The 57,671-nt window shown below is 31.3% G+C and carries 49 protein-coding genes (2 of these 49 cut by a window edge); 33 read left to right on the forward strand and 16 right to left on the reverse strand.

Annotation, left to right across the window (positions count from 1 at the left end; all coding sequences use genetic code 11):
- On the reverse strand, positions 1–1,001 hold the 5' portion of the coding sequence (locus tag V6251_RS12365; protein ID WP_341588455.1) for an FMN-binding glutamate synthase family protein. The gene continues 553 nt to the left of window position 1, outside the view; only the first 1,001 of its 1,554 coding nucleotides appear in the window; the start codon lies at positions 999–1,001; its stop codon lies off the left edge, out of view.
- A 204-nt stretch (positions 1,002–1,205) separates the two neighbouring features.
- Here V6251_RS12365 and V6251_RS12370 point away from each other — a divergent pair, with 204 nt between their 5' ends.
- The 3 genes from V6251_RS12370 to V6251_RS12380 all read left to right on the forward strand — a co-directional run bounded on the left by V6251_RS12370 (position 1,206) and on the right by V6251_RS12380 (position 5,825).
- Positions 1,206–2,774: a hypothetical protein gene (locus V6251_RS12370; protein ID WP_341588456.1), complete on the forward strand. Its 1,569-nt coding sequence runs from the start codon at positions 1,206–1,208 to the stop codon at positions 2,772–2,774.
- Positions 2,775–2,853: 79 nt separating this feature from the next.
- Entirely contained in the window at positions 2,854–5,187 is a 2,334-nt protein-coding gene (locus V6251_RS12375) for an ATP-dependent helicase (protein ID WP_341588457.1), read from the forward strand.
- 17 nt (positions 5,188–5,204) lie between these two features.
- Positions 5,205–5,825, forward strand: a complete 621-nt coding sequence (locus V6251_RS12380; protein WP_145001233.1) for an L-threonylcarbamoyladenylate synthase — start codon at positions 5,205–5,207, stop codon at positions 5,823–5,825.
- 121 nt (positions 5,826–5,946) lie between these two features.
- Here the strand turns inward: V6251_RS12380 and V6251_RS12385 are convergent, their stop codons facing one another.
- The 3 genes from V6251_RS12385 to V6251_RS12395 form a co-directional block, all read right to left on the reverse strand.
- Complete coding sequence (locus tag V6251_RS12385) at positions 5,947–6,807, reverse strand: OmpA/MotB family protein (RefSeq protein WP_145001234.1); 861 nt, start codon at positions 6,805–6,807, stop codon at positions 5,947–5,949.
- Between the two features lie 240 nt (positions 6,808–7,047).
- Entirely contained in the window at positions 7,048–8,031 is a 984-nt protein-coding gene (locus tag V6251_RS12390; RefSeq protein WP_341588458.1) for a glycosyltransferase family 2 protein, read from the reverse strand.
- 53 nt (positions 8,032–8,084) lie between these two features.
- On the reverse strand, positions 8,085–8,534 hold the full coding sequence (locus V6251_RS12395; protein WP_341588459.1) for a type I restriction enzyme HsdR N-terminal domain-containing protein: 450 nt from the start codon (positions 8,532–8,534) through the stop codon (positions 8,085–8,087).
- Between the two features lie 70 nt (positions 8,535–8,604).
- Between V6251_RS12395 and holA the strand changes: the two genes are divergently transcribed.
- The 3 genes from holA (at position 8,605) to V6251_RS12410 (ending at position 10,727) form a co-directional block, all read left to right on the forward strand.
- Positions 8,605–9,609: a DNA polymerase III subunit delta gene (holA, locus tag V6251_RS12400; RefSeq protein ID WP_341588460.1), complete on the forward strand. Its 1,005-nt coding sequence runs from the start codon at positions 8,605–8,607 to the stop codon at positions 9,607–9,609.
- A 28-nt stretch (positions 9,610–9,637) separates the two neighbouring features.
- Positions 9,638–10,003 carry a cupin domain-containing protein gene (locus tag V6251_RS12405; protein WP_341588461.1) on the forward strand — a complete coding sequence of 122 codons (366 nt, stop codon included), beginning with the start codon at positions 9,638–9,640 and terminating at the stop codon, positions 10,001–10,003.
- Positions 10,004–10,166: 163 nt separating this feature from the next.
- On the forward strand, positions 10,167–10,727 hold the full coding sequence (locus V6251_RS12410; protein ID WP_341588462.1) for a type 1 glutamine amidotransferase domain-containing protein: 561 nt from the start codon (positions 10,167–10,169) through the stop codon (positions 10,725–10,727).
- Between the two features lie 67 nt (positions 10,728–10,794).
- Here the strand turns inward: V6251_RS12410 and V6251_RS12415 are convergent, their stop codons facing one another.
- Both V6251_RS12415 and V6251_RS12420 read right to left on the reverse strand, forming a co-directional pair.
- On the reverse strand, positions 10,795–11,265 hold the full coding sequence (locus V6251_RS12415; RefSeq protein WP_341588463.1) for a hypothetical protein: 471 nt from the start codon (positions 11,263–11,265) through the stop codon (positions 10,795–10,797).
- Entirely contained in the window at positions 11,266–11,529 is a 264-nt protein-coding gene (locus V6251_RS12420) for a DUF202 domain-containing protein (RefSeq protein ID WP_341588464.1), read from the reverse strand. It abuts the gene before it with no gap.
- A 194-nt stretch (positions 11,530–11,723) separates the two neighbouring features.
- On the opposite strand from V6251_RS12420, the gene V6251_RS12425 reads away from it, so the two are divergent.
- Complete coding sequence (locus V6251_RS12425; protein WP_341588465.1) at positions 11,724–12,554, forward strand: alpha/beta fold hydrolase; 831 nt, start codon at positions 11,724–11,726, stop codon at positions 12,552–12,554.
- A gap of 78 nt (positions 12,555–12,632) precedes the next feature.
- Here the strand turns inward: V6251_RS12425 and V6251_RS12430 are convergent, their stop codons facing one another.
- From V6251_RS12430 to uvrA, 5 genes are all read right to left on the reverse strand, one after another.
- The gene (locus tag V6251_RS12430) at positions 12,633–15,044 is read right to left on the reverse strand and encodes an alpha-ketoacid dehydrogenase subunit alpha/beta (RefSeq protein ID WP_341588466.1); all 2,412 of its coding nucleotides are present in this window, start codon (positions 15,042–15,044) and stop codon (positions 12,633–12,635) included.
- A 153-nt stretch (positions 15,045–15,197) separates the two neighbouring features.
- Positions 15,198–18,026: a metalloprotease gene (locus tag V6251_RS12435; protein ID WP_341588467.1), complete on the reverse strand. Its 2,829-nt coding sequence runs from the start codon at positions 18,024–18,026 to the stop codon at positions 15,198–15,200.
- Entirely contained in the window at positions 18,023–19,288 is a 1,266-nt protein-coding gene (locus V6251_RS12440; RefSeq protein ID WP_341588468.1) for a T9SS type A sorting domain-containing protein, read from the reverse strand. Before V6251_RS12440 ends, V6251_RS12435 begins: the two co-directional genes overlap by 4 nt.
- An 8-nt stretch (positions 19,289–19,296) precedes the next feature.
- Positions 19,297–19,986 carry an LOG family protein gene (locus V6251_RS12445; RefSeq protein ID WP_145001258.1) on the reverse strand — a complete coding sequence of 230 codons (690 nt, stop codon included), beginning with the start codon at positions 19,984–19,986 and terminating at the stop codon, positions 19,297–19,299.
- Positions 19,987–20,058: 72 nt separating this feature from the next.
- Positions 20,059–22,890 (reverse strand): excinuclease ABC subunit UvrA, encoded by a 2,832-nt coding sequence (uvrA, locus tag V6251_RS12450; protein ID WP_341588521.1) that lies wholly within the window; start codon positions 22,888–22,890, stop codon positions 20,059–20,061.
- Positions 22,891–23,019: 129 nt separating this feature from the next.
- Here uvrA and V6251_RS12455 point away from each other — a divergent pair, with 129 nt between their 5' ends.
- Complete coding sequence (locus V6251_RS12455) at positions 23,020–23,544, forward strand: hypothetical protein (RefSeq protein WP_341588469.1); 525 nt, start codon at positions 23,020–23,022, stop codon at positions 23,542–23,544.
- A gap of 78 nt (positions 23,545–23,622) precedes the next feature.
- On the opposite strand, the gene V6251_RS12460 is transcribed toward V6251_RS12455, so the two are convergent.
- From V6251_RS12460 to V6251_RS12470, 3 genes are read right to left on the reverse strand one after another with little or no spacing between them, the layout of a single operon-like run.
- A complete protein-coding gene (locus tag V6251_RS12460; RefSeq protein ID WP_341588470.1) occupies positions 23,623–24,336 on the reverse strand; it encodes a hypothetical protein in 714 nt (237 codons plus the stop codon).
- 39 nt (positions 24,337–24,375) lie between these two features.
- Entirely contained in the window at positions 24,376–26,055 is a 1,680-nt protein-coding gene (gene ggt / locus V6251_RS12465) for a gamma-glutamyltransferase (RefSeq protein WP_341588471.1), read from the reverse strand.
- Positions 26,052–26,651 (reverse strand): acyl carrier protein phosphodiesterase, encoded by a 600-nt coding sequence (locus V6251_RS12470; protein WP_341588472.1) that lies wholly within the window; start codon positions 26,649–26,651, stop codon positions 26,052–26,054. The genes ggt and V6251_RS12470 overlap by 4 nt, the downstream gene beginning before the upstream one ends.
- 40 nt (positions 26,652–26,691) lie before the next feature.
- On the opposite strand from V6251_RS12470, the gene V6251_RS12475 reads away from it, so the two are divergent.
- Genes V6251_RS12475 through V6251_RS12485 form a run of 3 tightly spaced genes read left to right on the forward strand, consistent with a single transcriptional unit; the run spans position 26,692 to position 30,673 of the window.
- Positions 26,692–27,762, forward strand: coding sequence for an acyltransferase family protein (locus V6251_RS12475; RefSeq protein WP_341588473.1), 1,071 nt, complete (start codon positions 26,692–26,694; stop codon positions 27,760–27,762).
- Positions 27,759–29,147 carry a phosphoglucosamine mutase gene (glmM, locus tag V6251_RS12480; RefSeq protein ID WP_145001271.1) on the forward strand — a complete coding sequence of 463 codons (1,389 nt, stop codon included), beginning with the start codon at positions 27,759–27,761 and terminating at the stop codon, positions 29,145–29,147. The genes V6251_RS12475 and glmM overlap by 4 nt, the downstream gene beginning before the upstream one ends.
- Before the next feature lie 26 nt (positions 29,148–29,173).
- Complete coding sequence (locus V6251_RS12485) at positions 29,174–30,673, forward strand: aminotransferase class V-fold PLP-dependent enzyme (protein WP_341588474.1); 1,500 nt, start codon at positions 29,174–29,176, stop codon at positions 30,671–30,673.
- 85 nt (positions 30,674–30,758) lie between these two features.
- Here V6251_RS12485 and V6251_RS12490 read toward each other — a convergent pair whose 3' ends face one another.
- Positions 30,759–31,649: a lysophospholipid acyltransferase family protein gene (locus V6251_RS12490; protein ID WP_341588475.1), complete on the reverse strand. Its 891-nt coding sequence runs from the start codon at positions 31,647–31,649 to the stop codon at positions 30,759–30,761.
- A gap of 63 nt (positions 31,650–31,712) precedes the next feature.
- Between V6251_RS12490 and V6251_RS12495 the strand changes: the two genes are divergently transcribed.
- Entirely contained in the window at positions 31,713–32,348 is a 636-nt protein-coding gene (locus V6251_RS12495) for a rhomboid family intramembrane serine protease (protein ID WP_145001277.1), read from the forward strand.
- Here V6251_RS12495 and V6251_RS12500 read toward each other — a convergent pair.
- Positions 32,345–32,857: a peroxiredoxin family protein gene (locus V6251_RS12500; protein WP_341588476.1), complete on the reverse strand. Its 513-nt coding sequence runs from the start codon at positions 32,855–32,857 to the stop codon at positions 32,345–32,347. The two genes, V6251_RS12495 and V6251_RS12500, sit on opposite strands and share 4 nt — an antisense overlap.
- Before the next feature lie 64 nt (positions 32,858–32,921).
- On the opposite strand from V6251_RS12500, the gene mnmE reads away from it, so the two are divergent.
- The 21 genes from mnmE to V6251_RS12605 form a co-directional block, all read left to right on the forward strand.
- The gene (gene mnmE, locus V6251_RS12505; RefSeq protein WP_341588477.1) at positions 32,922–34,313 is read left to right on the forward strand and encodes a tRNA uridine-5-carboxymethylaminomethyl(34) synthesis GTPase MnmE; all 1,392 of its coding nucleotides are present in this window, start codon (positions 32,922–32,924) and stop codon (positions 34,311–34,313) included.
- A gap of 33 nt (positions 34,314–34,346) precedes the next feature.
- Complete coding sequence (locus V6251_RS12510; RefSeq protein ID WP_341588478.1) at positions 34,347–34,706, forward strand: hypothetical protein; 360 nt, start codon at positions 34,347–34,349, stop codon at positions 34,704–34,706.
- Between the two features lie 258 nt (positions 34,707–34,964).
- Positions 34,965–36,359, forward strand: coding sequence for a PAS domain-containing protein (locus V6251_RS12515; protein ID WP_341588479.1), 1,395 nt, complete (start codon positions 34,965–34,967; stop codon positions 36,357–36,359).
- 29 nt (positions 36,360–36,388) lie between these two features.
- Positions 36,389–38,920, forward strand: coding sequence for a sensor histidine kinase (locus V6251_RS12520; RefSeq protein WP_341588480.1), 2,532 nt, complete (start codon positions 36,389–36,391; stop codon positions 38,918–38,920).
- 76 nt (positions 38,921–38,996) lie between these two features.
- Complete coding sequence (locus V6251_RS12525) at positions 38,997–39,377, forward strand: response regulator (protein WP_341588481.1); 381 nt, start codon at positions 38,997–38,999, stop codon at positions 39,375–39,377.
- A 6-nt stretch (positions 39,378–39,383) separates the two neighbouring features.
- A complete protein-coding gene (locus tag V6251_RS12530; protein WP_341588482.1) occupies positions 39,384–43,868 on the forward strand; it encodes a sigma 54-interacting transcriptional regulator in 4,485 nt (1,494 codons plus the stop codon).
- A gap of 184 nt (positions 43,869–44,052) precedes the next feature.
- The gene (locus tag V6251_RS12535) at positions 44,053–44,475 is read left to right on the forward strand and encodes a hypothetical protein (RefSeq protein WP_341588483.1); all 423 of its coding nucleotides are present in this window, start codon (positions 44,053–44,055) and stop codon (positions 44,473–44,475) included.
- 7 nt (positions 44,476–44,482) lie between these two features.
- Positions 44,483–44,899 (forward strand): DUF7793 family protein, encoded by a 417-nt coding sequence (locus V6251_RS12540; RefSeq protein ID WP_341588484.1) that lies wholly within the window; start codon positions 44,483–44,485, stop codon positions 44,897–44,899.
- Between the two features lie 68 nt (positions 44,900–44,967).
- Positions 44,968–46,929: a T9SS type A sorting domain-containing protein gene (locus tag V6251_RS12545; RefSeq protein ID WP_341588485.1), complete on the forward strand. Its 1,962-nt coding sequence runs from the start codon at positions 44,968–44,970 to the stop codon at positions 46,927–46,929.
- 2 nt (positions 46,930–46,931) lie between these two features.
- Positions 46,932–48,380 carry a cell wall anchor protein gene (locus V6251_RS12550; RefSeq protein ID WP_341588486.1) on the forward strand — a complete coding sequence of 483 codons (1,449 nt, stop codon included), beginning with the start codon at positions 46,932–46,934 and terminating at the stop codon, positions 48,378–48,380.
- 61 nt (positions 48,381–48,441) lie between these two features.
- Complete coding sequence (locus tag V6251_RS12555; RefSeq protein WP_341588487.1) at positions 48,442–49,908, forward strand: hypothetical protein; 1,467 nt, start codon at positions 48,442–48,444, stop codon at positions 49,906–49,908.
- A 235-nt stretch (positions 49,909–50,143) separates the two neighbouring features.
- Positions 50,144–50,908, forward strand: coding sequence for a hypothetical protein (locus V6251_RS12560; protein ID WP_341588488.1), 765 nt, complete (start codon positions 50,144–50,146; stop codon positions 50,906–50,908).
- A 181-nt stretch (positions 50,909–51,089) separates the two neighbouring features.
- Entirely contained in the window at positions 51,090–51,407 is a 318-nt protein-coding gene (locus tag V6251_RS12565) for a hypothetical protein (RefSeq protein ID WP_341588489.1), read from the forward strand.
- Between the two features lie 48 nt (positions 51,408–51,455).
- Positions 51,456–52,544 (forward strand): sensor histidine kinase, encoded by a 1,089-nt coding sequence (locus tag V6251_RS12570; RefSeq protein WP_292949302.1) that lies wholly within the window; start codon positions 51,456–51,458, stop codon positions 52,542–52,544.
- A 9-nt stretch (positions 52,545–52,553) separates the two neighbouring features.
- Positions 52,554–53,882, forward strand: coding sequence for a sigma-54-dependent transcriptional regulator (locus V6251_RS12575; protein WP_341588490.1), 1,329 nt, complete (start codon positions 52,554–52,556; stop codon positions 53,880–53,882).
- Between the two features lie 187 nt (positions 53,883–54,069).
- Complete coding sequence (locus tag V6251_RS12580) at positions 54,070–54,234, forward strand: hypothetical protein (RefSeq protein WP_341588491.1); 165 nt, start codon at positions 54,070–54,072, stop codon at positions 54,232–54,234.
- Between the two features lie 175 nt (positions 54,235–54,409).
- A complete protein-coding gene (locus V6251_RS12585) occupies positions 54,410–55,714 on the forward strand; it encodes a Glu/Leu/Phe/Val family dehydrogenase (RefSeq protein ID WP_341588492.1) in 1,305 nt (434 codons plus the stop codon).
- Positions 55,715–55,730: 16 nt separating this feature from the next.
- A complete protein-coding gene (locus tag V6251_RS12590) occupies positions 55,731–56,150 on the forward strand; it encodes a GreA/GreB family elongation factor (protein ID WP_145001342.1) in 420 nt (139 codons plus the stop codon).
- Between the two features lie 11 nt (positions 56,151–56,161).
- Complete coding sequence (locus V6251_RS12595) at positions 56,162–56,581, forward strand: hypothetical protein (RefSeq protein WP_341588493.1); 420 nt, start codon at positions 56,162–56,164, stop codon at positions 56,579–56,581.
- 3 nt (positions 56,582–56,584) lie between these two features.
- A complete protein-coding gene (locus V6251_RS12600) occupies positions 56,585–56,971 on the forward strand; it encodes a hypothetical protein (RefSeq protein ID WP_341588494.1) in 387 nt (128 codons plus the stop codon).
- Between the two features lie 75 nt (positions 56,972–57,046).
- Positions 57,047–57,671 carry the 5' portion of a universal stress protein gene (locus V6251_RS12605; protein WP_341588495.1) on the forward strand. The gene runs 206 nt beyond the window's last position, so 625 of the gene's 831 nt are visible here — the first part of the coding sequence; the start codon lies at positions 57,047–57,049; the stop codon falls past the right edge of the window.

Here is a 57,671-nt window from a genome sequence, read left to right on the forward strand (position 1 = left end):
TCGCCACCATCAACAGTAATAAAATCTGGACCTTTACCAGTTTTAACCATTATATCTGCCAATTCTTCCCATTGTTCTAATTTACCAATAGCAGCTTTAATACCAACAGGTAATCCAGTTTTGTCAGCAATAGCTTCTATAAAATCTACTAATTCTGGGACATTACTAAACGCTTTGTGGTTAGGAGGAGATAATACATCCTTACCAACTTCAACACCTCTGATTTCAGCAATTTGAGGTGTGATTTTTGCACCTGGTAAAACACCACCTTTTCCTGGTTTAGCACCTTGTGATAATTTTACTTCAATAGCTTTAATAAAAGGATTGTCTTCGACTAATTTTACCATTTTATCCATGGAGAATCCACCATCTGCAGCACGTACACCAAAATATCCTGTTCCAAAATGAAACACAACGTCTCCACCATGACTGTGGTAAGGAGACAAACCTCCTTCTCCAGTATTATGGTAGGCTCCAGCTATTTTAACTCCTTTGTTTAAAGATTCAACCGCTTTCGCGGAAAGCGAGCCAAAGCTCATTGCAGATACATTAATAACAGAACCTGGTCTAAAAGGTTTTTTACGTTTATTATATTCGCCCATAACTTTAGCACAAGGTAAAAACGACATGTCTGTTGCGTGTGGATGATTAGCTTCTACCTTATAAGGCATCATTGCGTTATTAATAAATATATGTTGATGTGCGTATATATCTCTATCAGTACCAAAACCTTCGTAGTTATTTTCTTTTTTTGCAGACGCATAAATCCAACCACGTTCAATACGATTAAAAGGAAGCTCCTCTCTGTTATTAGCTACAAGATATTGTCTTAATTCTGGCCCAATTTTTTCTAACATATACCTAAAATGTCCAACAATTGGAAAATTATGACTTATCGTATGTTTTTTTTGAACAATGTCTCTAATAGCTATTATAACTAACACTATTATAATCCAAAGCCACCAAGAAATGTTTGAAATCAGGTTTGTTAATGTATCCATGTTTTAAAATCAGTTTTTTTCAAAAGTAACGAATATCTCTATTTTTAGTTACTATTTATCTTACAAATAAATCATAATATTTTTTTTGATTTATAAGGAAACTTTGAAGTGTTTGTCTAATTAACTGATAGTTTAATCAATTAAGTTTTCTTAAAGATTTTTAAAAATTGAGGTACTTAAGATTGTTAGTTTTATCTTTATAGTATGAGCATAAAAAGAAAAAAAATAGTAATTGGAATAGTTGTCTTTATAGGTTTGGCAACATTATCGCTAGTAATAGCAAATACTATAGCTAAAAATAAACTTAAAAACTATATCGTTAATTTACCAGAGCATATATCTTTATTGTACGACGATTTAGATGTTAGTCTTTTACAGGGTAATATTACTTTAAAATCCCCTTTGCTGACAGTTAAAGGAAAGACGACAAATCAAATCAATGCTCAGGTTAAGTTAAGTAGTTTATCTATTAAAGATTTTAGTTATTGGAACTATTTATTTAATGACAATTTAAAGTTTGATCACTTAAATTTTGATAGTCCAAAAGTAACTTATTACCACAACCCATTGGCTGATACAGATCAAGGCAGTGAGTCTGTTTTTAAAAACATAAAAAAAGCAATTTATATTAAAAATCTTAGCGTTAATAAGGCTTCAGTTGAGGTTTTTAATGTCAAAAATGATTCCGTTTTATTAAGCACAAACAATCTTGATTTTACAATGTCGCAGATTATTGTTGATAATAATTTAGCGTCTTCAAAGCTTTTCGATTTTAAATCTAGCACTTTAAGCACTAATAATTTAAAATATCAGATAAGCAAATTTGAAAACTTAAGTGTTGATAAATTAAAAATAGATAATACTAGAATGACTTTATCTGGATTTAGTTTAAAAACAAAATATGATAAGTTGGCATTATCAAACGTGATCACTTCAGAGCGTGATCACTTTGAATTAGTTACTCCAGAAATACGTATTGATAATTATGATTTTAAGTTTGATAATACCATATTATCGGGATTTAGCACAGATATAATCACCTTTACAAAGCCTGATTTTATAATTTACAGAGATAAGTTAGTTGCGGACGACTTAACACAAAAAGACCTATATAGTAAAATGTTAAGGTCGCTTAATATTAAATTAGATATTAAACATATAAATATTGTGGAAGGTAAAATTGTTTACCAAGAAAAAGTTAATCAAGATAAAACAGCAGGTCAGCTTACTTTTAGCGACTTTAATGCAAGCTTAGACCACATAAGTAATACCAAATTAAATCCTAAAAAAACAGAAATTAAAATAGATTGTAACTTTATGCAAAGCACACCACTTAAGGTGGATTGGTCGTTTGATGTTAATGATCCTAATGATGGCTTTGTTTTTAAAGCAAATTTAGGAGACTTACAAGCAGACCATTTAAACCAATTTATGCAACCTAATTTAAATTTAAAATTAGAAGGTAATCTAATGCAAACACTTTTTACAATAGATGGAAATGCTGTAACCTCTAATGTGGATTTAAAAACAAAGTACACTAATTTTGATATTATTTTACTAAAAGAAAACGGTAACGAAAAAAATAAAATATTATCCAAAATAATAAACATTTTTGTTTCAAAGGATAGCAAAGACGCTAAAGATAACTTTAGAAACAGCAATACTAAAACAGTAGAACGCGACAATACTAAATCAATATTTAATTTTATTTGGAAAAATGCTCAAGCAGGTTTAATCTCTGCTATGGCAGGTGACGGTAAAAAAGATGATTGATTGTTTATAATTAATAACAAATCTTTAGAGTAAAAACAGAGGGTTTGGTTAATTTTGCTTTTTTAAAAAAGAATAAAAATTGGAGAAATATTTAAGTCAGTTAAACGAAGCACAATACGCGCCAACAGTTCAAAAAGAAGGACCTATGATAATTATCGCAGGTGCAGGTTCTGGAAAAACACGTGTGCTAACCTATAGAATAGCCTATTTAATGAATCAAGGTGTAGACTCTTTCAACATCTTAGCATTAACCTTTACAAACAAAGCAGCTAAAGAAATGAAAGGCAGAATTGCCGAAATTGTAGGTGCAAGTGAGGCTAAAAACTTGTGGATGGGAACCTTTCACTCGGTTTTTGCAAAAATATTACGGTTTGAAGGTCACCATTTAGGTTATCCAAGTAATTTTACTATTTATGATACTCAAGATTCTCAAAAATTAATGGGTAGTATAATTAGAGAAATGGGTTTAGACAAAGACTTGTATAAAACCAAGCAGGTATACAGCAGGATTTCTTCTTACAAAAATAGTTTAATTACAGTCAAGGCATATTTTAATAACCCAGAATTAATGGAGGCTGATGCTATGGCTAGGCGTCCAAAAATGGGAGAAATCTATCAAGCTTATGTGGAGCGTTGCTTTAAAGCAGGAGCAATGGATTTTGATGATTTATTACTACGTACTAACGAGCTGTTAACGCGTTTTCCTTCAGTTTTAGCGCAATATCAAGATAAGTTTAGATATATATTAGTGGATGAGTACCAAGATACAAACCACAGTCAATATTTAATTGTACGTGCTTTAGCAGATCGTTTTCAAAACATTTGTGTGGTTGGTGATGATGCGCAAAGTATTTACGCCTTTAGAGGAGCAAACATTAGTAACATCTTAAATTTCCAAAAGGATTATGAAGATGTAAAAATGTACCGATTAGAACAAAATTACCGTTCTACAAAAAATATAGTTGGAGCAGCAAACTCTGTAATAGAGCATAACCAAACTAAATTAGATAAAATAGTTTGGACTGCAAATGTTGATGGACCTAAAGTGCAAGTGCATCGCAGTTTAACAGATGGTGACGAAGGTCGTTTTGTGGCTAGTGCCATTTGGGAGACTAAAATGACAGACCATGTGCCAAATAGTGATTTTGCGATTTTATATCGTACCAATTCACAATCGCGTGCAATGGAAGAAGCTTTGCGTAAAAGAAGTATTCCGTATCGTATTTATGGAGGCTTGTCTTTTTATCAAAGAAAAGAAATTAAAGATGTTACAGCATACCTAAGATTAATTCTTAATCCATCAGATGAAGAGGCCTTAAAACGTGTCATTAATTATCCAGCTCGTGGTATTGGTCAAACGACTATTGATAGATTAATGGTTGCAGCTAATGAGTCAGACAAAACCATTTTTGAATTATTAGAAAACATTGATAGCGTAAACATTAACATTAATACAGGTACAAAAAATAAGCTTAAAGATTTTGTAACCCTTATTAAAAGCTATCAGGTAATGAATCAAACAGCCAATGCTTTTGATTTAGCGGAATATGTAACTAAAACTAGTGGTTTAATAAAAGAGTTTAATAAAGACAATACTCCAGAAGGTGTCACGCGTTTAGAGAATGTCGAAGAATTATTAAATGGTATAAAGGATTTTGTCGAAGGGCAAATGGAGATTGCAGACTCTAAAGATGATTTAGCCGAGTTTTTAGAAGATATCGCATTAGCAACCGATCTTGATGGAGACAAAGGAGATCCAGATCATGTAGCGTTAATGACCATTCACTCTTCAAAAGGATTAGAGTTTAGTAATGTCTTTATCGTTGGTTTGGAAGAAGACTTGTTTCCAAGTGCAATGAGTATGAATACAAGAAGTGAGCTTGAAGAAGAGCGTCGTTTATTCTATGTAGCTTTAACCAGAGCAGAGAAAAAAGCATATCTAACCTATGCGTTATCGCGTTATCGTTGGGGGAAATTAGTAGATTCAGAACCAAGTAGATTTATTGAAGAAATTGACGATCAATTTTTAGACATTATAACACCAATAGAAGAGCGTCGCATTAACCCAATGCTGTCTGCAGATATCTTTGGCGATACACCACCTAATAAAGTAAGATTTAAAAAACCAATACAACCTAAATTGAAAAAGAAAGACAAATCTAAGCCAGTAAATTTTGAAATTAGTGCTCCTAAAAAACTTAAAAAGGCTTCAGAAGTTAAGCCTTCAGCAGAAGCAAATCTGTTTGATGGAGATTTAGCAGTGGGTAATCGCGTTAAACATTTAAAATTTGGTAGAGGTGATGTTTTAAGTATCGAAGGTAAAGGTGGAGACGTTAAAGCAGAAATTGATTTTGAATTTGGAGGAAAGAAAAAGCTTTTACTGCGTTTTGCAAAATTAGAGCTTATAGGATAATATTTAAAAAATTTATTATGGCAGACTTTATCAGAATTTATGAAGAAAATCCAAATCCAAAGGAAATTAAAAAGGTAGTAAACATCCTTAAAAAAGGAGGTCTTATTATTTATCCCACAGATACTGTATATGGTTTAGGCTGCGATATTACTAACTCAAAAGCTTTAGAGCGTATCGCTAGGATTAAAGGTGTAAAGTTAGAAAAAGCTAATTTTTCTTTTATATGCCATGACCTTAGTAATTTATCAGATTATGTAAAGCAAATTGATAGTACAACTTTTAAAATATTAAAACGTGCTTTGCCAGGACCATACACTTTTATTTTACCAGGATCCAAAACGTTGCCAGCAGCTTTTAAAAAGAAAAAAGAGGTAGGTATAAGAGTGCCAAATAATGCTATCGCATTAGAGATTGTTAAGGCATTGGGTAATCCAATTGTGTCCACATCAATCAGAGATGATGACACTATTTTAGAGTATACCACAGATCCTGAATTGATTTTAGAAAAATGGGATAACCTAGTAGATTTAGTTATTGATGGTGGTTATGGAGGTAACCAAGGATCAACAATTATTGATTTGTCAGGTGAACAACCTGAAATAATAAGAGAAGGAAAAGGTAGTATTGAGATTTTTTAGAGCATGTTTTAAATAAATCATACTATTAACCCTATTAATACTATCGATTTTCAAACTCAAGATTTTTAAACAAAAAAAAGCCCAACCGAAAGGTTGGGCTTTTATATTCTAATAAAAAGAATTAGTTCTCTTTAGATAAACTTTTCATTTCAGTTTCAATCATTTCGTAAAACTGATCAATCTTAGGCAAGATGTAAATCTTAGTTCTTCTGTTGATTGCTCTGTTTTCTGCAGTATCATTTGATACTAAAGGTAAATGATCACCACGTCCAGCTGCAATTAATTGTTGAGGTTTAACACCTAAGTCTTGTAAAGCTCTAACAATAGCTGTACTACGCTTAACACTTAAGTCCCAGTTGTCAACTAATACACCACCTTTGTTGTAAGGTACGTTATCTGTATGACCTTCTACCATTGCTTCAAAGTTTGGCTTTCCATTAATTACTGTTGCTACTTTTCCTAAGATTTCATTAGCTCTAGTTGTAATGTTATAGCTTCCACTCTTAAATAATAACTTGTCCGATAAAGAGATGAAAACAACGCTTTTTTCAACATTGATTTCGATGTCTGGATCGTTTAATCCAACTTCTTTCTTTAAACTAGTTACTAAAGCTAGTGTTACACTATCTTTTTTAGTTAAAGCATCTTGTAATCTTGTAATTCTTAAGTCTTTTTCTTTTAAGCTTTCTAAAGATTTTTCAACGTTTTTAGCACCTTGAGCGGTTAACATTGTCATATCTTTTGTGCTTTCAATCAATGCAAGATTATTTGCTTTCATGTCTGCTAAACGTGCTTGTAATTCTGCTAGACGCGCTGCAGATGCTGCTTCGTCAGCTAAACAAGAGTTAAGTTTAACAGTTGCTGTGTTCAATAAATCCTGTGTTTCTTTTTGTTTTGCTTCTAATGCAGCAAATTCTTTTTTAGACACACAAGAGCTTAATAATAGTAGTGCACCTGCACTAAATAAAAGGATTTTTTTCATAATTTTTAAATGATAAATTAAATTTATACACACCAAAAGTATAAATAATTAAAATGTTAAAATACGCTTTAACAAAACTTTTGCTAAAACTAAAAGCAAATAAGGTTTAAAACTGACGGTTAAAATTTAATATAATAATTAAAACATTTAATCAGTTGATAATTAGCGCTTTGTTAGGGTGAGTAATGCGTGAATAAAATATCGTTCAGTTTTTAATTATTCTTTTTTTTTAATCAAAACTTACTTAATAAAGGTTTTTTTATTTAAAACAAAATAGTTGTAAACTATTGATTTTGTCTGGTAATAGCCAGTTTTTTGCGAGATTGATTTTCGCTTTTTTAATAGCTTAGGTAAATGTTTGTAAAAAGATACATGTGCTTTTAAAATTGCTATTAAATGTTTAGGCTTAAATTCTATTAAAAATTTTAAGGCAGCAATACCATCAAGTACTAATCTTACAAAAATTAATAATGCAATATTTCCTTTGGCGTTTTTAGTTAAAGTAAACAAACTGTTTCTAAAATTTAGATAGGTTTTTTTTGGACTACCTGCGTTTAAGGTTGCTCCACCAACGTGATACACAGTACTATTATTTATGTATTTGGTTAAATAACCCTTGTTAAACGCTCTCCAACATAAATCAATTTCTTCCATATGGGCAAAATAGGATTCGTCAAATCCTTGCAAAGCCTTAAATGTAGATTGTCTAATAAATAAGCAAGCACCTGATGCCCAAAAAATGGTTTCGTTTTGGTATTGATTGGTATCAACATCAATTGTATTAAAAATACGACCTCTACAATATGGATAGCCATATTTATCTATAAAACCTCCAGCAGCTCCAGCGTATTCAAACTTTTCTTTGCTTTTATAATCTAAAATTTTAGGTTGTATAATCGCTGTTTCAGGTTGCTCTTTAAATGTTTTTAAAATAGGGACTAACCAATTAGGCGTAACTTCAATATCGCTATTTAATAAGCAATAAATATCTTCCTTAACAAAAGGTAAAGCATCATTATAACCTTTTACATAGCCTCCATTTTCTGAGTTTTGAATAATTATAACCTCAGGATAGTTTGTTTTAATAAATGTTACAGAGTCATCAGTGGACGCATTATCAGCCACATAAATTGTTGCATCTTTAGAGTGTGCAATAACAGATGGTAAAAATTGCTCAAGCAATGCGCTTCCATTCCAGTTTAATATAACGACTGCTATTTTCAAATTTTTTAAAGGCGTTTTGGTTTTTTTTATTTATACTTTAGACTAAACAAAAACTAGTGTTCTTGATAATCTGGTATGTCTTTTAAAAAGTGATACTGTTCTGCTTTAAAATCCATACTGCAATAATAGTGATTAATACCATTTGTTACCATCAAATAGGTTGCATTTAATGCCAAGTTATAACGTGCTATTTGGTCAAAAGTGTTTTGTTTGATTTCTATTTTAGGCGCTTTACATTCAACAATTAAATGTATGCTTCCGTCAGTATTAAAAATAACAATGTCATAACGCTTTTTTAAATCGTTGACTCTTAGTTCTTTTTCGACATTAATCAAAGAGATTGGATATTTTTTAACTTCTATTAGGTAATGTACACAATGTTGTCTTACCCATTCTTCAGGTTGTAAGACCATAAATCTTTTACGTATAACATCAAAAATAGATACTTTATTTTCGTTATTTTTGAATCGAAACACAAACTTTGGAAAGTTTAACTCTTGCATTTAATGGTATTCGGTTTTTTTCAAAGTTAAACTTCAAAAGTCAAAAACCAAATTTTTAAATTTTTTTCCTTTGGACGAAGTCAAACAGTTAGTTACTGATATAAAAAATAAGCAGCTTAAACCTATCTATTTATTAATGGGTGAGGAGGCTTATTACATTGATAAAATTTCAGATTACATCGAAAAAACCGTTTTAACGGAAGAGGAGCGAGGCTTTAACCAAATGGTGTTATATGGTCGTGATATTAGCGTGGACGATATTGTAAGTAATGCTAAGCGTTACCCTATGATGGCAGATCGTCAAGTGGTGATTGTTAAAGAAGCTCAAGATTTATCTAGGACAATTGATCAATTAGCAGATTATGCCAAAAAACCACAACCTACAACGGTTTTAGTTATTTGTTATAAATACAAATCTGTAGACAAACGTAAAGCGGTTTACAAAGCTATTAAAAAGTCAGGCCAAGTTTTTGAAAGTAAAAAGCTTTACGAAAACCAAGTACCAGATTGGATAAGTCGTGTGTTGTCACCAAAAGGCTATTCTATAACTCCAAAAGCATCACAAATGTTAGTGGAGTTTTTAGGTACAGATTTGAGTAAATTAAGTAATGAGTTAAATAAACTACAAATAGTCTTACCAAGAGACACACAGATTACACCTGATCATATCGAAGAAAATATAGGTATTAGTAAAGACTATAATAACTTTGAGTTACGTAAAGCTATTGGTGCAAAAAATACTGCTCAGGCTTTTAAAATTGTCCATTATTTTGCAGAAAACCCAAAGGATAATCCAATGGTCTTAACTGTATCTTTATTGTTTAGCTTTTTTTCTCAATTATTGCATTTACATGGAATGTCTGATAAAAACCCACGAAGTGTAGCCTCTGCATTGCGTGTTAATCCTTATTTTGTAAACGAATATATAGAGGCTTCACGCAATTACCCAATGCGAAAAGTTAGTCAAGTTATTGCTATTTTACGCGAGTTTGATGGTAAAAGTAAAGGGGTTGATAGTAATGCTGTGCCACAAGGTGATTTGCTTAAAGAGATGTTAGTTAAGATTATGTACTAACATTTATTTAGAACTATAAAAAAACATCATGAAACCATATTATATAATAGCAATAGTACTTTTAAGCTTTTCTTGTAAAACTGCACAAACACTTCCAGATCCATTAGAAGCAGGTTGGGAAGGACATAAAGTGTGCAAAGTATTACAAGACACAAAAAAACAGCGCATATTAAAATGTACGTTTCCACCTAATGTTGGTCATGAGAAGCATTATCATAAACCACATTTTGGTTATACCTTAGCAGGAAGCACTTTTCAAATAACAGATGCTACAGGTACACGTACTATTCCTGTAAAAACAGGAGTGACTTGGTCTAAATCTGAAATTAGCGAGCATCAAGTACTAAATGTTGGCGATAGTACTGCAGTATATTTAATTATAGAACCCAAATAGTTAATTTTTTTAACGAAGCTGAATGGGTTTTAACACTTCCATATTATTATTTAACACTTGATATTAAATCGAAGTTAAACAGGTATTGTAATTCGTCTAACGCTAGTAATTATAGTACTTTAGAGGTAAATCGAATTATTAATAACAAAAACCAAAAAATAAAATGGAAAACTTAGAGAGAAAGAAAGTTGCGATTTTAGCAACCAATGGATTTGAAGAAAGTGAATTAAAAGAACCAATGAATGCTTTAAAAGAAGCAGGAGCAGATGTACATATCGTCTCTGAAAAATCAGGACAAATAAAAGGTTGGGCAGACGGAAACTGGAGTAACAGTTACGATGTAGATAAAACCTTAGATCAAGTGTCTCAAGACGATTATAATGCGCTAGTATTACCAGGAGGAGTCATTAATCCTGATACTTTAAGAAGAAATGAAGATGCAATTAGATTTATTAAATCGTTTTTTGCTAATAAAAAACCAGTAGCAGCTATTTGTCATGCACCTTGGTTGTTAGCTGAAGCAGGTGTATTGCAAGGACGTAAAGTAACATCATTTAGCTCTATTAAAAGAGATTTAGTAAATGCAGGAGCCATGTGGGAAGATAGCGAAGTTGTTGTAGATGAAGGATTAGTCACAAGTCGTAATCCAAACGATTTGCCAGCATTTAATAAAAAGTTAATAGAAGAAGTTTACGAGGGTAAACATAATATGCAAACTACATAATTTATTTACAGATTGAATATAAAAGCCAACCGTTAAGGTTGGCTTTTTTTTATGTTTTAATTTTAAACTACATATCTTCTAATTCAGCAGTATAATCATACTGTAAATCTTCATGTAACGCTAATATTTTTTTAGTTATACCTTCAATATTTCGATCATACAAATTGGTTAAGGTTGTATTTCTAGAGATTGAAGGTTTCATAGCTTTTAACTTCTTACAAAAGTATAATAGCAATTCGACTTCAGTCTCTTTATTAAGCGAGTATCTAATGTATTTTTTTGTGTTTCGTAAAATCTTACGTACACTTTTTTTAATGTAAAAAAAGCTGTCGGTATTTATTAATTCAAATTGCTCATCAATTTCAGCTTTAACGGTTTCAATATAACTAGCTTCACTATCTGCTTCAAATAATAAATAGGTAAGCAGTTCTTTGTTTTCTTTTTTAAAACGTGATAATCTTAAACACAGTTCTGCCAATTCTTCGTTGGTTTTATGTTTTAACTCTTTTCGGATCGTAACAACAGATACAGCTTTCATTTAAATTTTATAATGTTTTTTTATAGTGCGTTTGACTATATATAGACGTGCAATACCTATTACTAAAATAATTGGAGCTATTGCTATTAATATGATACCATACGTTTTTAAATCTGCCAGTAAATCTAACTTAAGTATGGTAATTCCTGTACCTAAAATAACTAAAAAAGTTCTAAAATAAGCCAAAAAAGTACGTTCGTTGGCTAATTTGGTACGCTCAATAGCTAGCCAATCGCGTGTTGTTAAATCGGTTTGTTCTATCATAATTTTTAAATAGATTTTAAAGGTATAAAAAAGGAGTCATTTATTCTAGCTAATGTCTATTGTCTGCATAATTACATTTATATATTTTATTGTTTTTGTAATTTAACGACCTGTTAATAATACTTTAAGTCTGGTTTAACACTGTTTAGTCATTGATATTTTATCTTTAAGTAAACCAAAAAAAAGAGATTGATATGCCATTTATTACAAACAAAAGCACAGCAGAAACCGTAGATATTTTTTATGAAGATTATGGAAACGGACAACCGGTAATTTTAATTCATGGTTGGCCATTAAGTAGAAAATCATGGGAACATCAAGTATGGAAAATTGTAGAATCAGGTTATAGATGCATTTCCTACGATAGGAGAGGCTTCGGAATAAGTAGTTCACCTTGGAATGGATACGACTATTCTGCATTAGCTAGCGATTTAGAACAAATTATTGCTCAGTTAGATCTTGAAGATGTGATTGTTGTAGGATTTTCAATGGGTGGAGGAGAAGTAGTAAGATATTGTACAGATTTTGGCACAGATAAAATTGCTAAAGCAGCTTTAATAAGTAGTATTATACCTTTAGTTAAGCAAAAAGAGGATAATCCAGATGGTGTCCTTGAAAAGGATTTGCAAGGTATTCAAGATGCTTTAGAAGAAGACAGAGTAGGTTTTTTAAAAGAATTTTCTAAAGGATTTTATAATTTTGAAGACAATAAAGACAAAGTTAGTCAGGCACAATTAGACTATGATTTTGTTGTAGCTTCACACGCTTCGCCTAGAGCCACAATCGAAACTGCAAAAGCATGGATGCATACAGATTTTAGAGATGAATTAAAAAATGTAAATGTGCCAACTTTAATTGTACATGGTGATAGTGATAACACTGTCCCAATTGAAACGTCTGCTAATCAGGCAGCAAAAGGTATTACAGATAATGTGTTTAAAGTCATTAAAGGTGCACCTCATGGTTTAAATATTACCCATAAGGACCAATTAAATACTATTTTAATTGATTTTCTAAAATCGTAAATGGTAACTAATATATAAGTAAAAAGCTCATCTAATTTATAGATGAGCTTTTTTGTGTAATATATAGCGTTTGAACAATTATCTTAACTTTGGAAAACTACTAGGATTAGACTCGTGCATAACCGCATAAACTGCTTCAAAAACATCTTCTGTTGAAGGTTTAGAGAAATAATCTCCATCTGTACCATAAGCTGGTCTATGTGGTTTAGCAGCTAATGTTTTAGGTTGACTGTCTAAATGCTTATATGCATTTTGAGTGTTAATTATTTGATCTAATATATATGCAGATGCTCCACCTGGAACGTCCTCATCTATAACCATTAGACGATTGGTCTTTTTAACACTATTTACAATGTCATGATTAATATCAAAAGGTAGTAAAGATTGAATGTCAATAATTTCTGCATCAATACCAACTTCAGCTAACTCCTTGGCAGCTTGTTGTACTATTCTTAAAGTTGATCCATAAGATACTAAAGTAATATCTGCACCTTCTTTAATAGTTTCTACAACTCCAATTGGTGTTGTAAACTCACCTATATTAGATGGTAATTTTTCTTTTAATCTATAACCGTTCAGGCACTCTACAATTAAGGCAGGCTCGTCACTTTTTAAAAGTGTATTGTAAAAACCTGCAGCTTTGGTCATGTCTCTTGGTACCAATACATGAATCCCTCTAACTAGGTTCAAAACGCCACCCATTTGCGATCCTGAATGCCAAATACCTTCTAGTCTATGTCCACGAGTACGAATAATTAATGGTGCTTTTTGACGACCTTTTGTTCTGTAACGTAAGGTTGCTAAATCATCGCTTATTATTTGTAAAGCATATAGGATATAATCTAAATACTGAATTTCGGCAATTGGACGTAAGCCACGCATAGCCATACCAATACCTTGGCCTAAAATGGTTGCTTCTCTAATACCAACATCAGCAACGCGTAATTCGCCATATTTTTCTTGTAAACCTTCTAACCCTTGATTAACATCTCCAATGTTACCAGCATCTTCTCCAAATACTAAAGTTTCAGGATAAGTATTAAAGATAGCATCAAAGTTTTCTCTTAAAATAACACGTCCATCAACATCTTCAGTTTTACTATCGTAAGTTGGTTTAATTTCTTTTATATGAATCGCAGAAGTTGAACTTTCATTATGTAAATCAGAACTATACAAGGGTTGTACCTTGGTAAAAAAGGTGTCAATCCAGTCTAATAATTGTTGTTTTTCTGAAGAATTTTCAGCAATAACATAACGCAACGCTTTTCTAGCAGCTGATACAGCGTCTTTTCTATTAGGCTCTCCAATAGCACTTAAATCGTTTGCAATTTTTTCAATAAACACCTTATTAGAACTAGCGTTAGCAACATTTTTTAATAGCGCTACTAAGTCTTCTTTTTCTGTTAAAGCAGGTTTTAAATAATTAGTCCATGCAGCTTTTTTAGCATCTCTAACTTGCTTTTTAATGTTTTTTTCAATGGTTTGTAATTCTTCGTCAGTTGCAATGCTGTTTTCTATTAACCAAGCACGCATTTTAAGATTACAATCGTTTTTAGCTTCCCACTCTAAACGGTCTTTATCTTTGTAACGCTCATGTGATCCAGACGTTGAGTGACCTTGTGGTTGTGTAAGCTCGTTAACATGAATTAAAACAGGGACGTGTTCTTCTCTTGCTATTTTTGCAGCTTCTTCATAAGTCGCTATTAAATTAGCATAATCCCAACCTTTAACTCTTAGGATTTCATAACCATTATTGTCCTTATCACGTTGAAATCCTTTTAAGATTTCAGAAATATTTTCTTTTGTTGTTTGGTGTCTTGCATGTACAGAGATTCCGTATTCATCATCCCAAACGCTTATTACCATTGGTACTTGTAATACACCAGCAGCATTAATAGTTTCAAAAAACAAACCTTCACTTGTACTTGCGTTTCCTATAGTTCCCCAAGCAATTTCATTACCATTAACAGAAAAATTGGTCGTATCAATACCTTTAACATTTCTGTAAATTTTTGATGCTTGCGCTAAACCTAATAATCTTGGCATTTGACCTGCTGTAGGTGAGATGTCAGAACTTGAGTTTTTTTGCTGAGTTAGATTTTTCCAATTTCCGTTTTCATCCACACTATGCGTTGCAAAATGGCCACCCATTTGTCTTCCTGCAGACATAGGTTCTTGCGATAAATCTGTATTGGCATATAATCCAGCAAAAAATTGCTCTATTGTTAGCTCTCCAATAGCCATCATAAAGGTTTGATCACGATAGTAACCTGATCTAAAATCTCCGTTTTGAAAAGCTTTAGCCATAGCTAATTGAGGGACTTCTTTACCGTCACCAAATATTCCAAATTTAGCTTTTCCGGTTAACACTTCACGACGTCCTAATAGACTACATTCACGACTTGTTACAGCGATGTGGTAATCTTTAAGAACTTCAGTTTTAAAATCTTCAAAAGACAAGTCTTTTTTATTGTTAACTTTTGTTTGCATGTGTAAGGAATTATTTGAAACAAATTTAATCAAAAATTGTCGGTTTAGCAATATCAAAAAATCTTAAAAAAATGTGAATTATTCAATAATTAAGCCTTAAGTAGGGTTATTTAATAAATTAATCGCAAAAAAGACTAATCTGCTAAGAATTTATTAATACCAACGTCTAGTAAATAGACCTAATAAAGTTTTTGGAGATAAGGTAACTATAAACCTAATTTTTTCGTCATAATTAGGTTGTCCTATTTCCCAACCTAAATTAGAGTAGACCGGAAAGTATAGCTCAAAATAATCTTCGACAAGATTTAATCTAATACCAGAATCATAAACAAATTCTGGACTAAAATTTTGATTTTTTATAACTCCAGCATCACCATAAAGCATAATATATCTCCAAAGTGTAGCGCTTGTGTTAACGGTTGTCATCCATTGGTTAGCAAAAGGCTGAGATAGTTTAGATTTAAATCCACCTTCGGCTATTATAATTTGTTGACTTAATACTCCAGTTTGTTCGCTTCGACCTAAATAATTATAGTCAAATAAATAGTCTGTAGGTCTGTCTAAAGCAAAACTAAAAAAGTCAGAATCTTGATACGTATCATTGTATAAAAACAAACCAGAAAAAACACGTAAATTAAACTGTTTATTACGTTCGTTTAGGTTTCTAAACTCTAAAGTTGCCGATATTTTACCAAAGTTTTTAGCAAACTGTACATCTGTAAATAATGACGCGTAGTCTTTTAAATTGTTGTCTACCAATCCATATTTAGCATTAAATACTGAGTATTTAGGCTCTCCATCAGTTTCAAATTCTCCTTTTGGATCAACTTCTCTATTAATATTAATGTATCTAAAAGATAAAAACTCACGTTTATTGTCTCTTAAATCTTTATGGTTTCTAAAATTATAATCAATAAAAGGTGTAAAAGAGGTGTAGCTTAAGTTTGGTGCATAATTGTAATAGTTACCAGATAATCCATAACGTGTTCTAAAATTGTCTGTACCTTCTGGTCTAGCATTATAAATCAAGGAGGCACTACCAACAACTTGATTACTTTTAAATCCATATTTAGGACTTAATTTGTATAGAAAGCGTTTACTTAAAAGGGTCTTATTGTATAGTTTTAAACCAGGAGATAGTCCATCATAAAAATTATAGTCAAACTCTGGCATAAAAAATACTTGGTTATAGTTTGGGTCTTCAATGTCTTTAAATAATCTAAATTGTAAAGGTTTATTGGTTAGAAAAAACCCGTTTAGCTTTTTAAAATTGTTACGTTGGTTAAATTCTGGTATGACATTATCATAATTTAACGCTAATTGGTCCGCGTCTTTATTTGCTATTGTAATGGTTTTATTACCATTAAAACCATCAATCCAAAACTTAGAGGTAATACTATCGTTTTCTAAAGTAAAAAGCGAAACAGGCATTTTATTATCCCTAAGGTTTTTAAGAGTAATTTTAATGGAGTCCTCTGATTTTTTTATCTTTTTGATTTTAAAATCTATCTTTTTACTTGTGCTAACATAGTCTTCAAAAAACCAATCAATATTTTTAGGAGTTTTAGATCTAATTATAGTTTCAAAATCTGCTGGTGTTGTACGTTTTAATTTAGATTGTTTAACAAAATCACTTAAAGTTTTAGAGACTATGGAGTCACCTATGTAATCATCCAAGTAATTTAATCCAATTGCTGCTTTGTATTTGTTAGAAATGTTTTTATTGAATTTTAATAACGAGTCCTTAGCCATACCAATAGGTTGGTCAATATTTGTACGTGCCATGTGCATGTATAAAAATGAATATTGGTCATTAAAATTTAAGTCTGCTGCATGAAACGATCTTACTCCCCAAACATTAGCTAATTTTCCTAATATTTTTTGGTTAGGATAAAATTTCTCGACGTATTTCATTAAATAATACACCTGAATACCATCTAGTAACCACTGTTCTTTTCTTGGGTTTATTAACAAAGTGTTTTCTAAATATACCTTTAAAGTAGTTTTAAGTAATTTTAATTCATATTGAAACGTGTCCTCAAAAGGTCTTACAAAGTCCGGAAGTAAATTAAGACCATAAATAGGGTCTTTTTTGTAATCAATCCAAGTTAATAATACTTTTTCATGTGGATAATCACCTAGGTTTTTGGTAATAAATTGTGCAACTCGATCGGATGCTAATGCCACTTCAGTAGGTTCTAGATTTTCCGTATCAATATTTGATTCAATATTAAAAAAATCTGTTTCAACTGTTTTGTAATCGTTGTTTTGTACTAGTGATAATTTAGAGTTTATTCTATTTTCACCTTTAAAAGTAGTGGTTGTAACAGTTCCAACTTCATTATTCAAAATATTTAATTCAGATACTGGCGTAAAATTATTTGGATAGGTAAGTTTAAGGGTAATATTTGCAGGTTCTACAAATAAATCCTCTAAATCTTTATTACTATAGTAATGCCAAGATCCATCAAATACAGCAGGTGTAATGTACCAAAAGCGTAGGTTGTAATCACCAAAGTCAGTGACACCATATCTTGTAAATTTATTATGAGGTATTTGAACAATATAAGTAAGTGTAATGTTATAAGATTGATTGGGTTGTAAAGGTGTGTTAAGCGCTACCTTGATAACATCTGGGTGTTTAGCTAAACGTTGAAAAAACGTGGTTTGATTAGATTGTTTAATACTAGTTAATGCAGTAAAACCACGATCTTCATTATTTGCAAAATGAAATGTGGTTTTAAACTCATCTGCAAAACGCTCGGCAAGTGGAGTTGTTTTTGAAGAATAGCTATGACTCCAATCGTTTAAATAGATGGTGTCTAAAACCGTATTACTATTATTTTTATATTGTATACTTTGTGTTATGTTTATGCTATTTTTTTTAGTATCAAAAACAGCCTCAATGTCAATAGTATTTTGGCTTAAAGCCGAAATGCTATATAGTATAAAACAAATAAAAATATAATAGTTTAGCTTCAATTGACTTTTACAAACTTTAAAGGTTGAACATTAATATTGTTAAGTGAAATGTAATATATTCCGTTTGATAAATACGAAATATCAACGTTAATAGTTTTGTCTTTTATAAAAATTGTTTTTACAACTTGACCTAACGTGTTGTAAATCTTTAAGTTATTGTCGTTTTTAAGCGATGCGTTAATTTTTAAATTTAATAAACTTGAAACCATATTGGATCCAATGATCTCAAAATCTGGTTTTTTAACTACCACATCAGGTACGTTTAAAAAGTTTTGATTGGTTTCAATATTTAAAGTAACGGGAAGATGGTCGCTAAAATTGTGTAAAGACTCTCTAATACTTTCTGAAAACAAAACACCAGAACAATCGCTACTATTTATTGCGCTATTCCAGCAATTTGGGTTGTTATTGTTACCATATACTTGATAACTATTAGGTGTAAATTGTAATTCCGGATTATTAGTCAAAGAGGTACTAGTTAGTATAAAGTCAAACCTGTCATCAAAACCTCCTGTAGTACCACCAAGTCCTGTTGCTGTCCTTGTAGACTGTGTAAAAACATCTACATAACTTTGGTTATTGTGCCAACTACCCATTCTGTTAGCTGGATCTATAAAGGTGATATTGTTTGTAGGATTGATAAACTCTTGAAAAGCAGGTTCGGAATTTGTGTACACATTAAAATCTCCTGCTAATAAAAAATAATCATTACTTGAAAAAGTGGACAAGTAAGTTGTTAAATCCTGAGCCATTTGAAAACGTAATTGCTGATTTGTAGTACCACTTGATGCTTTTAAGTGACACACAATCACGTTTAAATATATTGGGTCTGTGTCTTGAGTTAGTGTGTTTAACTTTAATTGGTAATGATTAAAGTCTCTGTAAATTGTAGTGACTTGATTTTGTCCTTCTAAACTAAACTTAGAACTGTCAAAATAAATTAAGTTTTGTAAATCGTTTTGATCTCCTAAATTATTATCACTAGAGTTAAGTACAAAATTAGCCATTTGATAATTGACATTAATGCTTTGTTGCATCATGTTTAAAATAGCATTTGCTCCAGAGCTATTATTAAGCTCGCAAACCATAAAAAGATCTGGCTGATAATTGGATAATATAATGTCTAGCTCGTCTAAGCGATCACTAGCAGGTTCTTGAAGCGGAAAATTTAATAAATTATAAAACATAGTTTTAAAGGTGTCTTGTGCATAGACACCTGAAAAACTAAGTAGTATTAATAAGTATAATGTTTTTTTTATCATTAACTGTTTTAGAAATTAGGACTTAATCCATAATCCTTATAGAAGTTGTCTAAAATATCTACAACCTCCTCAGCAGAATCGACTAAATGTATTAAATCTAAGTCACCTTCGCTAATATTTGCAAAACTATCTAAAAGGGTTGTTTTAACCCATCCCATTAAGCCTTCCCAAAAGTCAGTACCTACAAGTATAATTGGGAATTTTTCAATTTTATTAGTTTGTATTAACGTAATGGCTTCAAACAATTCGTCTAAAGTTCCAAATCCACCAGGCATTACGACAAATCCTTGGCTGTATTTAACAAACATTACTTTTCTAACAAAAAAGTAGTCAAAGTCTAAACTTTTATCAGAATCGATATATGGGTTGTCATGTTGCTCAAACGGTAATTCAATATTTAATCCCACAGATGTACCACCTGCTAAATGTGCACCTTTATTACCAGCTTCCATTATACCAGGTCCACCACCTGTGATTACACCATATCCAGCATCAACTATTTTTGAAGCTATATTTTCTGCTAATTTGTAATATTTATGGTCAGGCTTAGTACGTGCTGAACCAAAGATTGAAACAGAAGGTCCTATGGCACTCATCTTTTCAAAACCATTTACAAATTCTCCCATGATTTTAAAAATCGCCCAAGAATCATTTGTTTTTTTCTCATTCCAACCTTTTGGATGTTTTTCTTCTCTCATTATATAACTGTTTATTTTCTATTTATTAGTGTTTAAATATTGGTCTATTGTAAATGTAATTCATTCCCAATATTATTTTAATTCTTTCTTTAAAAATTTAGCTGTGTAGCTCTTTTTATGCTTAGCAACTACTTCTGGAGTACCTTCTACAATAATTTGTCCACCACCTTTACCGCCTTCATATCCAATATCAATAATATGATCTACGGTTTTTATGACATCTAAATTATGTTCTATAATTAACACTGTGTTTCCTTTGTCTGCTAATTTGTTTAATACAATCATTAACACTCTAATATCTTCAAAATGTAAGCCTGTAGTGGGTTCGTCTAAAATATAAAAGGTGTTACCAGTATCACGTTTACTTAACTCGGTTGCTAATTTTATACGTTGAGCTTCTCCACCAGATAGCGTTGTACTTTGTTGTCCCAAGGTAATGTAACCTAATCCAACATCTTTAATTGTTTTTAGTTTTTTATGAATTTTAGGAATGTTTTCAAAAAAGTCAACCCCTTCATTAATAGTCATGTCTAAAACATCACTTATGCTTTTTCCTTTATATCTAATCTCTAAAGTTTCGCGATTAAAACGTTTACCTTGACAAGTTTCACATTCTACATACACATCAGGTAAAAAATTCATTTCAATAACACGTAAACCACCACCTTTACAGGTTTCGCAACGTCCTCCTGCAACATTAAAACTAAAACGTCCAGGTTTATAACCACGTATCATGGCTTCTGGTATTTTAGCAAAAAGGCTACGGATTTCGTCAAATGTTTTGGTGTAAGTTGCAGGATTACTTCTTGGTGTACGTCCAATTGGCGATTGATTAATATCAATTACTTTATCTATATGCTCTAAACCTTTTATGCTTTTATAAGGCATTGGTTTTTTTACACCATTAAAATAATGTGCATTTAAAATAGGGTAGAGTGTCTCGTTAATTAAAGTAGATTTTCCGCTACCAGAGACACCTGTCACACCAATCATTTTAGCTAATGGAAATTTAACTGACACATTTTTTAAATTGTTTCCTGTACAGCCTTTAAGTTCTAAAAAGTGTCCATTCCCTTCGCGTCGTTTTTTTGGTATTTCAATTTCTCTTTTACCATTTAAATATTCTGCAGTAAGCGTTTTTTCTTTTAACAGCTGTTTAGGTGTCCCTTGACTAATAATTTCTCCTCCATGTTTACCTGCTCTTGGACCAATATCTATAACATGGTCTGCACGCTCAATCATGTCTTTATCATGTTCTACAACAATAACCGAGTTACCAATATCACGTAAAGACACAAGGCTATTAATAAGTTTTTCGTTATCACGTTGGTGTAATCCAATACTAGGTTCGTCCAAAATGTAAAGTACTCCAACTAATTGCGATCCAATTTGTGTGGCTAATCTAATACGTTGTGCTTCTCCACCAGATAACGATTTTGAGCTTCGGTTTAAAGACAAATAGTCTAAACCAACATCTAATAAAAACTGAAGTCTGGCACTAATTTCTTTTATAATTTCTTCAGCAATTTTGATTTGTTTTTCAGTCAAATACTGAGGTAATGTTTTAAACCATTTAGCTAATTCACTTATATCTTGATTAGCTAATTCGGCAATGTTTTTACCATTTACTTTAAAGTATAACGACTCTTTTTTTAGTCTAGCACCTTCACAAACAGGACATTCAATTTTGTCCATATAGTCTTTAGCCCAACGTTTTAAAGAGGTTGACTCAGCATTTTTGTATTGATTTTCAATAAAGTTAGCAACACCTTCAAAGTCTATTTTATAGTCTCTGGTTATGCCTAAAGTTTTACTTTCGACCGAAAATTTTTCATTACCACCAAACATAATAACTTGTTTAGCTTCTTGTGGTATTGATTTATAGGGATCGCTTAATTTAAAATTATAGCGTTCTGCAATGGTTTCAAATTGTTTAAAAATCCAGCTCTTTTTTTCAGGACCATGAGGCGCCAGAGCACCTGTTTTTATTGATAACGTATCGTCAGGAACAATCTTTTTTTCGTTAACCTGATATAATGTTCCAATCCCATTACAATTATCGCAAGCACCTTTAGGCGAGTTAAACGAAAAATTATTAGGTTCTGGATTTGGGTAAGAAACGCCAGAAGTTGGACACATTAAACTACGACTAAAATAACGAGCCTCTTGTGTGTCTTGGTCAATAATCATTAATACATCATCACCATGGTACATGGCAGTATTAATACTTTCGGTTAAACGTTTGTCATTATCAACACCATCATCAATTTTAAGTCTATCAATTACAATTTCAATGTCATGGTTTTTGTAACGATCCAACTTCATACCTTTAACTAAATCCTTGATTTCGCCATCAGTACGCACTTTTACAAAGCCTTGTTTAGCAATTTGCTCAAATAACTCGCGATAATGTCCTTTTCTAGAACGTACCACAGGAGCTAAAATATTTATACGTTTGCCTTTATAGCTTGAGGTAATTAATTCTTTGATTTGCTCATCACTGTAGCTTACCATTTTTTCGCCTGTATTATAGCTATAGGCATCACTACCTCTTGCATATAACAAACGTAAAAAGTCATAAATCTCTGTAATAGTACCAACGGTTGACCTTGGCGATTTACTAGTTGTTTTTTGCTCAATAGCAATTACAGGAGATAAACCATCAATTTTATCAACATCAGGACGCTCTAAACCACCTAAAAATTGTCTCGCGTAAGCAGAAAACGTTTCGATATAACGACGTTGTCCTTCAGCATAAATGGTGTCAAATGCTAATGACGATTTACCACTACCAGATAAACCAGTAATCACAACTAGTTTTTCGCGAGGAATGGTCACATCAATATTTTTAAGGTTATGTGCTCTGGCACCTTTAACCTCTATGTTTTCTTCAAAATTACTCATAGCATTTAAGTGTTTTTGCCCAGAAATAGACAAAGCTGTAAAGATACGCATTTTGTATTTCTTTTAGAAATAGTGTTTGTTAGGATTTTATTAATTATCACTATTTTTGAAATTATAAAAAAAACGATAATGGAAATATTAGGAATAGGCTCTAGAATTAACCATCCAGAACACGGAAAAGGAGTGGTAACTAACATTGATAGTAAAAACTATTGGGTTACTTTTATTGAAAATGGATTAGAAACCATTGCTTTAAATGATGATTTTGAAGTTATTGAAGCTGCAGAAAATGAGGTAGACACTATTAGTCTTTTTGATGTAGAAAGTAGCTTGGTTAGAATACTTAAAAAATATAGCGATGTCTCGGAAATTGTGCCAATTGGCGACAAGTGGAAAGGAGGCATCTTAGAATTAAAACCAGCTGACAGTAACTTAAAAAGTAAAGTAATAAAAATTGAAGACTTTTTTCATAAAATCACTATGGTTAGAGACCGTTTGAGAGTGATGGAACAAAAAGTTAACTCTAGTAATCTAGAACCATCTGAAAAAGTAGATTTACAACAATACATAACACGTATATATGGAAGCTTAACCACTTTTAATGTGTTATTTAAATCTAAAGAACAGCAATTTGTTGGGCAAAAAAGTAAGTAGTAAAACTTGCTTTTAATTTTAGTAAGCAGTATTTCAACATTTAGTTTAAAACTAACTAATACTAAAATACTGCTTATTTTATTTTGTGCCTTTTACATCATCCATATCAAAACTAAAAAAGAATAATTGGTGGTTGGTTGGAAACTTTGCATTAGACTCGGTTGTTTTCCAGTCACTCCAAGAGGCTTCTAAACCTCCAATAGGTAAAATGTCTACCCACATTTTAAATTTTGTAGGCTTATAATTGTCATCTAAAATCCATAAATAAGAATCTCCAGGAGTAGTGCCTCCTTTAGAATATGTAACCAATAAAGCATCTTTACCATTATGTTTTACAATGCTTCTAGACGTACCTTGGTCAAACACTTTATAAGGTGCAACTAACCAAAAAGAATCGTTGTTAAAGTAATTTGTTGCTGTTTGGATAAGCTCTTTTTTATCAGAGGAATTAATTTCTTGTTTATTTACAAAAACTTTACTAATAGACGGATTATTAAGGTTTAATATGACCTTGTTTTTTTTCCAATAAACTTCGCAGCTATTATTTTTTTTATCCCATTTGTAGTGGTGTTTACGCCTAAATGTCCATTCTAAATTATTAGTAGCCTTGTAAGCATCGGCATTTAAGGAAATAAGCATTTTATGAGCTAAAATATCTGCTTTTTTAGTTTGATTACCAATAGGTAAATCTTCGTTATATTTAAAGTAAACAAACCCAAAAAACAGTAAACTAGGTAATGTAAAAAAGATGATTACTCCAGTTATTATTTTTAATGTTTTTTTTAATTTCATTAAGTAAAAATTATATTGTTTTAAAATTTGGTTTAGTGTTTAAAATCCAATAGCAGTGTCATCACCACGTTTATCTGCACCACCTTCTAATTGACCATTGTCTAAAACTAAGATTCCATCTACTTTACCAATCACATCAGCATTTTTCTCTGTAATAGTATAGCCTTTTTGCTGTAATTGATTAACTAGGTCTTTAGAGAAAGAGTTTGGTTCCATTCTAATTTGGTCAGGTAACCATTGATGATGAAATCTGGGAGCATTTACAGCTTCTTGCATGGTCATATCATATTCATGCACGTTTAAAATAGTTTGCATTACAGATGTTATTATTGTGGATCCACCTGGAGTCCCTAAAGTCATGTATAGTTTGTCGTTTTTTTCTACAATCGTTGGCGTCATAGAGCTTAACATACGCTTTTCTGGTAAGATGCTATTAGCTTCTGCGCCAATTAATCCATACACGTTAGGCGTTCCAGGTTTGCTGGAAAAATCATCCATCTCGTTATTAAAGAAAAACCCTAATTCTGGACTATATAATTTTGAACCATAACCAGAATTTAAGGTGGTTGTCACAGCTATAGCATTACCAAATTGATCAACGATGGAGTAGTGTGTGGTCTCATCACTTTCAATAATATCAACTTTTCCATGAGAAATAGTACTAGAAGGTGTCGCTTTTTCAAAGGTGAAGTCAACCATTCTGTTTTTTAGGTAAGCATCACTTAATAATTGGTCATGAGGTATTGCAACAAAATCTGGATCACCTAAATAAAAACTACGGTCTGCGTACGCACGTCGCTCAGCTTCGGTAATAACCTGAATACTTTTAAGGCTATTGTGCCCAAATTCATCTAAATTAAAATCTTCAATTTGCTTTAATATTTGAGCTAAACAGATACCACCACTTGAAGGAGGTGACATGGATATAATGTTTAAATTATCGTATTCAAATGTTATAGGTTTGCGCCATATGGCTTGATAACTTGCTAAGTCGTCAACTGTTATTACGCCACCATTAGCTTGAATAAAGCTTGCTAAATTTTTAGCGGTTTGACCTTTATAAAACTCGTCACGACCATTTAGCATTATGGCTTCCAGGGTTTTTGCTAAGTTTGGTTGTTTAATGGTATCTTTAGCAATCCAATTTTTTGTAAATAATATTTCGCTTTTATTGACTGCTAAAAAAGCTTCTTTTTTTTCTTCTAATACTGTTTGATCTTTTTGTGAGACCACAAAACCACGATTTGCTAAATCAATGACAGGCTGCATAATGTCTTGTATAGGTAAAGAACCAAATTTTTCGTGCACTTCAAATAATCCTGCGATTGTGCCAGGCACACCAACAGCAAGTCCACCTTGAGTACTTAGATTAGGAATAATATTTCCTAAACTGTCTAAATACATATTTTTGGTTGCTAGCTTTGGTGCCTTTTCGCGATAATCCAATGCGCCAATTCTACCATCTTCCAACCGATAAACCATAAAACCACCACCACCAATATTGCCAGCATAAGGGTAGCAAACAGCTAATGCTAAATCTGTCGCTATCATTGCGTCAAAGACGTTTCCGCCTTGTTTTAAAATAGCAGTTCCAATTTTAGATGCTTCTTCTCTTGCAGAAACAACCATAGCGTGTTTGGTGATTAATCCACGGTTATTATTGTTTTTGCAACTAAAAAAAGTAATACAAATTACAAAAAGTATGGCTAAATTTTTCATTGGTCCTTAGTTTGTAAAGTCTCTAATGTTTGTTTGGTAAAAGTGATAAGCTCATCAAAGAAGCTAGTAAATTCTGTTTCAAATTCACTATAAAATTCTTCTAATTCATTGACAGCTAAATTCATTTTAGAACGGTTTTTAGTACGTCTATTCATACCTTCTAATACTTTAGTTATTCCTTCAATGGACGCATAGCTTAGCAACCAATTGTCTGCTAAAAGGTGAGGCATCATTTTTTGAATTCGAGAAGGTAAGATTTCAAAATTATCCTCTAGCGTGTCATAAAAGTCATCCACATAGTCTGCTAAAGGCACGTCTGAGTATTTTGACCAGTTTTTTGCTAAATAGTGGTCGTATAAAATATCGACTATCACTCCAGAATAATGTCCATAATTTTTGTGTAGTCGTTTGGTGCTTTTTCTTACAGTGGGATGTGCATCAGTAAAAGTGTCGATTTGTCTATGCAATAAAATACCGATTTGGATGTCTTGTGGGTAATCTTTATATTTTTTTCCTCTTATACCATCTGCTATAAAGTTACCAATGGTAATCATTTTGTCGTTTCCGGAAAGATAAATGTGTGCTAGAAAATTCATCTTATAAATATATGTATTTTTACCCTGTAAATTTTATAATTTGAAGCGATTACCCAATTTAGATGTATTACGGTTTGTGTTAGCCACATTGGTTGTGTTTTTTCATTTACCACAATTATGTCGTAATCAAGGACTTCCGTACTTTTTGGATGCACCTATATTTAATCGAGGAGTAGAAGCAGTATATATGTTTTTTGTATTAAGTGGTTTTTTAATAATTAAAACTATTTATAGTAGTAAACAGCGCGATGCTTTTTCTATACGTAAATTTTACATGCGTCGTGTATTACGGATCTTTCCGTTGTATTATTTGGTAGTCATTTTTGGTTTTGTGTTTTATTGGATTATTTTACCAGAATTAGAAATACCATTTGCAAATAATTATCCTTTATGGGATGGTTTATTAATGTCCATGTTTTTTTTACCCAATGTATTTGCTAAGCTTTACATGCCTGGAGGTATATTGGAGGTGTTGTGGTCTATTGGTATTGAGGAGCAATTTTATATTATAGTTGCTCCAGCTTTATTTTTGGTAAATAAAAATAGGGTTTTACAATTTTTAATAGGACTAACTGGTTTGTACTTTTTAATATTTCATTTAAGCCTTTTTAGTGTTTTTAAAAGTTTTAAAATGGTTTTTTTCTTTTTGTTTTTTGGCGGAATTGTAGCAGTTTTAGAAGAAAAAAAGCTGCTTCAGTCTTTTAAAAAGAATAAGATTTACCCAATAATAATAGTCGTTTTGGTATTGTTGTATTTTGTAACAGATATATTTCATTCAACAGATACTTATATATTTAACCTAATAACGATGGTGTTATTTGGGATGTTTATCCACACGATAGCGTATAATAATCTAGGTGTTAACATCCAAAATAAATCACTTAATTACTTGGGCCAAATATCTTATGGATTATATATGTTTCATGTAATCGCATTAAACGCTGTAGTTTTCTTATTTTTGAAGCTACAAATAGATACAATTTTTAATGATTGGTTAACAATAGTTTTAATTTATATGTTAACTTTTGCATTTACTTTTATAATGGCACATCTGTCTTATAAATATTTTGAAACCTATTTTTTAAAATTAAAAAACAAATTTAGAGAATGACACTTATAAAATCTATATCAGGAATTAGAGGAACAATTGGAGGATCAGTTGGTGATAATTTAACACCAATAGATGCAGTAAAATTTGCATCAGCTTATGGTACTTGGCTAAAACAACAACGCGACAAAACGGATTATAAAGTAGTTGTTGGACGTGACGCACGTTTATCTGGAGACATGATTCAAAACTTGGTAATGAATACATTAGTAGGATTAGGTATTCAAGTTGTGGACTTAGGCTTATCAACAACACCAACAGTTGAGATTGCTGTACCAATGGAGCATGCAGATGGTGGGATAATACTGACTGCCAGTCATAATCCAAAACAATGGAATGCTTTAAAACTTTTAAATGCCAAAGGTGAATTTTTAGATGGAGCCGAAGGACAGAAAATTTTAGAGATTGCAGAGTCTGATAGCATGACATTTGCGGAAGTTGATGATTTAGGAGCGATTACTAAAAATGATGCTTATATAGACATACATATTGATGAGGTTTTAGAATTGGAATATGTAAACCAAAAAGCAATAGAAAACGCAAATTTTAAAGTAGTTGTGGATGGTGTAAATAGTACAGGAGGAATTGCAATACCTTTATTGTTGGAGCGTTTAGGTGTTGAGGCAGTAAAATTATATTGCGATCCAACAGGTCATTTTCCGCATAATCCAGAACCTTTAAAAGAGCATTTAGGAGATTTGTCTAACGAAGTTAAAAAGCATAATGCCGATTTTGGAATTGTTGTCGATCCAGATGTTGATCGCTTAGCTTTTATGGATGAAAATGGCGAAATGTTTGGTGAAGAGTACACTTTAGTTGCATGTGCTGACTGGGTTTTAAGTCAAAATCCAGGTAATACGGTAAGCAACATGAGCTCAACCAGAGCATTGCGTGATGTGACCGAAAAACATGGAGGTACATACGAAGCTTCTGCAGTTGGAGAGGTTAATGTAGTTACTTTAATGAAAAAAAATAACGCAGTTATTGGAGGAGAAGGTAATGGCGGAATTATATATCCAGAATCACATTATGGACGTGATGCATTAGTTGGTGTTGCTTTGTTTTTAAGTTTGTTAGCCGAAAGAAAATTAAGTGTTAGTGAACTTAGAAAAACTTACACAAGCTATTTTATGAGTAAGAAAAAAATAGAATTAACGCCAACTTTGGATGTTGATGCTATTTTAAAAGCAATGGAAGATAAATACAGCAATGAAAATTTAACAACCATTGATGGTGTTAAAATAGACTTTGCAGAAAGTTGGGCACACTTACGTAAAAGTAACACAGAGCCAATAATTAGAATTTACACAGAAGCTAAAAGCCAAACAGAAGCAGATAGTCTAGCAGATAAAATTATTTCAGAAATCAAGGAAATTGCTAATATTTAGTATTTTTATTTAACAAGTAGTTAGTTATGCACGTTACAAAAGCCCAAAGAACAGAGAAATCAGAATTAGAAGCTTATTTTTCTAAATTTAGACAGCATATTGTAGGTATAAATCAAGAGTTTGAATCGCCTTATGGTTTGCAAAAAATGGTTTATACAGATTGGACAGCTTCTGGACGTTTATATAGACCAATTGAAGATAAACTATTAAATCAATTTGGACCTTTTGTAGCCAATACACATACTGAAACTACTGTGTCTGGAACAGCTATGACAAACGCTTATCATAAAGCTAGGCAAATTATTAAAGGACACGTTAATACTAATGCAGACGACGTTTTAATTGTAGCAGGAAACGGAATGACAAGTGTAGTCAATAAGTTTCAGCGTATTTTAGGATTAAAAATTCCAGAAAACTTAAAAAGATTTACAACTATTCCTGACGAGATTCGTCCTGTGGTATTTGTAACACATATGGAGCATCACTCTAACCACACATCCTGGTTAGAAACGATGGCTAAAGTGGAGGTTATTCCTGCAGGAGAAGATGGGTTATTTAGCTTGAATAATCTTGAAATATTATTAGAACAATATAAAGATTGTCCACTTAAAATAGCGTCTGTAATTGGAGGAAGTAATGTTACAGGTATTGAAACACCATATCATCAAATTGCAAAATTAATGCATAAAAATGGAGGTGTATGCTTTGTGGATTTTGCATGTTCTGCACCTTACGTGAATATTAATATGCATCCAGAAGATGAAGACGAAGCTTTAGATGCTATATTCTTTTCGCCTCACAAATTTTTAGGAGGTCCTGGTACTTCTGGTGTTTTAGTTTTTAATAAAAAACTATATAAAAATATGATACCTGATTGTCCTGGAGGAGGTACTGTTAGTTGGACAAACCCTTGGGGAGAACATAAATATATTGACAATATAGAAGATCGAGAAGATGGTGGTACTCCAGGTTTTTTACAAACTATAAAGACTGCTTTGGCCATAAAGTTAAAGGAGCAAATGGGAGTAAAAAATATGTTAGATAGAGAGCATGAGTTGCTAAACCAAGTATTTTCTAACTTGGATCATGTAGATAATATTAAAATATTAGCAGGAGATCAAAAAAAACGATTAGGAGTGATTTCCTTTTACATCGATAATTTACATTTTAATTTAGGTGTAAAATTATTAAACGACAAATTCGGAATTCAAACACGTGGTGGTTGTAGTTGTGCAGGTACTTATGGCCATTATTTATTACATGTAGACCAAGAGCAATCACATAGTTTGGTTAATGAGATATCATTAGGTGATTTAATTCGTAAACCAGGTTGGATACGTATGTCAATACACCCAACAACAACCTGTAATGAAATAGATTATGTGTGTGAAAGTTTAATAGCTTTAGCAGAAAACCATGAAGAATGGGCTAAAGACTATGAATACAATAAAGCAAATAACGAGTTTATCCATAAAACGTTTGTGCCTAAAAACGATGTAAGAGTCACTGATTGGTTTCAGCTGTAATTAAAAAACGAATAAGATTTACTAAAATTAATCAGTTTGTCGTTAAAAAAAACACTCACAACTTTAAAAATTGTGAGTGTTTTTTTTATTTAAAATCCTCAGGGGTTTTATCACGATGTTTCCATCGTTTATGTGTCCATAAATAATATTGAGGTGCTTCGTGTATTTGCTTTTCTACTAATTTAAAAAAAGCATCAGTAATCTCGTAGTCTTTATAGTCGTTTGGGTTTTCAGCCAGAGTTGTAAAAGTGGTTTGGTAGTAACCTCTTTTAATTCGCTTTACAGCAAAATATACAACAGCCATGTCCAATTGCTTAGCTAAAAGTTCGGCTCCTGTATGAGCAGGTACGTTAATACCCATAAATTCTAACCAATGGTGAGCTTTCCAAGGTTTTGGGCTTTGGTCAGATACAAAACCATTAATAGTTAATTCACCATTATTTTTAGCACGTAGTAAGGTGCTAAAGGTTTCTTTGGTGGTAATTAAATGAGAATTATATTTGGCTCTAATACGTTTAACTAGTTTGTCAAAATATTTGTTTTCTAACTTTTTATATACTGCGTAACCTTTATGGTTAACATGGTTTTGTAATATAAAAATCCATTCCCAACTTCCATAGTGCGCACACATTAATACTATGCTTTTATTAGATTTACTATATTGATTAACTTCTTCTATATTAGGGAAAGTCATTCGTTTCATCATTTGTTTTTCTGTAATAGTTAAAGACTTTATAGCCTCTACAACCATATCACATAGGTGATGATAGAATTTTTTTCTTATGTCTTTAATTTCGTCCTCAGACTTATCAGGGAAAACTAGGTTTAAATTCTCTTTTACCGTTTTTTTTCTGTAGCCAATGATGTAGTAGATTAAAAAATATAAACCATCAGAAAATGCATATAAAAGCCTAAACGGAAGTATAGAAATTAACCATAAAAAAGGATAAATTAAAATATAAGCTAATAATTGCATGAATACTTGTTAATTTTGCGAGAGCAAATATATGCTATATTTGATATAAAGTTAAACTAGATAATGGGTAATTTAAATTTAATAACTATAATAATAATTGCAGCTAATGTTATTATCTCTTACAAAGGGTTTGAAGATTATAGTTTTTTTGAAAAATATAAATTTAATGTTGGTGCTATAAAAAGAGGAGAACAGTTTAGAATATTTAGTTCTGGATTTTTACATGTTAATCCGCAGCACTTGTTGTTTAACATGATTACACTTTACTTTTTTGCTTGGTTGGTCATTGCTAGAATTGGCGAAACCAAATTTATAATCATCTATTTAGTTAGTTTAGTAGCAGGAAGTTTACTGTCTTTAGTGTTTAATAAAGACAATTACCATTACAGTGCAGTTGGAGCTAGTGGAGCAGTAATGGGTGTTATTTATTCTGCTATTTTGTTTGATCCTTGGATGGAAATTAATTTTATAATTCCAGGCTGGGTTTTTGGTATAGGGTATTTATTGTATTCTATTTACGGAATGAAAAAACAGATAGGTAACATTGGTCACGATGCCCATTTTGGAGGTGCTGTAGGAGGTTACGTTACAACGCTTATCATTGCACCTTGGTTGTTACAGACTGATTTGACTATGGTGTTGGTTTTAGCCATACCAATCGTAGTATTATTTGTTATGCAAAAATTAGGTAAAATTTAGTTAGTTAAAATTTCTGCAATCTTATCTTCTAAAGCTTTTCCGCGTAAGTTTTTAGCAATAATTTTTCCTTCACCATCTAAAATATATGTTGCAGGAATAGATCTTACACCATAAGCTACAGCGATTGGTTCTTGCCATCCCTCCAAACTAGAGACGTGTTTCCAGGTTAATTGGTCTTGTGCAATTGCTTTTAACCAACGGTCTTCTTGTCCTTTTTTATCTAGAGATATTCCAACAATTTCTAATCCTTTGTCGTGGTATTGATTATACATTCTAACTACATTTGGGTTTTCGCGTCTGCAAGGACCACACCAGCTAGCCCAAAAATCCAATACAATTACTTTAGCGTCAACATCATTTAAAGATAGGTCTTTGCCTTCAGGAGTTTTGGATGTAAATGTTGGAGCATAATCACCAATTTCGGTACCAAAAACAAGTGGTTTTGAAGGTTCTTGTTTACAAGAAAAACTTAATGTTGCAACTAGTAAAAGTAGTATGTATGGTTTCATGATTTAAATATTTCTTACAAATATAAAATATATAAATTGAATATTTTATGTCTATTTTTGCATTATGATTTATAACGATACAATTGTAGCATTAGCAACCGCTTCAGGAGCAGGAGCAGTAGCCATTATTAGATTATCAGGTAAGGATGCTATAGCTATTGCAGACCGCAGTTTTGAGTCTGTAAAAAGTAATAAAACACTTTTAAACCAAAAAACACATACCATACATTTAGGACATATTGTTGATGACAAGCGTACTATAGATCAAGTTTTGGTTTCGGTTTTTAAAAATCCAAACTCGTATACAGGTGAAGACGTTGTAGAGGTGTCTTGTCATGGTTCTATTTATATTCAGCAAGAAATTATTCAATTGTTTTTAAGAAATGGTTGTAGAATGGCTAATGCTGGAGAGTTTACTTTACGTTCATTTTTAAATGGGAAATTAGATTTAAGTCAAGCAGAAGCTGTGGCAGATTTAATTTCAAGTGATAATGAAGCGTCACATCAAATTGCGATGCAACAAATGCGTGGTGGTTTTTCTAGCGAAATAGCTAAATTAAGAGCAGAATTAATGAATTTTGCCTCGTTAATTGAATTAGAATTAGATTTTGCAGAAGAGGATGTGGAATTTGCAGATCGCACTCAGTTTCAGGCTTTAGTTGAAAAAATCACCTTTGTTTTAAAACGATTGATAGACAGTTTTGCTGTAGGTAATGTTATTAAAAACGGAATTCCTGTTGCTATTGTAGGAGAACCAAATGTAGGAAAGTCAACCCTTTTAAATGCGCTTTTAAATGAAGAAAGAGCAATTGTAAGCGATATTGCTGGTACAACTAGGGATACTATCGAAGACGAGTTAGTTATTGATGGTATAGGCTTTAGGTTTATTGATACTGCAGGAATTAGAGAGACTAAGGACGTTGTTGAAAGTATTGGAATCAAGAAAACCTTTGAAAAAATGGAGCAAGCCCAAGTGGTTGTGCTTCTTTTTTCTGCAGAAGAGTTTAAAACAGAAAGTAAACGACTAAAGGTAGAAATCGAAAAAATTAAAAATAGATTTCCATTAAAGCCACTTTTGATTATTGCCAATAAAGTTGATACTTTAAATTCGGAAGAATTAGACAGACTAAAGCTTCAGTTTGAAAATGTCCATTTATTATCCGCAAAATCTGGTCTTGGAGTAGAGGAGTTAAAAGCAAAACTGATTGGTTTTGTAAACACAGGAGCACTTCGTAATAACGAAACAATTGTTACTAATACAAGACATTATGACTCATTATTAAAAGCTTTTGAAGAAATTCAGAAAGTAAAATATGGTTTAGAGTCAGGTTTGTCGGGTGATTTATTGGCAATAGATATTAGACAAGCCTTGTACCATTTTGGCGAAATTACTGGTGAAATCACTAGTGATGATTTACTAGGTAATATTTTTGCTAATTTCTGTATTGGCAAATAAAGTTAAGCTATCCAAAAAACACAATTTCTAAAAATGACAATTAACCAACTTCCAGGAATCTATAATATAATTGGTAGTAATCAAGATGTGGAAGGTGTAACCTATAAAGGTCAATTAAGCCTGACCTTAGACCAAAACAATCGAGTAGTAGCTAAATGGTTAATTAATAATAGTCAGGAGCAGTTTGGTACAGGTTTTTTTAAAGATAATATTCTTGTTATAAATTTTAATTATAAAGGAGAGGATGACACAATTTATAAAGGTGTTGTTGTTTATAAGTGTATTACTAACGATATATTAGAGGGATTTTGGTCTGAAAAACATGGTAATCCTTTATTTTTAGGTCAAGAGCGATGCTTTAGAATAGTAACCAACAACCAATTAGTAAATTAAGCAGGTTATTATTAGGTTAAGTTTTTATTGTTGCGTTTCAAATTTGGCAGTGATTTAAGCGTTTGTAAATCAGTAATTTACAATTATTGATGTAGCTTGTTTTTGGTCCTTGTTATCTCTTGTTTGTAGTAAGATTGCAAAAAAATATTCGTGGTTTTAAATAAATTCATTTATCTTTTAAGTGTAAATTGTTGATTTTTAATTTTTAATTAATCAATGGATTGTCATATAATGTTTTAAGAGTAACAATATGTTTTTATGAGCGATACAAACACTAAATTAGTAGAACAATTACAGCATCTATATGGATTTTCTGATAATTTTATAGAGTCGCTTCAAGATGGATTAATAATAATAACGCCTAAAGGCGAAATTGTTTTAATAAATGATGCCTTATGTCGTTTAACAGGTTATGATAAAACAGAATTGGCAGGAGCCTTATTACCTTTCCCTTTTTGGCCTCCAGAGCTACATGACGATTATAAATCGCTTTTTAATGAGCTTTCAAAAGAACATGTTAAACGAGAATTTAAAGTAGTTTACATGCACAAAAACGGGAAACGCTTTCCTGTTACTGTCTTTTTTGCAAGCATTAAAAACAATCAAGATAAGGTCATAGCCTATATTGGCTTTATTCAAAATATAGAAGGTGTTGATTATAAAACATTAAATAATCCATCTGATAATCAAGAAGTTTTTACAATTTTAAATTATCGAAAAAAATATTTAGACTTAGTACTAGAGCGAAAAATAAATCAACAATTACAAATCACTTTAAATAATATATCTGATGGATTTGTCACTTTAGATGAAGATTTATGTTACACCTATATTAATAATAAGGGAATAGAGCTAATAGGAAAAAAAGGCTTAGATTTAATAGGTCAAAATATATGGAAGGTGTTTCCTGAGATAATTGGGCATCCTTTTTATAAAGCTTTTTGTAAGGCAATAGAAACCCAATCAACACAATGTTTTATAGGTGAATTTAAACCCTATAAAAAATGGTTTGATTGCAGATTTTATCCTTCAGATACTGGTGGTATAACTATTTATTTTTTAGATATTTCTGAACAAGAAAAAACAGAAGAATTATTATCTGAAAGTAAAAACGATTTAAACGCAATCATTAATAATATTGGAGATCCATTATTTGTAAAAGATGACCAAAGCTGCTTAATTATAGTCAATGATGCTTTTTGTAAAATGTTTGATACTAACAGGAAGCTTGTTATAGGTAAAACATTAGCCGAAGACGTAACAGAACAAGAGCGAGAAGCTTTTTTAAAAGTAGATAAAGAAGTTTTAAAAACGGGAATTGAAAACATAAGTGAAGAAACCCTTACAGTTAAAAACAGCAATACTAGAACTATTTCTACAAGAAAAACAAGATATGTTGATGCAAATGGAAGTAAATTTATAATTGGTACGATTAGAGATATTACTAATCGTAAAAAAACTGAAATTGAACTAGATCTTTATAGGCACCAATTAGAAGAACTTGTTAATAGTAGAACAGAAGAGGTAAATATTAAGAATGCCGAACTACAGCGCATGAATAAACTATTTATTGGACGAGAATTAAAAATGAAAGAATTAAAAAATAGAATTGGAAAATTAAAAGAAGAAATCAATAGCTTAAATAAACAATAACACTTAATTTTTTTTGATTTTTTTTACACATGAAGCGGACTCCATTTTATTCAATATTAAAAAAACCATTAGTAGCAGGCTTTATAACGTTTGCATTATTACTGTTTTTAACGCAATACATAACATTCCAAAAATATTACATTAACGAAAATAATCAAAAAAGAGAAGTTACTAATCAAGTAAATTTAATTAAAGAAAAATTACAATCTTTAATTATGTTTAGTTATTCAGCAACTAAATCTCTTGCATATATAGTAGAAAAAAACGGAATTCCTGAGGATTTTGATGATATAGCTGTAGAGTTGTTAAACCGTAGTAAATATTTTGATGTTGTAGAGTTAGTAGATCGTCAAGGATTTATAACCCATGTCTATCCATTAAAAAATAATGATGTTATTGGGTTTAATATTATAGATAGTAAAGAGGCTAGTAGTGGCGCATTAGCAACAATTAAAAGAAATGATTTTTTTATAGCAGGACCAGTTAACCTTAAACAAGGAGGTGTTGGTATGGTTAGTCGTCAACCTATTATTATTGATTCAGAATTTGCTGGATTTTCTGCAGTGGTAACCAAGTTATCAACTTTTTTTAAAGATTTAAATATAGATACTTCCAATAATAATAAGCAATATATATACCAACTATCTAGAGTAAATCAAAAAACAGGAGAAGAGGATTATTTCTTAGATAATGATGTTTCTGGTTATAAGGCTTATGCTGTACCAATCGAGATGACTTTTGGAGAGTGGAAGTTATATGTTATACCAACTAAACACGATTTTAATACAGCAATCATTTTTGCTATAGTCGGGTTTTTATTAACTTTATTAAGCAGTTTTGGTGTTTGGTATTTTGCAGGACGATCAGAACGTATTCATAAACTAATTAACATCGAGCTTAAAAAGCAAAAATCACAATTAATTAAAGTACATGAAACTAGCAGGAAACAGATTAAACTAAGCGAGTCTAACCTTAATAAAGCCCAACGTATAGCCAAAGTAGGTAGTTGGGAGCTTTGTCTAGAAACCAATAAGCTGACTTGGTCTAAACAAATGTTTAGAATTTTTAAAAAAAATCCAAAACATTTTAGAGTTTCACATCAAGCAATGTTGGATGTTATACATCCAGAAGACAGGGATTTTGTGTCCAAAACATATTCAGATTCCATAATAAATAAAGTTCCGTATCGCATTACCTATCGTTTAAAACTTGAAAATAATCAAATTAAATACATAGACGAGCAGTGCGAAACTATTTTTGATGAAAATCAATTACCAAAAATATCATTTGGAATAATTCAAGATATTACAGCGCGAATAAAAAGTGAAGAAGGTCTTAAAAAAAGCGAATTATTATATCGTAGCTTAACGTCAAACGCACCAGTAGCAATATTTAATGTTAATCATAAAGGTGAATGCACTTATGTAAACGAGCATTGGATTAAACTTTCAGGCTTAAGCTATGCAGATGCTATGGGTCAAGGTTGGTTAGAAGCGTTTCATCCAGAGGATAAAAAAAGGATAATTGATGAATGGGAAGAGGCAATGTCGTCAAACCTTAAATTTAAAACAGATCTTAGGTTTAAGGATAATACAGGTAAAATCACATTTTTAACAGTAAAGGCTACCAAAATTTTAGACGAAGAAAATAATATATTTGGATATATTGGAATAGCCTCAGACATTACAGAAAGAATAAATAACGAGAAAGAATTATTAAAATATAAAAACAATTTAGAGGAGTTAGTTAACGTTAGAACAGTAGAGCTTAACGACAGTAAAAACGCCTTATTAAACTTGCTAGAGGATTTAAACTTTCAATCTCTAGAGTTAGAAAAAGAAAAAGCTAAAGCACAATCAGCAGATTTAATGAAATCCGCATTTTTAGCAACCATGTCGCATGAGTTAAGGACACCTATGAACTCTATCATAGGATTTACAGGTATTTTACTAAAAGAGTTAGCAGGACCATTAAACGAAGAACAAAAAAAGCAAATCAAAATGGTTAAAAATAGTGGAGAGCATCTACTAGGTTTAATCAACGATATTTTAGATATTTCTAAAATTGAAGCAGGTAAGCTAAAAGTATCCTACAATAATTTTGATTACCTAGCTTCCTTGGAAAATACAATTAACTTTTTGCAACCTCAAGCTTCAGCAAAAGGAATTACTATTTTACCTCAAATTTCAACCTTAGATATTGTTTTAAATAGTGATGAGGTTAGAGTGGAACAAATATTACTAAACCTAATGTCTAACGCCATAAAGTTTTCAAAAAAAGGAACCATTACAGTTAAAGTAGATATAAATGATAACAAGGTTGTAACACAAGTTATTGATCAAGGTATTGGAATACATAAAGATGACATCAATAAACTATTTGTGCCATTTACTCAATTAGAAGGTGGTTTGGATAGACACCATGAAGGTACAGGTTTAGGCTTGTCAATTAGTAAAAACTTAATTAAAAAACTAGGAGGTACAATATCTGTAGAAAGCACCTTAGGAGAAGGTAGTAATTTTACCTTTTCACTACCATTAATGCCTTCTGGTAGTAAATAATAGTGTCAAAAATTATTTTAAATACTAAAAAATAATATATTTATAAAGCTATTACCATTCTTAATCATCAAAGCCCATGATGCCTACTATTTTAATAATTGAAGATAACAAGCAAAACATGTATATGTTATCCTATTTACTTGAAAAAAATCAATACCACGTCATAAAAGCTTACAACGGATTTGAAGGATTAAAATTAGCAAGCATAAATAATCCAGAAATAATATTGGTAGACATACAGTTGCCAGACATGGATGGTTATGCAATATGTGAACAGTTAAGAAATAGTGATTTACCAAAAAATACCACAATCATAGCTGTAACCTCATATGCAATGGAAGGGGATAAAGAAAAAGCGATGCAAGTAGGAGCGGATGGTTATATAGAAAAACCCATAAATCCCGATACATTTATAAACCAAATGCAAGAAATGTATCTTGTAAAAAATCAGAAATAAATAGGTATGAAAACAATTTTGATAGTAGATGATGTTTTTGAAAATCTATATTTATTAAGAGTAATTTTAATACAAGCAGGATATAATGTGGTAGAAGCTAATGACGGTAAAGAAGCATTAGATAAATTAACTGAAAATAGGATAGATTTAATAATTTCTGACATATTAATGCCAGTAATGGATGGTTATATGTTATGTCAAGCTTGTAAAAAAGACGAAAAATTTAAAGATATCCCATTTGTATTTTATACCTCTACTTATACTGAAAAGGTAGATGAAGACTTTGCTTTAAAACTAGGGGCTGCGCGCTTTTTAAGAAAACCAACAGATCCAGACCACATAATAGCTTTAATAAAAAGACTTCTGGATACGCCAAACTCACAAAATAAAGCAAAAAATAATACAGAGTTTACAGAAGAAGAAGTATTAAAACTTTATAGTAAACGATTAATAAGTAAATTAGAACAAAAAAATCTTGAATTAGAAAAAGAAATAACTGAGCGTAACAAAATAGAGTTAAAACTAACTAATGAAAACGCAATACTAGATTTAATAGCCAATAACACCTCAATTAAAAAGGTGTTTAATCACATTATACATAACTATCAATCCCTACGTCCAGAGTTTTACCTATCTATAAGTTTGCTAGAAGACGATAAGGAGCATCTAAGACTTATTTCTGCACCAAACTTGCCAAAGGACTACTGTGCTTCCATTAAAAATTTAAAAATTGGAGAGAATATAGGATCTTGTGGTACGTCTGCATATTTAAAAAAACCAGTCATCGTATCAGATATTAGTACAGATCCGCTTTGGGAAAACTACAAGCATTTAGCAGTCAAGTACGACCTAAAATCATGTTGGTCCATCCCAATACTTTCTGAGAAAAAGGAGGTTTTTGGAACCTTCGCAATCTATAGCAGTAGTATAAAAACACCTACTTTTGAAAACATAAGAGAATTAAACTCTGCGGTAAGCTTAGCAAAAATGGCTATTGTAAAGTTCAAAATGGCTGAAGAAGTAAAGAAAAAAGAGGAATCCTATGAGTCTTTAGTAGAACAAGCCACAGATGCAATATTGACCTACACCTATGATGGAGTCATTCATAATTTTAATAAAACAACTTATACAACCCTAGGATACACTAAAAAGGAGTTTTTAAAATTAAAAATTCAAGATTTTATAATTGGAGATGTTATTCAAAATGACGTAGTCCGTGACGCTATATTTAAAGGAGAAGCTGTTGTTTTTAATAGACAACTAGTATGTAAAGACCAAACAATAATTGATGTAGAGATTTCGGCAAAACTTCAAAAAGATGGTAAAGTTCTAGCTATAGTGCGTGATGTCTCTGAACGTAAAAAAGCAGAAGCCAAATTATTAGAAAGCGAATATAATTTAAGACAATCTCAAATAGTTGCTAATTTGGGGTCGTATGTTGTTGACTTAACAACAATGACTTGGGAAGGCACTGAGGTTTTGTATCAAATTATAGGCATTGATGAGTCCTATATTAAAACAATAGACAGTTGGGTTGATCTAATCCATACTGAAGATAAAGTAGAAGTGTTAAACTATTTTGATAGCTGTGTAAAAAACAATACACGATTTAATAAGGAGTATCGCCTTATTCAATTTAATTCCAAAAAAGAAATTTGGGTACATGGTATAGGCGAATTGTTATTTGATGACGATTCTAACCCTATCAAAATGATAGGGACTATGCAAAATATTACTGAGCGTAAAGCAGTAGAATTAAAACTTCAAAGAAATGAAAAATCATTACTAGAAGCTCAAAAAATAGCTAAAATAGGAAGCTACTATTTAGATTTAGAAACCAGTTTAGCTTATGCCTCAATAACCTTTAAAGAGATTGCTGGTTTAGAGAAAGAAGATACTATTTCTCGTGAATTATGGAAAGATATTACTCACCCAGAAGATGCCGAAAAAAATAGTGCTGAGATTGAAAAATGTATAAGTACAGGACAAGAATTTGATTTGGAATATAGGATTTATTCTCAAAACGATAATAAATTAAAGTGGATACACGGTTTAGGAGAAATATCTTACCAAAACGGTAAACCAAAACGCTTTTTTGGAACCATCCAAGACATTACAGAGCGTAAAACAGCCGAAATTAAAATTCAAGAAAGTGAAAAATCACTATCAACTGCTCAAAAAATAGCTAAAATAGGAAGTTTTAATCTTGACCTAATAAACTTGGTAGCTAAAACTTCAGATACTTTTAATGAAATAGTGGAGTATGATACAGATAGAAAAATATCTTTTGACTTTTGGAAAAGTATAGTTCATCCTGATGACAGAGCAATAATAAAAGACGCAGTAATAGAAAGTGAAAAGTCAAATCAGAAGTTTGATTTAGAATATAGAATTATTAGTACCAAAACTAATCAAGTAAAATGGATTCATGGGTTAGGAGAGGTGTTTTACGTAGATGATATTCCTTCAAATTTTGTAGGAACTATCCAAGATATTACCGAACGTAAAAAAGCAGAATTAGATTTAAAAATCGCAAACGATTTTACTGAAAGTCTTGTAATGTCAATGCAAGAAGGTTTACTAATGGTTAATCTAGATGGTACGATCATGAAGGTTAATGAGTCATTATGTGATTTATTAGGATATACAGAAGCGGAACTTCTTGGCATGGATTTACCTTACCCTTTTGCCAGGTCAGAGGATTATGAGCTAATGATGGAGATTAAAGATAAAGTAGCAAAAGGCGAAGCACCTTCATTTCAACTAGAATTTATTAGAAAAAATGGAACCAGATTTATAGCGTCGTTTTTAGCAGGTATTATTTATAATAACCAAAATGAAGTTATAGCAATATTTGCTACTATAAAAGATATTTCTGAGGACTTAAAAATAAAAGAAACACTAAAGCAAATAGCTTTAAAGTCCACTCAAAAAAAAGATGTTATATTAAAATTAGCTAGTCTAATAGGTGAAGATTTAGAGGCGTCTTTAAAAAATATAGCTATTACATCTGCAGAAGCATTACAAGCAGATTTAGTAACCATTTGGGAGTTTAGGAAAGATAGCACAGAGTTGGTAAGTAAGTTATTTTATAACACAGAAAATCAAATATTTGATTCAGAAGGGTTAATGATTAAAAAAGAAAATTTTCCTAACTATTTTGAAGCTTTCAAAGACAAAACCAGTATCAATATTAGCAATGTAAGATCTAATCCTATAACAAAAGCTTTTGCTAAACAATTTTTTGAGCCTCTTAATATATCTTCAAGAATTGATGTTGTAATTTATGGTCGAAATGATCATTATGGTATTTTAAGTTTTGAAACTAAGGCCACTAACAGAACCTTTAATGCAGAAGAAGAGAGTTTTGTGACGTCCATAGCTAGTATAATTTCTTTAATGGTAGAAAGTACGGAACGTAAAATTGTAGAAAATAAAATAGCTCTAACTAATGAAAAACTATTGGAAGCCAATAAAGAGTTAAACGTTTTAAGAAACCAATTAGAGCAAGAAAACGTCTATTTACGTAACGAGCTTGATCTGGTTTTTAACTTTGAAGAAATGGTTTATGGTAGTGTGGAGTTTAGTAATGTATTAAACGAAATAGAAAAAGTTGCACCTACTAATGCTACAGTATTATTATTAGGAGAATCTGGTACAGGTAAAGAGTTGTTGGCTAGAGCTGTACATAATATAAGTAGTAGAAACAGCAAGCCATTAATTAAAGTTAATTGTTCTGCAATACCAAGAGAGTTAATTGAAAGCGAATTGTTTGGTCACAAAAAAGGATCGTTTACAGGAGCCTTTAATGACAAAATTGGTAAGTTTGAACTTGCGGATGGTGGTACATTATTTTTAGATGAAATTGGAGAACTACCATTAGACATGCAACCTAAAATTCTAAGATTTTTACAAGAAGGAGAAATTGAAGTCGTTGGTGGATTAGGCTCTAAAAAATTAGATGTACGCGTTATTGCAGCAACCAATAGAAACTTATTGGCAGAGATAGAGAAAAAACAATTTAGAGAAGATTTATACTTTAGGTTAAATGTATTCCCAATTGCTGTTCCAGCCCTAAGAGATCGTAAAGATGATATACCATTGTTAGTAGAGCATTTTGTAGATAAATTTAGTAAAACATATGAAAAACAGATTAAATATATATCTGATGATGCGATGTCTCAACTTAAAGCATACAATTGGCCTGGAAATATTAGAGAGCTTGAAAATTTAATAGAGCGTGCATTAATACTATCTAATAGTGATACTTTAATTATTCCTGGTTTTGAAACCACTAATCAAAAATCTAAGCAACGCATTAACAGTGTAGACCTAAATTTAGATACAGTTTTACGCAATCATATTTTACAAGTCTTAGAAGATTGTAACTGGAAAATTAGTGGTTCCAAGAGTGCTTCCAACGTATTAGGGTTAAAGCCAAGCACATTACGTGATAAAATGAACAAATTAGGGATAATTAAGCCTAATTAAAGTAACGGTATTCCGTGAGCTGTCTGATTAGACAAAAGTAAAACACGGAATACCGACACTTTATTTATTAGAAATAAATTTATGAAAAATCATAAAATATTGATTATCAATGTTTTATGATTTTTTTTTAGACCTTTTGTTATTTTGGCATCCGTATTGGTTTAAACTTTACAAATCAATAATTATGATGGATGATAAATTAATTGAAAATTTCAAGTTTTGGGTAGATCAAGATGTGATCTATTGCAAAATTTTGAATGATTTAACTGATTTAGATGATAGCTGTAAAGCAAAAGATATTGAGCATATATTTTTAAATAAAATATTTACATTATCTAAAGACGTGCATATGCCAATCTTGATAGACTTAAGAGGTTTAAAGTTTTCTAGTGCAATTAAGTCATTTACATTTTTATCTAAAAATACATTAATTAAGTCATTAGTGTTGTCTAAAACATTTTTAGTTAACACCTATAAATTAAAAATGTTATTAAACATTCAAAGTTTTGTTTGTAATCCTGCACTCCCAGATGTCATATTTAAATGTAATAAGTCTGCAATACAATATTGTATTGAGGATAACAAAACATATAACTCATTAAACTAAAAAAAACATGAAAAACATCCAAACAGTAGGACATGCTAAATTTTGGAAAGATGATAATAATATTATAAATCTTAAATTTAATAGTATTGAGGACTATTATATTTTTGATTTAACTGCAGCTAAAAAATATGTAAGTATTATAACGGATTTATGTAACGGTATACCAATGTCTTTTATAATAGACTTAAGAGGGTTTCATGGCACATTCTCTACAGAGGCTGCAAACTTTATCGCTAAATCTAGTGACTTAATTAAATTAAGAATTTCTGAAGCATTTATATTAAATTCAATAGGAACCAAATTATTAATAGCGTCTTATAAAAGAATATACGATCCCTTAACACCTCACATAACTTGTAATGATATTGATACAGCAACGCAATATTGCATTGAAAATAGCGACCTATACGATAAAGGTAGCTGATATAAAACAAACTAATAATAACTAACTATTTTTTACTAATCCCTTAATAATCCCCAAACCTACTACCTATGAGAAAAAAATATGTTCTATCTCATTGTCTAATTATTTTTAACCTACTATGTGTTTATTCGCAAATTGTAAACGAAGGTGTTTTGCAAATTTCGAATGCAACAGATGTGTATTTTGAAAATGAATACACAAACAAAGTTAGTGCTACGCTAAGTACTAACGGTAACCTATATCTAAACAATAGTCTTATAAATGATGGAGTAACAACGTCTACGTCAGGTACTACCTATTTTAAAAGTACTAAAAACCCATTATTAAGCATTTCTGGATCTTCAAATAATATCAACTTTAATAATCTAGAAGTAGATATTACAGCTGTAAATACTAAAGGATTGTCTGTTTCGGATGGATTTTTATTAAACATTTTAAATGAACTAAATTTAGTAAATGGAGATGTAAGACTAAATGGAGAGTCTCAATTAATACAATCTCACGTTGGTTTAGACGCTAATACAATTAACTCCGGAAAAATATTAGTGGATCAACAAGGGTATGCTTCGGCATATAAATATAATTATTGGACGTCACCTATTAACAATGGAGGAACTTTTTCATTATTATCAGGTATGTATGACGGTACAGATGCTAACATAAATCCTTTTTCGCCTTCACAAATAGCATTTATTTCTGGAGCACCTTATAACGGTTTACCTGCAATCACTGATGTTTCAGGAGAGGTGACAACTCCATTATCCTTAAGTACAATGTGGTTATACAAGTACATACAAGGATCTGGATCCTATTATGACTGGGTAGCGTTAGATCAAAATAGTGCATTAAATCCAGGAGAGGGTTTCTCTATGAAAGGTACAGGAGCTTCAGGTACAGAGCAAAATTACGTGTTTTATGGAGCGCCTAATAATGGAGAGTATACATTATCAATTAATGCAGGAGAGGAGTCTTTAATAGGTAATCCATATCCATCTGCTTTAGATACTAATAAGTTTATTTTAGATAACGCTACAGTATTTGATGCATTATATTTTTGGGTTGATGGTGGATCAACATCACATATCTTATCTAATTATTTAGGGGGTTATGCTATTAGAAATTTAACAGGAGGAACTCCTCCTTCAGTGTTTTCTACTTTAATTGGAGGATTGGGTTCTGCAGGAAGTATTACTGTGCCAAAAAGATATGCACCAATTGGTCAAGGTTTTTTTATTAAAGCACATGCATCAGGTTCTATAGTGTTTAATAACTCTCAAAGGGACTTTAAAAAAGAGTCAGAAGGAGAGGCTATTTTTTATAGAAATCAGAATGATCAAACAGAAAATCAAGATCAATTTATACGATTAGGTTATGAAGATCCAGAAGGGTTTCATAGACAATTACTTCTTGGTTTTTTACCAGATTCTACTGCAGATGTAAATTATAATCCAGGTTATGATGCATTACTTAAAATATGCAGAGATGATGAAATGTTTTTTGTAATTGAACAAGATTTAGATAAAAAATATGCAATTCAAGGGGTTGATGCTTTTAACGATACAATGGAGTTTCCTTTAGGCATATTAATATCAGAAACAGGATTACATCAAATAATGATTGATGAGGTTGAAAATTTTCAACACACGATTTACTTAAAAGATAATATTCTAAATACTACACATAATTTATCTAATGCTAATTTTAATGTAAACCTGCCTATTGGTAATCACTTAGACAGATACTCTTTAGTATTTGTGCCTGAAAACTCATTATCAACAACGGATCAGACGTTGTCTAATCTTACGGTGTTTTATGATGGAAACAAAAATGTAGTAGTTAATAATAAGGACAGAATACAACTTAAAAACATAACGATATACAATGTTTTAGGGCAAGAAATTTTAAGGTTAAATGATAATATAAATAATTCCAACAGAGTGCAAATTCCTTTTAATCAAAGCCAAGGAATATATTTTGTAAAGGTTGTAACAACAACAGGTGAATTAACTCAAAAAATAATAAACTACTAATTATGAGTATATTAAAACTAAAAATCAGTGTTGTGCTAATAGTAGTTTTTATTAGTGTAAATTTTCAGGCAGTAGCTCAAGTTGGTATTGGAACATTATCTCCAGATGCATCAGCTATGTTAGAGGTAAACTCAACAGAAAAAGGTATGTTAGCACCTAGAATGACCTCTGCGCAACGTATAGCAATTTCTAATCCAGCGGAAGGATTGTTAGTGTTTGATACAGATATTAATGTGTTTTACTTTTATGATGGCAATGTTTGGACAGCTTTAAAAGCAGAAATCAAACGTAGTAACTATAAGTTAGTTAAAGACATTTCGGACTTAGCAGATGAATTAGTCTCAGGTGGAGGTTCAAAATATGTATTAAACGAAAACTACTTGTACGAAATAAACGGAAATATCAACTTTGATTTTCCAGTCGATTTAAATGGTGCTTACCTTAGCGGTCGTGATACAGGTGAAGATGCATTAGTAAATAATTCTGGAGCAACTTTTTTTAGTGGCTCAAAAGGTGGACATTTTAAAGATATTGTCATTCGTGGTAATAACCAGCAAGTCTTTAATATTTCAGGATCTGGAACTGAAAATCTAATTGCCTACAGCTTAGTAATAGTAGGTGCTTCTTCTGTCGGAACATTTAATAATTTAAATACTTTTTACTTTGAAGTTTTACAAGTATTAGGGACTGGAGACGGTATAACAGCTTCAAATATTTCTAATTATTATATGGATAAAGTCTTTTGGACAGACGGAAATAGTGGGACATTTTTGAAGTTTTCAGGTATATTTAGTAACTTACAGATAGCCAATGGTCGCGTAGTGGTAGATTCTGGTGAAACAGGAATAGATGTTAGCAGTAACCCAACTATTAATATTTCTGCATCTATTGCACAAGTAAGTTTTACAGGAGGAGGTAGTAGGTTAAAAGGCTACACAGAAAACACGTACGCAGGCTATAAATTTAACAGCAATTGGGATGTAGACGCAACAGGTTTACAGTTAGAAACGGATGATGCCTCAATTGGAGATATACATTTAGAATCTCCTATTGGTAGTGGTTTTCAAACAGATTTTACATCAATAGGATCTGGAGTACCAACAAAATTAGAAGGTTTATCTTATTCTAATAACTTATTTAGATTTAGTGCGCCAATCAACAATAGATTGGTTTATGATGGAGTAAAAACTAGAAGTTTTCAGATTTCTAGTAGCATTTCCTTCCAAGGTGATAATAACAGTTCCATCTATATTTTTTACATAGCAAAAAACGGAGTCGTTCAAAACGATTCAAAAGTATACAGACAAGTAGGTAGCAATAACGATGTAGGAGCTGTATCTGTTGTTGGGTCTGTAAAGTTAGATCAAGGCGATTATATAGAGGTCTGGGCCGAACGTTATTCTGGTGCAGGAAGTCTACTGTTGGTCTCCTTAAATTTAATAATTAAATAGTTCAACGCGCTACAAATTCAATAATAAAACTGATTTCATAAAATTTTAAAAACTATAAATTATGGATATTTCAAAACTAAAATTAATAACACTTACACTAGCAATATTTGCAGGTGTATCAAGTGTAGCTATTGCCCAAGTTGGTATTGGTACTGTAAACCCAGAAGTATCGTCAATGTTAGATATATCATCCACAGATAAAGGGATGTTAGCACCAAGAATGACCTCTGTGCAACGTATAGCAATTTCAAGTCCAGCTAATGGATTATTAGTATATGATACAACCGAAAATGCTTTTTATTTCTACAAATCTAGCGTTTGGTCTAAAATAGATTCAGCAAAACGAAGCATGCATAAATTAATTCAATCTGAAGCAGATTTAGCAGCAGAGCTTGCAGCAGGAGGAGGATCGACTTATCTTCTATCTACAGATACTTTGTACGAAATTAATGGTACAATTGCATTATTGCATCCAATTGATTTAAATAACGCGTACATCGTTGGGTTTGATACAAACGAAGATGTATTATCTAAAGCTGGAGGAACAATGTTTGTTGGATCTACAGGAGGAAGTATTAAGGGGATTTCTTTGACAGCTCCAGGTGGTACTATTTTTGCATTATCGGGAGCAAATACACAAAATTTGATTTTTAGGGATAGTGTTGTATATGGTTCTGGATCTATTGGTACTGTTAGTGGTTTTGGATTAGCATTTGTTAGTATTGTTCAGTTTGTTGGAAACGGAGCAGGTATCATATACAATAATATTACCAACTTATTATTAAGTAATATGGGATGGTTGTCTTCAAATTCCGGTACTTATGAAACATTTACAGGGACCTTTAATATTATTCAAAAACAAGGTGGTTTTTCAGAGGTTAATGGCTCTGCTATAGGGATTGATGTTTCTAGTAATCCTACGGTAAGAAATGGTGTTTTAACAGGAGTTAGTTTTAGTGGAACAAGTACTCAATATATTAAGCGTTATGGTACTGGATCGTATCCAGGGTTTAATTTTAATAATACTTGGACAGTAGATTGTCCTGGTATACCTGTGGAGTCAGATCAAGTAGCAACAGGTAACATTTATTATGATGGTACAATAACAACAGGATTTGTACAAAATCTTACGGATAATAATCCCTTAAATTTAACAGGTAATTCAGGTTCAAATTCGACAACAGCAGTTAATTTATTAAGGATGAGTTCTAGTACGGATAACAGGCTAACGTACTTAGGTAAAAAGACTAGAACTTTTCAGATTAGTGCCTCGTTGTCTGTTAGAGGTAATACAACTACCGGGAATTTTTATGGATTTTTTATTAGAAAAAATGGGGCAACGGGAACTACCTTAGTAGAAACTAACTCTTTAATGCGTGTAAATAATACTTCAGACATTAACAGTTTGTCTATTTCTGGAACAGTAGAGCTAGCTCCAAACGATTATATTGAGATTTGGGGACAACGACTTACAAGTTCTGGTACAACCTCGATAACAGTATTTTCTTTAAACCTTAATATCAAGTAATTTATTAATAGTAGTTTTTTAGTTAAGTTTGTAAGGCCTTCTGTTAGTTTTAACAGAAGGTTTTATGTTGTTTGTAAATGTAATAATCAGTAATTTTAAGTCTATTATCGCTTAAGTAGTTGGTTTAAAAATTATTTTTTAATTAAATAATCAGGATAATTAATCCAAAAAAATATTGGCTTATCTTGCAGCGTTTTATTTGTAGTTAATACAAGTAATATAAAAAGTTATAAAAATGAATAATAATCGTAATAACGAGGATAAAGTCGCTCAAATTAATAAAGTAATAGATCATTACTTTGCGACTAATACAGATAAAGATTGGATACCAGCAAAAGATATCATGTCTGATTTAATTAATGCAGGTGTTTTTGTAAAAGATCAAAAAAAGGGATTACCACTTAGAAAAATCCTGAGAGTATTAGATAAAGAGGATAACCTAAAAGCAATACCAAGGGTACATCCAGAACGTGCTGAAGCAGCTACCTATTGGTACTTTTTAAGAGAAGGTGCTACATTTCCGGAAAACGAAAATATTAGTACAGTTTCAAAAAAAGATGTTGCTAAAGCTAAACGCGAAAGCACAGACGAGTTTTACATCATTAATTTATGTGATGAGGTTTTAAAGGAAGAAGCATCACGTAAGCATACCTTTGCTTGGTTGTTTGGAGATATGCATAAAAAAGGTAAAACCAGAACATTATTACCTGTAGCTGCTTTTTATAAAGACGCTAATTTAGTAATTGAATTTGCTGAAAAGAAAAATAAAACCGAAGCGCAATTAGAAAAATTAGAACAGTTAACCACAAGTGGTATAACTAGAGGTCAACAAATAGAAAAGTACAATCACAGAAGAAAAGAAATGATTTCTAAAAAGGATATCAATTTAGTGACCATTGATTACACTTTATTTGAAACGGATAACAAAGGAAAATTAAAACGTAACACTACAGAGGATGTCGCATTACTAAAAAAAATCCTGAAAAATTATATTCAGTAAAAGCGATTTTAAATAATACATTTAAAAAGGTCTAATCTAATACTTATAGGTTAGACCTTTTTTGTTTTCTGTTATTAATAGTTTTAATTCAAATCAAGTTTAAAAGTTAAAGTAGTATGTCAAATAAACAGTTTATTATATTTTTAGATGTTTGTTGTAATAAATAAAAAGTCACTACAAAATGTCAAATAGTATAATTGAGATTAAACGAATAAAGCAATACGCTAATAAAGCTAGAGCAATCGAAATTTATATAAATAACAAAAAAACAGATACTATTAGAGATGGAGAAACCAAATCTTTTCAAGTGGATCCTATTCAAAATGAAGTGTATGCAAAAATTGATTGGTGCAAAACAAAACCAATTAAAATTAACACAAAAGAAAACGCTATATCAAAACTAGAATTAGGCTCAAATCTATCTGGCTTTAAATTATTGTTTGCTTTTTATTACGTGATTTTTAAAACGTCAGAATATCTATATTTAAAAAAAATATAAGTTGATACTCAAAACGTAAATTAAATAATTGCTTTAAAATTAATGTCAATGAATACCACTGAAAAAGCATTAAAAGAACGTATTAAGGAGTTAACTTGTCTTTATGAGGTATCTTCAATAATAGGAAACGCAAACGAAGAGCTAATCGAGGATACTTTACAAGCCATAGTGTTTAGCATCAAAAAAGGATTTCAGTATCCTAAAAAAACAAATATTCAGATTCATACTGAAAATAATAGCATTTCAACCGCTAATGCTATAAAAAGTACCATTAGTATTCAATCTAAAATAAAATTATTTAATGAAGAAAAAGGGCAGTTAATTGCCTATTTAAATCCAGAACAGTATTCCCAAAAGGATTTTTTAAACGAAGAGCAATTACTGTTAGATAATATAGCTTTAAAAATAGGAAGTTTTCTAGAACGTATCGAAATTCAGAAAAACGAAACATCTTTGAAACGTCAGATGGAACATGCAGACCGTTTAAGTATTTTAGGCGAAATCACAGCTGGTATAGCACATGAGCTAAATACACCATTAGCTAATATTTTAGGCTTTGCAGAGCTGCTAAAAGAGGATTTTAAAACAGATAAAAATGCCTCTCTGGATATAGATAAGATTATTAAAAACGCCATATTTTCTAGAGAAGTAGTTAAAAAATTAATGTTTTTTGCTTGCGAAATGCCTCAGGAAATGAAAGAAGTAAATTTGGTGCCTAACATTAAAAGTGCCATAAATTTATTAGATGCTACTTTTAGAAAAGAAGAGGTCAAATACATTGTTAAAATAGAAGAAGAAAACTTATTACTGCGCGCAGATCCAATACAATTGACCCAAATTATTTTTAATCTTTTAATTAATGCTATTTATTTTTCACCAAAACAAGGGTTGGTCACTATTGAGGCTAAAACCAGTAAAAAAGCAATTGTTTTAAAAATTAAAGATGAAGGTAAAGGTGTTAATCAAGCAGATTTAGATAAAATTTTTCAACCCTTTTTTACCACCAAACCTATAGGTGACGGTTCTGGATTAGGACTAAGTGTCGTCCATGGTATTGTGGCATCACATAAAGGAACCATTACTGCAAAAAATAATAAAAATAAAGGCGTTACCTTTACCATAACGCTCCCAAAATAATATTTTCTAATGCAATTACGTAAAGAAAACATACTTATAGTTGACGACGATATTAATATCCTTGAGCTATTACAACGTCATTTACAATCTTGGAATTATCATGTGTTTAAAGCGGTTTCTGTTAAAGAAGCAGTCAGTATTTTAAGGGATTCGACTATAGATTTATTAATAACCGATTTAAAAATGCCAGAGTTGGATGGTTCAGAGCTTATTAAATTTGTGTCAGAGCATTATCCTAAATTGCCTAAATTAGTGGTTACAGGTTATCCCTCGGTTCAAGATTCGTTGGCAGCCATAAAATCAGGTGTAGTAGATTATTTAACCAAACCATTTACTAAAGACGAGCTTAAAATGGCGTTGGACAAATATTTGGTAAATGCAGATAATCTAGCACAATCATCTAAAAATTCAGTAATTAATAATAATAAGCCTTACGGCGAAATTATAGGTAATTCCGACAAAATTAATTCTGTAATTCAGGTTATTGAACGTGTTAAAAACAACAAAGCAACAGTTTTTATTAAAGGTGAAAGCGGTACAGGTAAGGAGCTTGTCGCACGTGCCATCCATTATCAAGGTAAGTTTTCTAAAGCGCCTTTTGTTGCAGTAAATTGTGGTGGAATACCAGAAAATTTACTTGAAGCAGAGCTATTTGGATATTTAAAAGGTGCGTTTACAGGAGCAGAAACTAATCGCGAAGGTTTTTTTCAAGCTGCAAACGGAGGAACTATTTTTCTAGACGAAATTGGTAATGCTTCATTAACTGTGCAATCTAGATTACTACGTGTTTTACAAGAAAAAGAAGTGGTAAAAGTAGGATCTACAAAACCTGAAAAAGTAGATTTACGTATAATTGCGGCAACCAATAGTGATTTACGTGACATGATTCAAAAGCAAACTTTTAGGGAGGATTTATATTACAGATTAACAGTTGTAGAGATAGATGTGGCTCCTTTAAGACAGCGCAAAGACGATATTAAATTATTGGTTGATAAGTTTTTATTTAAATATGGCGTCGAGTATAAAGATGGTTATGTAAAAATTACTCCAGATGCTTTAAAAATATTAGAGCGTTACGATTGGCCAGGAAATATTAGAGAACTTGAAAACATCATACAACGTGCAGTGATATTAAGTGATAAAACCGTTGACGTTAGTCATTTACCAGAGCATTTAAAGTATACAATACAACACACTTCAGACACCTTACAACCTTTAAAAGTTATTGAAAAGCAATACATAGAAAAAGTATTAAGGGCTACTGGAAACAATAAAACTAAAGCTGCCAAAATTCTTCAAATAGACAGAAAAACAATTCGTCAAAAATTATCTGAATAAGCTTTTTAAAACTGGTGCATTTTTACCCATTTGGGTAATTATGTACCACTCGTTATTTTGTATTTTATACTATATTATTCTATAAACCCTTTATTTTAAAGGGTTTTTTGCATTTGTAGCAGTATGTGCATTTCCTTTGGCATAAGCATTGCAAATTGGTGTATAATCGATTATAAATTTTACACCTATGAGTCATTTTAATATTTGCCCAGATTGTATCCATCGCAATTCTTGCGTATTGACAACCCAAAAAGATAACGTTTGGTCTTGTAGCGAGTTTGATGCCTTTAAACCAAACCAACCAACTTTACACCAAGTAAAACAACCAGAACAAGAGTTAGTTTTAGTTTAATCATTTAATAATAAAAGCTATGTTTTTTAACACAATAGTTTCAGTATTTGGCAGTAAAAATTCTTTAGAAAAAAAATCTAATAAAAGCCAAGCTAGAGATAAGTATATCTCACAAAAATATCACGAAAGATCAATAATCAATCGCTATTTCAAATAAAATAATAAACACTTTACAATGACAACAGTAACAGCAGATTTGAAAAAAGTAACAAAAAAAGTACCTGTAAGAGGTATGATGGATAATGTAATGGAGCAGTTTAATAGTGCTGCAGACCATATTAATTTACATCCAAATATTAGAAAAATATTAAGCATTACTAACAACGAAATTTTAGTCAACTTTCCGGTAAAAATGGATAATGGAGACGTCGAGATTTTTACAGGTTATAGAGTGCAACATAATAATGCATTAGGACCATATAAAGGTGGTTTACGTTACCATCCAACAGTGGATATTGATGCTGCTAGAGCATTAGCGATGTGGATGACCTGGAAAACATCATTAGCAGGTTTGCCATATGGTGGAGGTAAAGGAGGTATTAAAATAGATCCTTCAAAATATTCGCAATCAGAGTTAGAACGTATTACAAGACGTTTTACGTTTGCTTTAGCGGATAATATTGGACCAGAGCATGATATTCCTGCTCCAGATGTTAACACTAGTAGTCAAACTATGGCATGGATTGCAGATACTTACATGAGTACGCGTCCACCAGCAGAACGTACTGCAAATCAACATGTAGTAACAGGTAAGCCTGATGCAAGTGGCGGATTAGAAGGACGTGACAGAGCAACAGGTTATGGTGTGTATTTGTCCATTAAATTTTGGGCAGAAAAAAGCAATACCAGTTTAGTTGGTAAAAAGTTTATTGTTCAGGGATTTGGTAATGTTGGCTATTGGGCAGCTCATTTTTTAGAAAAAGATGGTGCAAAATTAGTAGCAGTACAAGATGCTTCTGGAAGTATTCAAAATCAAAATGGTATTAAGGTTGAAGACTTATTTAAATACAGTCAAATTAACGATGGTAGTATTGTAAACTTTCCAGACTCTAAAACAGTAAATAGCAATACGTTTTTTGCTTTGGATTGTGATATCTGTATTCCTGCTGCCTTAGGAAACCAAATTACTAAAGAAAATGCACCAAAAATTAAAGCAAAATTAATTGCAGAAGGTGCTAATGGACCAACAAATGTTGAAGGCGAAAAGATTTTATTAGAAAGAGGTATTACAATTATACCTGATATTTTATGTAATTCTGGAGGTGTAGTTGGTAGTTATTTTGAATGGTTACAAAACCGAAATGGAGAGATTTGGCAATTGGACGAGGTGATGGCCAAATTGGATAAAAAAATGAATGAATCTTTTAATAAAGTGTTTGATTATGCTATAAATGAAACTGTGGATTTACGTACAGCTGCATTTTGTATAGCCATACAACGTATAGAAAAAGCATACATACAAAGAGGGATTTTTCCTTGATTTTAAAACAAAGAAGATGAAGTACGGAAGTTTAATATTAGAAAAAAAAGAGTATGTGTACCTAAAACGTATACTCAATATTTCGGGTTATGGAGATGATACAAGCGTCACTAAATCTTTAGTAAAGTTATCAGAAGAGTTAAAGACTGCACAAATTGTAAATGACGACCAAGTACCAGAGGATATAGTACGTTTTAATAGTATAGTGACTATAGCATCGGATAATGGTTGGGAAAAAGAATTACAAGTGGTTATACCAATGGACAAAAACGTGGCACTTAACAAAGTGTCCGTTTTAGCGCCAATGGGAGCAGCGCTTTTAGGCTATTCTAAAAATGATACAATTGATTGGGATTTTCCTGGTGGAGCACAAAAAATTAAAATTATTGATGTCCAAAAGCAGGAGAATTTAAAAGGTGTTGATATAAATATTTAAAACAGATTATTATGAAAACAGAAAACATAGAAATTTTTGATCATGATACTAATGTAGATGTGACACATAAAATTAATACAATGGAGCTAGATAATTGGATTAATCATTTAAAGTACATAAAAAAAGAACTGTCTAACCTTATCAATATTTGTAAAAACGAATTAAAAGATAAGTTAGATGACAAAAGTGTAGCAAATAAATTTGAGAAAAAAGAGATAGAAAACGAAACGCTTTTAAACGCGTTAAACACCTATTCTAAATCCAGATTAAATATCATCGAGTGTGAAGACACGCAATGTGATATGATATACATCACAGAGCATGAAAGTTATAGACGCAGCTACCTGTATCATTTAGATAAATACAGAAGGCTTAAGGACGAGTTTTTTAATAAAGTACAAGGTAAATTCACGCTTTTAAAAGTTAATTAATAATTGAATACAGCTTCAGCCTATAAAATAGAGACACACAGACGCGTGTGCTTAGTTAAAGATTGTAAGGAGGCCAATCATTGGATTTCTGTACTAGAATTAGCTGTAAAAGAGTTTGAACATTTTTATGTAATAGAAAAACAACTAATAAAACATATAGAGACATCCAATAATATGTTGGCTTTACGCAGAAAATTCACCTTAAGCATGGCTAATTTTTGCAAATATGAACAAGAGATTATAAATGAAATAGAATACGGAAAGACAGAATATAATGATAGTTGTGCCAAGGTGCACGAATTAAAAAGACAGCAGTATATCCAAATTTTAAAAGAGCTTCATGACTTTAGAATTAGGTTTTATAACATGCTAGCAAGGTATAAAAGGTAGCTTAAGGGACGGTAGTTGTTTAAACGATAACTCAGTTAAAAGTATAGGCTAAATATTAATTTAAAATGTAATAAGATGAAAAAAATATTGATTCCAACAGATTTTACTTTAAATAGTTTTCAAACTATAGATTATGTTATAAAACTATTTAAAAACGAAACCTGCGACTTTTATTTTTTAAATACTTATTCATACAATGTTAATGGTTTAGATGCAATACAAATGCTTCAAGCAGACGACGATTGGTTTGATAAGCCTAAACAGAATGCTCTAAAGCAATTAGGTAAATTAGTTGAGCGCTACACTTTAAATTGTACAGCATTAAATCATAAGTTTTTTGCAATATCTGACTGTTCTGATTTAGTATTAAGCATTCAAAAAAACATTAAGCAGTTAAATATAGATTTGGTTATTTTAACAAGTAAAAAGGAACAAAATCTAGGAAAAATAACTCAAAATATAGTCGAAAAAATTAGATGTTGTCCAGTATTAATAGTGCCTCCACATGCTTCAGCAAGCAATAAGATTAATATAACTATTGCCTCAGATTTTAAACAGCAAATAAATACGCGTCAAATAGACAAGTTTTTAAATATTTTGGAAAACACCAACTTAGATATTACAGTTTTAATCTTAGCAAAACAAAATGCTATAAGCGATTGCGCATCTAACAATTTAGAGGCTATGCTAGGTTATCTAA

Source organism: Olleya sp. Ti.3.14 (genome assembly GCF_038154885.1).
In the GTDB taxonomy this organism is placed as follows: Bacteria; Bacteroidota; Bacteroidia; order Flavobacteriales; family Flavobacteriaceae; genus Olleya.

Bases quoted from the DNA above. Each gene is read 5' to 3' on its own strand.
- V6251_RS12370 (WP_341588456.1), top strand. From the start codon at position 1,206: ATGAGCATAAAAAGAAAAAAAATAGTAATTGGAATAGTTGTCTTTATA.
- V6251_RS12380 (WP_145001233.1), top strand. From the start codon at position 5,205: ATGGCAGACTTTATCAGAATTTATGAAGAAAATCCAAATCCAAAGGAA.
- V6251_RS12385 (WP_145001234.1), bottom strand. From the start codon at position 6,807: ATGAAAAAAATCCTTTTATTTAGTGCAGGTGCACTACTATTATTAAGC.
- V6251_RS12395 (WP_341588459.1), bottom strand. From the start codon at position 8,534: ATGCAAGAGTTAAACTTTCCAAAGTTTGTGTTTCGATTCAAAAATAAC.
- V6251_RS12405 (WP_341588461.1), top strand. From the start codon at position 9,638: ATGAAACCATATTATATAATAGCAATAGTACTTTTAAGCTTTTCTTGT.
- V6251_RS12410 (WP_341588462.1), top strand. From the start codon at position 10,167: ATGGAAAACTTAGAGAGAAAGAAAGTTGCGATTTTAGCAACCAATGGA.
- V6251_RS12415 (WP_341588463.1), bottom strand. From the start codon at position 11,265: ATGAAAGCTGTATCTGTTGTTACGATCCGAAAAGAGTTAAAACATAAA.
- V6251_RS12420 (WP_341588464.1), bottom strand. From the start codon at position 11,529: ATGATAGAACAAACCGATTTAACAACACGCGATTGGCTAGCTATTGAG.
- V6251_RS12425 (WP_341588465.1), top strand. From the start codon at position 11,724: ATGCCATTTATTACAAACAAAAGCACAGCAGAAACCGTAGATATTTTT.
- V6251_RS12430 (WP_341588466.1), bottom strand. From the start codon at position 15,044: ATGCAAACAAAAGTTAACAATAAAAAAGACTTGTCTTTTGAAGATTTT.
- V6251_RS12440 (WP_341588468.1), bottom strand. From the start codon at position 19,288: ATGATAAAAAAAACATTATACTTATTAATACTACTTAGTTTTTCAGGT.
- V6251_RS12445 (WP_145001258.1), bottom strand. From the start codon at position 19,986: ATGAGAGAAGAAAAACATCCAAAAGGTTGGAATGAGAAAAAAACAAAT.
- uvrA (WP_341588521.1), bottom strand. From the start codon at position 22,890: ATGAGTAATTTTGAAGAAAACATAGAGGTTAAAGGTGCCAGAGCACAT.
- V6251_RS12455 (WP_341588469.1), top strand. From the start codon at position 23,020: ATGGAAATATTAGGAATAGGCTCTAGAATTAACCATCCAGAACACGGA.
- V6251_RS12460 (WP_341588470.1), bottom strand. From the start codon at position 24,336: ATGAAATTAAAAAAAACATTAAAAATAATAACTGGAGTAATCATCTTT.
- ggt (WP_341588471.1), bottom strand. From the start codon at position 26,055: ATGAAAAATTTAGCCATACTTTTTGTAATTTGTATTACTTTTTTTAGT.
- V6251_RS12470 (WP_341588472.1), bottom strand. From the start codon at position 26,651: ATGAATTTTCTAGCACACATTTATCTTTCCGGAAACGACAAAATGATT.
- glmM (WP_145001271.1), top strand. From the start codon at position 27,759: ATGACACTTATAAAATCTATATCAGGAATTAGAGGAACAATTGGAGGA.
- V6251_RS12485 (WP_341588474.1), top strand. From the start codon at position 29,174: ATGCACGTTACAAAAGCCCAAAGAACAGAGAAATCAGAATTAGAAGCT.
- V6251_RS12490 (WP_341588475.1), bottom strand. From the start codon at position 31,649: ATGCAATTATTAGCTTATATTTTAATTTATCCTTTTTTATGGTTAATT.
- V6251_RS12495 (WP_145001277.1), top strand. From the start codon at position 31,713: ATGGGTAATTTAAATTTAATAACTATAATAATAATTGCAGCTAATGTT.
- V6251_RS12500 (WP_341588476.1), bottom strand. From the start codon at position 32,857: ATGAAACCATACATACTACTTTTACTAGTTGCAACATTAAGTTTTTCT.
- mnmE (WP_341588477.1), top strand. From the start codon at position 32,922: ATGATTTATAACGATACAATTGTAGCATTAGCAACCGCTTCAGGAGCA.
- V6251_RS12510 (WP_341588478.1), top strand. From the start codon at position 34,347: ATGACAATTAACCAACTTCCAGGAATCTATAATATAATTGGTAGTAAT.
- V6251_RS12515 (WP_341588479.1), top strand. From the start codon at position 34,965: ATGAGCGATACAAACACTAAATTAGTAGAACAATTACAGCATCTATAT.
- V6251_RS12520 (WP_341588480.1), top strand. From the start codon at position 36,389: ATGAAGCGGACTCCATTTTATTCAATATTAAAAAAACCATTAGTAGCA.
- V6251_RS12525 (WP_341588481.1), top strand. From the start codon at position 38,997: ATGATGCCTACTATTTTAATAATTGAAGATAACAAGCAAAACATGTAT.
- V6251_RS12530 (WP_341588482.1), top strand. From the start codon at position 39,384: ATGAAAACAATTTTGATAGTAGATGATGTTTTTGAAAATCTATATTTA.
- V6251_RS12535 (WP_341588483.1), top strand. From the start codon at position 44,053: ATGATGGATGATAAATTAATTGAAAATTTCAAGTTTTGGGTAGATCAA.
- V6251_RS12540 (WP_341588484.1), top strand. From the start codon at position 44,483: ATGAAAAACATCCAAACAGTAGGACATGCTAAATTTTGGAAAGATGAT.
- V6251_RS12545 (WP_341588485.1), top strand. From the start codon at position 44,968: ATGAGAAAAAAATATGTTCTATCTCATTGTCTAATTATTTTTAACCTA.
- V6251_RS12550 (WP_341588486.1), top strand. From the start codon at position 46,932: ATGAGTATATTAAAACTAAAAATCAGTGTTGTGCTAATAGTAGTTTTT.
- V6251_RS12555 (WP_341588487.1), top strand. From the start codon at position 48,442: ATGGATATTTCAAAACTAAAATTAATAACACTTACACTAGCAATATTT.
- V6251_RS12560 (WP_341588488.1), top strand. From the start codon at position 50,144: ATGAATAATAATCGTAATAACGAGGATAAAGTCGCTCAAATTAATAAA.
- V6251_RS12565 (WP_341588489.1), top strand. From the start codon at position 51,090: ATGTCAAATAGTATAATTGAGATTAAACGAATAAAGCAATACGCTAAT.
- V6251_RS12570 (WP_292949302.1), top strand. From the start codon at position 51,456: ATGAATACCACTGAAAAAGCATTAAAAGAACGTATTAAGGAGTTAACT.
- V6251_RS12575 (WP_341588490.1), top strand. From the start codon at position 52,554: ATGCAATTACGTAAAGAAAACATACTTATAGTTGACGACGATATTAAT.
- V6251_RS12580 (WP_341588491.1), top strand. From the start codon at position 54,070: ATGAGTCATTTTAATATTTGCCCAGATTGTATCCATCGCAATTCTTGC.
- V6251_RS12585 (WP_341588492.1), top strand. From the start codon at position 54,410: ATGACAACAGTAACAGCAGATTTGAAAAAAGTAACAAAAAAAGTACCT.
- V6251_RS12590 (WP_145001342.1), top strand. From the start codon at position 55,731: ATGAAGTACGGAAGTTTAATATTAGAAAAAAAAGAGTATGTGTACCTA.
- V6251_RS12595 (WP_341588493.1), top strand. From the start codon at position 56,162: ATGAAAACAGAAAACATAGAAATTTTTGATCATGATACTAATGTAGAT.